At 27.4% G+C, this 40,663-nt stretch carries 43 protein-coding genes, 2 tRNA genes, 1 other RNA gene and 1 riboswitch; of the genes, 38 read left to right on the forward strand and 8 right to left on the reverse strand.

Annotation, left to right across the window (positions count from 1 at the left end; all coding sequences use genetic code 11):
• From HMPREF3045_RS01480 to HMPREF3045_RS01570, 19 genes are all read left to right on the forward strand, one after another.
• The coding region (locus HMPREF3045_RS01480; protein WP_306807249.1) for a glycoside hydrolase family 25 protein at nt 1-847 on the forward strand (847 nt) is incomplete at its 5' end.
• A 171-nt stretch (nt 848-1,018) separates the two neighbouring features.
• Nucleotides 1,019-1,825 (forward strand): C39 family peptidase, encoded by an 807-nt coding sequence (locus tag HMPREF3045_RS01485; RefSeq protein ID WP_070736847.1) that lies wholly within the window; start codon nt 1,019-1,021, stop codon nt 1,823-1,825.
• Between the two features lie 10 nt (nt 1,826-1,835).
• Nucleotides 1,836-3,107, forward strand: a complete 1,272-nt coding sequence (locus HMPREF3045_RS01490; protein ID WP_070736848.1) for a ClC family H(+)/Cl(-) exchange transporter — start codon at nt 1,836-1,838, stop codon at nt 3,105-3,107.
• A 199-nt stretch (nt 3,108-3,306) separates the two neighbouring features.
• Nucleotides 3,307-4,671, forward strand: coding sequence for a branched-chain amino acid transport system II carrier protein (gene brnQ, locus HMPREF3045_RS01495; protein ID WP_070736849.1), 1,365 nt, complete (start codon nt 3,307-3,309; stop codon nt 4,669-4,671).
• Nucleotides 4,672-4,736: 65 nt separating this feature from the next.
• A complete protein-coding gene (locus HMPREF3045_RS01500; RefSeq protein ID WP_004838986.1) occupies nt 4,737-5,078 on the forward strand; it encodes a histidine triad nucleotide-binding protein in 342 nt (113 codons plus the stop codon).
• A gap of 39 nt (nt 5,079-5,117) precedes the next feature.
• Complete coding sequence (gene rpsU / locus HMPREF3045_RS01505) at nt 5,118-5,297, forward strand: 30S ribosomal protein S21 (RefSeq protein ID WP_004838985.1); 180 nt, start codon at nt 5,118-5,120, stop codon at nt 5,295-5,297.
• Between the two features lie 473 nt (nt 5,298-5,770).
• Complete coding sequence (locus HMPREF3045_RS01510; protein WP_004838984.1) at nt 5,771-6,154, forward strand: hypothetical protein; 384 nt, start codon at nt 5,771-5,773, stop codon at nt 6,152-6,154.
• 234 nt (nt 6,155-6,388) lie between these two features.
• Complete coding sequence (locus HMPREF3045_RS01515; RefSeq protein WP_070736850.1) at nt 6,389-7,084, forward strand: LemA family protein; 696 nt, start codon at nt 6,389-6,391, stop codon at nt 7,082-7,084.
• 155 nt (nt 7,085-7,239) lie between these two features.
• Nucleotides 7,240-8,274, forward strand: coding sequence for a serine hydrolase (locus HMPREF3045_RS01520; RefSeq protein WP_218970136.1), 1,035 nt, complete (start codon nt 7,240-7,242; stop codon nt 8,272-8,274).
• 145 nt (nt 8,275-8,419) lie between these two features.
• The gene (locus HMPREF3045_RS01525; protein WP_070736851.1) at nt 8,420-9,157 is read left to right on the forward strand and encodes a YwaF family protein; all 738 of its coding nucleotides are present in this window, start codon (nt 8,420-8,422) and stop codon (nt 9,155-9,157) included.
• Nucleotides 9,158-9,287: 130 nt separating this feature from the next.
• Entirely contained in the window at nt 9,288-9,953 is a 666-nt protein-coding gene (gene sdaAB / locus HMPREF3045_RS01530; protein ID WP_070604991.1) for an L-serine ammonia-lyase, iron-sulfur-dependent subunit beta, read from the forward strand.
• Nucleotides 9,953-10,852, forward strand: coding sequence for an L-serine ammonia-lyase, iron-sulfur-dependent, subunit alpha (gene sdaAA, locus HMPREF3045_RS01535; RefSeq protein ID WP_004838979.1), 900 nt, complete (start codon nt 9,953-9,955; stop codon nt 10,850-10,852). The genes sdaAB and sdaAA overlap by 1 nt, the downstream gene beginning before the upstream one ends.
• Nucleotides 10,853-10,924: 72 nt before the next feature.
• Nucleotides 10,925-11,611, forward strand: a complete 687-nt coding sequence (gene gloB / locus HMPREF3045_RS01540) for a hydroxyacylglutathione hydrolase (protein ID WP_070736852.1) — start codon at nt 10,925-10,927, stop codon at nt 11,609-11,611.
• 23 nt (nt 11,612-11,634) lie between these two features.
• A riboswitch (Fluoride riboswitch) is annotated at nt 11,635-11,707 on the forward strand.
• Nucleotides 11,708-11,754: 47 nt separating this feature from the next.
• A complete protein-coding gene (locus HMPREF3045_RS01545; protein ID WP_070736853.1) occupies nt 11,755-12,945 on the forward strand; it encodes a cation:proton antiporter in 1,191 nt (396 codons plus the stop codon).
• Nucleotides 12,946-12,997: 52 nt separating this feature from the next.
• Complete coding sequence (locus HMPREF3045_RS01550; protein ID WP_070736854.1) at nt 12,998-13,894, forward strand: alpha/beta fold hydrolase; 897 nt, start codon at nt 12,998-13,000, stop codon at nt 13,892-13,894.
• A complete protein-coding gene (locus HMPREF3045_RS01555; protein ID WP_019117542.1) occupies nt 13,884-14,159 on the forward strand; it encodes a DUF1294 domain-containing protein in 276 nt (91 codons plus the stop codon). Before HMPREF3045_RS01550 ends, HMPREF3045_RS01555 begins: the two co-directional genes overlap by 11 nt.
• Nucleotides 14,160-14,246: 87 nt before the next feature.
• On the forward strand, nt 14,247-14,774 hold the full coding sequence (locus HMPREF3045_RS01560; RefSeq protein WP_070736855.1) for an NUDIX hydrolase: 528 nt from the start codon (nt 14,247-14,249) through the stop codon (nt 14,772-14,774).
• Nucleotides 14,775-14,869: 95 nt separating this feature from the next.
• Entirely contained in the window at nt 14,870-15,808 is a 939-nt protein-coding gene (locus HMPREF3045_RS01565; protein ID WP_019117544.1) for an L-lactate dehydrogenase, read from the forward strand.
• A gap of 112 nt (nt 15,809-15,920) precedes the next feature.
• Complete coding sequence (locus HMPREF3045_RS01570; RefSeq protein ID WP_019117545.1) at nt 15,921-16,226, forward strand: DUF4298 domain-containing protein; 306 nt, start codon at nt 15,921-15,923, stop codon at nt 16,224-16,226.
• A 78-nt stretch (nt 16,227-16,304) separates the two neighbouring features.
• Here the strand turns inward: HMPREF3045_RS01570 and HMPREF3045_RS01575 are convergent, their stop codons facing one another.
• Nucleotides 16,305-17,039: an ECF transporter S component gene (locus tag HMPREF3045_RS01575; protein ID WP_070736856.1), complete on the reverse strand. Its 735-nt coding sequence runs from the start codon at nt 17,037-17,039 to the stop codon at nt 16,305-16,307.
• Nucleotides 17,040-17,215: 176 nt separating this feature from the next.
• Nucleotides 17,216-17,291: transfer RNA gene (locus HMPREF3045_RS01580), tRNA-Lys, on the reverse strand.
• Nucleotides 17,292-17,466: 175 nt separating this feature from the next.
• Here HMPREF3045_RS01580 and HMPREF3045_RS01585 point away from each other — a divergent pair.
• Nucleotides 17,467-17,967, forward strand: coding sequence for a QueT transporter family protein (locus HMPREF3045_RS01585; protein WP_004838970.1), 501 nt, complete (start codon nt 17,467-17,469; stop codon nt 17,965-17,967).
• A gap of 68 nt (nt 17,968-18,035) precedes the next feature.
• Here the strand turns inward: HMPREF3045_RS01585 and HMPREF3045_RS01590 are convergent, their stop codons facing one another.
• The 3 genes from HMPREF3045_RS01590 to HMPREF3045_RS01600 form a co-directional block, all read right to left on the reverse strand.
• Nucleotides 18,036-18,455, reverse strand: coding sequence for an Asp23/Gls24 family envelope stress response protein (locus HMPREF3045_RS01590; protein WP_019117548.1), 420 nt, complete (start codon nt 18,453-18,455; stop codon nt 18,036-18,038).
• 96 nt (nt 18,456-18,551) lie between these two features.
• Nucleotides 18,552-18,821 carry a metal-sensing transcriptional repressor gene (locus HMPREF3045_RS01595; protein WP_004838968.1) on the reverse strand — a complete coding sequence of 90 codons (270 nt, stop codon included), beginning with the start codon at nt 18,819-18,821 and terminating at the stop codon, nt 18,552-18,554.
• The gene (locus HMPREF3045_RS01600; RefSeq protein ID WP_070736857.1) at nt 18,821-21,358 is read right to left on the reverse strand and encodes a heavy metal translocating P-type ATPase; all 2,538 of its coding nucleotides are present in this window, start codon (nt 21,356-21,358) and stop codon (nt 18,821-18,823) included. The genes HMPREF3045_RS01595 and HMPREF3045_RS01600 overlap by 1 nt, the downstream gene beginning before the upstream one ends.
• A 115-nt stretch (nt 21,359-21,473) precedes the next feature.
• Here HMPREF3045_RS01600 and HMPREF3045_RS01605 point away from each other — a divergent pair, with 115 nt between their 5' ends.
• Nucleotides 21,474-21,740, forward strand: coding sequence for an acylphosphatase (locus HMPREF3045_RS01605; RefSeq protein WP_070736858.1), 267 nt, complete (start codon nt 21,474-21,476; stop codon nt 21,738-21,740).
• Between the two features lie 46 nt (nt 21,741-21,786).
• Here HMPREF3045_RS01605 and HMPREF3045_RS01610 read toward each other — a convergent pair whose 3' ends face one another.
• On the reverse strand, nt 21,787-22,128 hold the full coding sequence (locus HMPREF3045_RS01610; protein ID WP_004838965.1) for a phage holin family protein: 342 nt from the start codon (nt 22,126-22,128) through the stop codon (nt 21,787-21,789).
• A 208-nt stretch (nt 22,129-22,336) separates the two neighbouring features.
• Here HMPREF3045_RS01610 and pfkB point away from each other — a divergent pair, with 208 nt between their 5' ends.
• The 10 genes from pfkB (at nt 22,337) to HMPREF3045_RS01660 (ending at nt 34,250) form a co-directional block, all read left to right on the forward strand.
• Nucleotides 22,337-23,251 carry a 1-phosphofructokinase gene (pfkB, locus tag HMPREF3045_RS01615; protein WP_070736859.1) on the forward strand — a complete coding sequence of 305 codons (915 nt, stop codon included), beginning with the start codon at nt 22,337-22,339 and terminating at the stop codon, nt 23,249-23,251.
• A 109-nt stretch (nt 23,252-23,360) separates the two neighbouring features.
• Nucleotides 23,361-24,734, forward strand: a complete 1,374-nt coding sequence (locus HMPREF3045_RS01620) for an aldehyde dehydrogenase family protein (protein ID WP_070736860.1) — start codon at nt 23,361-23,363, stop codon at nt 24,732-24,734.
• A gap of 101 nt (nt 24,735-24,835) precedes the next feature.
• On the forward strand, nt 24,836-26,509 hold the full coding sequence (gene dnaG / locus HMPREF3045_RS01625) for a DNA primase (protein WP_070736861.1): 1,674 nt from the start codon (nt 24,836-24,838) through the stop codon (nt 26,507-26,509).
• A gap of 26 nt (nt 26,510-26,535) precedes the next feature.
• Nucleotides 26,536-28,380 (forward strand): RNA polymerase sigma factor RpoD, encoded by a 1,845-nt coding sequence (gene rpoD / locus HMPREF3045_RS01630; protein WP_070736862.1) that lies wholly within the window; start codon nt 26,536-26,538, stop codon nt 28,378-28,380.
• Nucleotides 28,381-29,076 carry a tRNA (adenine(22)-N(1))-methyltransferase gene (locus HMPREF3045_RS01635; protein WP_070736863.1) on the forward strand — a complete coding sequence of 232 codons (696 nt, stop codon included), beginning with the start codon at nt 28,381-28,383 and terminating at the stop codon, nt 29,074-29,076. It abuts the gene before it with no gap.
• Entirely contained in the window at nt 29,054-29,821 is a 768-nt protein-coding gene (locus tag HMPREF3045_RS01640; RefSeq protein ID WP_070736864.1) for a Nif3-like dinuclear metal center hexameric protein, read from the forward strand. Before HMPREF3045_RS01635 ends, HMPREF3045_RS01640 begins: the two co-directional genes overlap by 23 nt.
• A gap of 37 nt (nt 29,822-29,858) precedes the next feature.
• Nucleotides 29,859-30,194: RNase P RNA component class A (gene rnpB / locus HMPREF3045_RS01645), an RNA gene on the forward strand.
• 291 nt (nt 30,195-30,485) lie between these two features.
• Nucleotides 30,486-32,132 carry a C40 family peptidase gene (locus HMPREF3045_RS01650; RefSeq protein WP_070736865.1) on the forward strand — a complete coding sequence of 549 codons (1,647 nt, stop codon included), beginning with the start codon at nt 30,486-30,488 and terminating at the stop codon, nt 32,130-32,132.
• A 48-nt stretch (nt 32,133-32,180) separates the two neighbouring features.
• On the forward strand, nt 32,181-32,972 hold the full coding sequence (locus tag HMPREF3045_RS01655) for a bifunctional 5,10-methylenetetrahydrofolate dehydrogenase/5,10-methenyltetrahydrofolate cyclohydrolase (RefSeq protein WP_070736866.1): 792 nt from the start codon (nt 32,181-32,183) through the stop codon (nt 32,970-32,972).
• Nucleotides 32,973-33,047: 75 nt separating this feature from the next.
• Nucleotides 33,048-34,250 (forward strand): carboxylate--amine ligase, encoded by a 1,203-nt coding sequence (locus HMPREF3045_RS01660; RefSeq protein ID WP_070736867.1) that lies wholly within the window; start codon nt 33,048-33,050, stop codon nt 34,248-34,250.
• Nucleotides 34,251-34,451: 201 nt separating this feature from the next.
• Here the strand turns inward: HMPREF3045_RS01660 and tpx are convergent, their stop codons facing one another.
• Nucleotides 34,452-34,964 carry a thiol peroxidase gene (gene tpx / locus HMPREF3045_RS01665; protein ID WP_004838955.1) on the reverse strand — a complete coding sequence of 171 codons (513 nt, stop codon included), beginning with the start codon at nt 34,962-34,964 and terminating at the stop codon, nt 34,452-34,454.
• Nucleotides 34,965-35,118: 154 nt separating this feature from the next.
• Between tpx and HMPREF3045_RS01670 the strand changes: the two genes are divergently transcribed.
• From HMPREF3045_RS01670 to uraA, 7 genes are all read left to right on the forward strand, one after another.
• Complete coding sequence (locus HMPREF3045_RS01670; protein ID WP_070736868.1) at nt 35,119-35,766, forward strand: 50S ribosomal protein L25; 648 nt, start codon at nt 35,119-35,121, stop codon at nt 35,764-35,766.
• Nucleotides 35,767-35,960: 194 nt separating this feature from the next.
• A complete protein-coding gene (gene tmk / locus HMPREF3045_RS01675) occupies nt 35,961-36,590 on the forward strand; it encodes a dTMP kinase (protein ID WP_004838953.1) in 630 nt (209 codons plus the stop codon).
• Complete coding sequence (locus HMPREF3045_RS01680; RefSeq protein WP_004838952.1) at nt 36,587-36,916, forward strand: cyclic-di-AMP receptor; 330 nt, start codon at nt 36,587-36,589, stop codon at nt 36,914-36,916. Before tmk ends, HMPREF3045_RS01680 begins: the two co-directional genes overlap by 4 nt.
• 1 nt (nt 36,917) lies before the next feature.
• Nucleotides 36,918-37,748 carry a DNA polymerase III subunit delta' gene (locus tag HMPREF3045_RS01685; protein WP_070736869.1) on the forward strand — a complete coding sequence of 277 codons (831 nt, stop codon included), beginning with the start codon at nt 36,918-36,920 and terminating at the stop codon, nt 37,746-37,748.
• Nucleotides 37,723-38,541 (forward strand): PSP1 domain-containing protein, encoded by an 819-nt coding sequence (locus tag HMPREF3045_RS01690; RefSeq protein ID WP_019117560.1) that lies wholly within the window; start codon nt 37,723-37,725, stop codon nt 38,539-38,541. Before HMPREF3045_RS01685 ends, HMPREF3045_RS01690 begins: the two co-directional genes overlap by 26 nt.
• A 95-nt stretch (nt 38,542-38,636) precedes the next feature.
• Nucleotides 38,637-38,813, forward strand: coding sequence for an indolepyruvate ferredoxin oxidoreductase subunit alpha (locus tag HMPREF3045_RS01695; protein WP_070736870.1), 177 nt, complete (start codon nt 38,637-38,639; stop codon nt 38,811-38,813).
• A gap of 153 nt (nt 38,814-38,966) precedes the next feature.
• Entirely contained in the window at nt 38,967-40,232 is a 1,266-nt protein-coding gene (gene uraA, locus HMPREF3045_RS01700; RefSeq protein ID WP_070736871.1) for a uracil permease, read from the forward strand.
• A 200-nt stretch (nt 40,233-40,432) separates the two neighbouring features.
• Here uraA and HMPREF3045_RS01705 read toward each other — a convergent pair.
• Nucleotides 40,433-40,508 (reverse strand) — tRNA-Thr (locus HMPREF3045_RS01705).
• Nucleotides 40,509-40,663: the final 155 nt, after the last annotated feature.

Raw genomic sequence — 40,663 nt, forward strand, 5'->3', positions numbered from 1 at the left:
AAAATATTTTTCAAAAAATAATTTTGGAGAGTTGTATGTAAATCAAATAATAACATTTGGTCCTAAAGTTTCATATTATATGGGAAGTGATGGAAGTGCATCAAAAGTTAGCACAGGTTGGTTTATAAAGGATGGTAAAACATCATATTCTTTTTCTGATGGAAGTATAGCCAAAGGGCATGTAATGATTAATGGCTTAAAATATTATTTTGACAATAATGGATATTTAAAATCAAAAGTTGGCATAGATATTTCAGTTTGGAATGAAATTGTTAATTGGAATGAAATAAAAAAAGCGGGAATAGATTTTGTTATAATTAGATCTTCAGGTTCCTATGCAGCTAATGGAAAACTATATAAAGATAGTAAATTTGATTCACATATAAGAGGAGCTTTAAATGCTGGTTTGCAAGTAGGAATATATCATTATTCACAAGCTATAACAAGAGATGAAGCTATTTTAGAAGCTAGATATGTGGATTCAATAATTAGATCATATAAATCAAAACTTACATTACCAGTAGCATTTGATAGAGAGTTATACTCAGAATCTAATGGATATTATGGAAGAACTTATAAAATTGGAAAAGAAAAAGATGCGGAAGTTTCATTAGCATTTCTTGATGAAATTACAAGATTAGGATATAAAGGCTCATTTTATTCATATACTTCTTATTTAAATAATCAAATTAATATGAATAAAATATCTCCAAAATACCCTGTATGGGTTGCGCAATATAATTATAAATGTGATTATAAAGGTCCTTATACTACATGGCAATATTCATCTCAAGGAAAGGTTAATGGCATAAGAGGCAATGTAGATATGAATATTATGTATGTGTAAATTATACAAATTTTTTATAATTTTAAATAGTAATTAATAAAAAGAGGGGTAACACCTTCTTTTTTATTTTAAATTTCAAATGGCATATAAATTTTTAAAAATAAAAAATTAGAATTAAAACAATTATTATGTCTACTATTAAATTTTATGTGCTTATGATATATTAATAATATGAAAAAATTTTTAAAATTTATTTTTCTTATTTTTTTAGTTGTAATTATTTTTTCATTAGTTAAATCAAGTTCAATTACGGGAGGGGTTGATGATTTGATTGGCCTTGTTTTTAATAAGGAAAAAACTGATGATATGGATGAATTATATAAAAATATTGAAAAACACAAAGATGATAATGAAAAAATTAATTGGCTTTATGAGAATTTTGATAGCTTAACTGACAGCGAAATTTATCTTGTTGGAAATGATATAGATACTTGTGAGTTTGTTTATAATTTGAAAAATGGAATAGTTGATTTTGAATATTATCCTGGTGAAAGTGTAAATTATGGAAGACTTACTCCTTATTTTTTACAATGGGATAATAGGTGGGCCTATAATAAATTGGGAAATTCTAATATTGGATTTGCGGGTTGTGGTCCTACTTCTATGGCTATGGTTTTAAAAAGATTAAATCCAAATTTGGATATTAGTCCTTCAAATATTGCTCAGGATGCTCAATCTTATATGGGAAGTGAAGGCATTGAGTGGAAATTTTTTGCTGATGAGGCTAATAAATATGGCCATAATATTGAAAATATTGAAAATGATAAAGACGCTATGATTAATGCTCTTGACAGGGGAAGTCTTATTGTTTCTGTGAATAAGGGATATTTTACTTTGTTTGGACATATTTTGGTTATTGATTCTTATAAAAATGGAAGATTTGTTATAAATGATCCAAATTCTATGAAAAATTCTGAGAAATCTTGGTCATATAATAGCATCAAAGATCAAATTGCAAATATTTGGTTGGTTTATTAATGGGGTTAGAATGAAAAAACGTATTTCTTATAAATTATTGTTAATTTCAATTATAATTGGTTTATGTGCAGGTCTTATAGTAAGTTTATTTAGACTTTTAATTCCAAAAGTTATGTTTGTAATTTCTAATTTAATAATTTTTGGTCAAAAAAATTTATTAAATGCTATAATTTTTGTTTTTGCATTTTTATTTATTGGTTTTTTGGTTTCGATTTGTGTAAACAAGGAGCCTATGATTGGTGGAAGCGGAATTCCTCAAATTTCTGGGAAATTGAATGATAAATTGGATTATAGTGCCTTGTCTTGTTTGATTAATAAAATTATTGGAGGCTTGCTTGCTATTGGTTCTGGTTTAACTTTGGGAAGGGAAGGTCCTTCTGTTCAAATAGGAGGCTCTCTTGGTGAAGTTATGGCAAATATTTTTAAATTAGATGAAGATTATAAAAAAATAATGATTATTGGCTCATCTGCTTCTGGAATTACGAGTGCTTTTACAGCACCAATTTCTGCTATTGCTTTTGCCCTTGAAGAACTTATGAAAAAAACTTCTCGAATTAATTTTATTTATATAACATCAACAATCATTTCATCAAGCGTTGTAACAAGTTTGATTATAGGAAATGATCCTGTAATAAAAATTAAAAATCATTTAAATTTATCTATGAGATTTTGGATTTATTTGATTTTTTTGGGAATTTTAGTTGGGTTTTCTTCAATTTTATTTAATAAGGGTATTTTATTTGGAAAAAAATTATATAAAAATTTGCCTATTTCTCAAAGTATAAAATCTATAATTCCATTTTTTATCACAAGTATTTTTTTACTTTTTGATAGTAGATTATTGGGAAGTGGAGAAAATTTTATTTCTCTTGCTCAAGGAGATAATTATGAAATTTCAACTTTAATATATTTTTATTTCATGAAATTATTGCTCTTGTTAATTGCTTTTTGCTCTGGAATTCCAGGCGGAATATTTTTTCCTTTGCTTGCTATGGGTTCATTAATTGGAAATTTTTATGGCTGTATTTTATTTGAATTTAATTTAGTTGGCGAAAATGAAATTATAATTTTTTCAATGCTTGCAATGGCAGCTCATTTTGCATCAATTGTTAGAGCACCTTTGACAGGAATGTTTTTGATAATAGAAATGACAGGAGGAAGAATTGATTTTTTCTTGCCAATTATAATTGTAAGTCTTGTGGCTTATCTATTAACAGAAAATTTTAAAAATGAACCAATATATGAATCTCTTCTTGAGATTATGATAAAAAATAAATCATAAATATTTGTAAGATATAAAAGAGCTTTTTGATAGCTCTTTTTTATTTTTGATTTTTAAAATTTTTTTGGGAAATTTGATAGAAATATGTAGATTTGCTTTTATAATTTTTTTTCTTGTGTTATAATTCATCTAAGTAATATTTTGTATAAAATTAGGAATATTTATATAAATATTAATTTTGAAAAGATAGGGGAATAATATGAAAAGAAAACTTAGTTTTAATCAAACTTTATTAGTTGGTTCTTTGTTGTTTGGCTTGTATTTTGGAGCTGGAAATTTGATTTTTCCAATTGAGCTTGGACAAAATTCAGGAACTAATCTTTATAAAGTTGTTTTGGGATTTATAATTAGTGGGGTTGGACTTCCAATTTTGGGAGTTGTTGCAAGTGCTATTTCGAAAAATGATAGTTTGTTTGAAATGGGAAAGACTGTAAATGATAAATTTGCATATTTTTTTACAACAGCTTTGTATTTGACGATTGGACCATTTTTTGCAATTCCAAGAACATCAACTGTAGCTTTTGAAGTTGGAATTGCTCCAAATATTTCTGAAGATAAAATAAAATTATTTTTATTTATTTTTTCATTAATATTTTTCCTTGCTGTCTTAGCTTTTGCTTTAAAACCTGGCAAAGTTATGGATAATATAGGAAAAATTTTGACGCCAACTTTTTTAATTTTATTGTCAGTTTTGGTTATTTTTGCAATCATTAAACCAATGGGAGATTTGGCAAAAAATCAACCTACTGAAATTTACCAAAAAAATCCATTATTTACAGGAATTCTTGATGGATATAACACAATGGATGCTCTTGCAAGTCTTGCTTTTGCAATAATAATTATTTCAAGTATTAGAAAACTTGGAGTAAAAGATTCAAATCAAATTGCTAAAGAAACTTTAAAAAGTGGAGTAATTTGTTTGATTGCTATGAGCGCAGTTTATATTTCTTTATCTTTTATGTCATCATCTTCTGTAAATATAATGAAATTAGGCAATAACGGTGGAAGAATTTTATCTAATATTTCATTTTATTATTTGGGAAATTTCGGCAAGATTTTATTAGCTGCAATAGTAATAGTAGCTTGTTTAAAAACAGCTATTGGACTAATCATTGCCTGCTCTGAAATTTTTATACAAATGTATCCAAATACGCTTTCATACAAAGCTTATGCTGTAGTTTTTACCTTAATATCATTTTTGATAGCAAATTTGGGACTTCAAAAAATAATTAGCTTGTCAATACCGGTGTTGATGTATTTGTATCCGCTTGCAATAGTTTTAATATTTTTATCTTTGGCATATCCAATAATTGGAAAAAACAAGAGAATATTTTCTTTAACTATTTTGTTTACGGCCATATTTTCAATTTTTGATTTGCTTAAAGCTTTGCCAAAAAATATTTCAAGTACAGATTCTATAAGTAGAATTGTAGATTTTGCAAAAAATTATTTACCAGCTTTTGAACTAGGATTTGGTTGGTTGATTCCTGCAATATTTGGAATTATTTTAGGATTATTAATAAGTATTATAAAAAAAGAAAAGATAAAAGAAATAAATTTGTAAAAATTATAAAAAAATTTTACCTTTTTATTAAAATATGATATTATATTTATCAATGGGGGTGAAGTATGGACTGTGTATTTTGTAAGATTGCTGACGGAGAAATACCATCAGATATAATCTATGAAGATCAAAAAGTAATTGCATTTAATGATCTAGATCCACAAGCACCTATCCATTTTCTTGTTATACCAAAAAAACACATAGAAAGTTTGGCTAAATTAGATGAAGAAGATAAGGATATAATTTCTCATATCTTTATGGTTATTAAAAAAATAACACAAGATCTAAACGTAGCAGAAGATGGCTACAGAATAGTCAACAATACAGGAGAAGATGGAGGACAAAGTGTTAAGCACATGCACTTTCATGTTTTAGCACAAAGATCCTTACAATGGCCACCAGGTTGATTTCAAACTTAATTGTGTGATACGAGAGGGGGGATAGAGATGACAGAGATCAAAGTTGGAGAAAACGAATCAATAGATAGTGCAATTAAAAGATTCAAAAGACAATGCGCAAGATCCGGTGTTCTAACAGAATATAGAAAAAGAGAACACTACGAAAAGCCAAGCCTTAAGAGAAAAAAGAAATCTGAGGCAGCAAAGAGAAAAAAAAGAAGAAAATAGTAATTTAAGACCCACTTGGGTCTTTTTTTATTGCGTGTAATTTTTATTTTAAAATAATATGAATTTATTAAGTTAAAATCTTATAATGATTTTATATAAAAAATTTTTATTTTTATATTGTGTTTTACCAATTAAAGTGCTATAATATTAAAAAAATTAATGCTTTTTGAGAGGCTAATTATGCTCATGGCGAATTTATGTAAAATAAGAAAATTTAAAGTAAATTATTTTATCCGAAATTTTGAGGATATTTTTTAGAGTGCCTTTTTGCGATTTTTGCAGGAGGTACTTTTTTTATATTTAAAATTGGATTTTTATTTTTTAGTGTATAATATTATCTTAATTTATTTTGATCGATTTTTATTTTATATAATAATATAAAAATAACTTGAAATCTAAGGGGAAATTTATTTTTAGGAGTTTTGCTTTTTATCTTGGAGCATTTATTTAAAAAATTATTAAAGGAGAAAATTATGAAAAAAATTTATGCTAGCCAAATTTTAGTGATTGTATTTGGCGTTCTTGTTTGTATTTCTACTGTAATTCCTGCGGCAGAATTTTTGGGTCAAGAAATAAATTTATTAAAACCTGATGATAGCTTTGGCTCTGGAATTATCTTGATTGGTCTATCACTTTTGGCAATTCTTTCATGTTTATTGAAGAAAAAAATTCTTACTATTGTATTTTCTGTTTTGAATTTAGCTATAGCTATTTTGCAATATCAATCATTTGAACAATATATGGAATTTGCCACAACAGGTTTTTATCTTATGATTATTGCAAGCGTACTTCTTTTTGCTGGTTCGATTTTTATGGCTATACAAGTTCCTAAAAAAAATAAGCAAGAAATTAAATGAAAAATATTTATTTCCCCTTAGATTAAATAGCTTATTAAAATTTAAAAATTAATAAAATTCTTTTTTGTTTATTTTTATTAAATCAAGAATCTTTTAAGGATCATTTTCTTTTAAAGATTCTTGTTTTTATTTTAAAATTTTCAATTAAATTTAGATTTTCAATTTAAGCTTAATTGTGTTGACTATATTAAGTATTTTTTGTATATTTATAGTATAAAAATTTGAGGAGATATTATGAAATCAAAAAGTGTTTTTAAATCTGTATGTGTGTTTGTAGGATTAGGATTTTTATTAACTATTGTTTGGTTAATGATTTTTTCTATGACAATTACTCCAGATGATGCTGAGATGACAGTAGAACCTTTTAGTGGTGCAAGTGTAATTTTTGGTTTTGCGTGTGCTCTTATTGCAAATTTTATTTATCAATATAATAGCGCTAAGTCTTTGGAGCAAAGAATTTATAGCAATACAAGCAGTCTTGAATCTATAAAAATTAGAAATCGTGATTTAATTGACAAGGCAAATCGTTTGATAGATAAACATCAAAAAAACGAAAAAGAATCTTATATTGATATTGCAAAAGCAAGTTCTATAAAAAAGGAAGAACGTCACGAAAAAAATACTAAAGATCGTTTGAAAACTTATAGCGATGAAGATGTGCTTGTAACAAGTTCTCAAGAATTTGGAAATTTTATTAATGATTTTCCGGAGCTTAGCAATAATCAAAATGTAAAAATTTTATTAGATGAAATTATTAATAGTGAAAATTATTTATCTAATAGCAAAATTGAACTAAATAGGTGCATTGAATCTTACAATAGCTTAATTCATCAATTTCCTTTGGCTTTATTACGTAAACCATTAAAATTTACAGATAAAGAATTTTATCGCGAAGAGGTTCAAATAACAGATGAAATGCTAGGAATTTAATTTTAGAATTTAATAGGCAATAATTAATTCTTCTATTTTTATAGGAGAATTTTTTATTTTAAATTTACAAATTTTATAAAAAAATCCTAAAAATTTGACACTAATTTACAAATGGGCTAGCATAAAATTAGAAGTACATATTTATTGGGGGAACTATGAGAAAAAATAAGAAAAATATTCCTAGTTTTGCCTTGGCTATTATAATTCTATTTGTTTTAATTTTTATTATTAAATTATCTAAGTCAGACAAAAAACCAGAAAAAATCCAGCCTCATCCTGCAAAAAATAGCATGGTTGGATTTAAATCTGATAGGTATTTAAATGATATAGAAAAATTATATGATTCAAATGATACTTTTGCTGATGAAAAGGATAAAGATGATTCTAATGAATTTAAAAATACAAGAGTGACTGATGATTATCTCTATACAAAAATTGAAAAAATAATAGATGATGAAACGGAAGATTTAAAAGGCGATTGGCAAGTTGCTGTTGATACAATTAGTGGAAAATCTAATATATCTATTGAGAAGAGATCTTCTGACGAAAATGATGCACAAGTTGCGGCATCAACAATTAAAATTTTTATAGCACTCGAAACCTATAGGCAAGTTGAAGAAGGAATTTTGGATGAAAAAGATGTGGAAGATGATATTTATTTAATGTTAAGAGATTCCAACAATGAAGCTACAGATAGGCTAATAGATAAAATTGGCGATAATGATATGAAGACTGCATGTTTAAATGTAGGAAGAATGATAAATAAGGTAACTGGAAAAAATAGATGTGCCTTATATACAAAAATGCATGGAAGAGGAAAAGCCAATCTTGTGAATGCAAAAGACCTCAACAAGGCATTGATTGTAATTTATGATGGAGAAATTATTAGCCGTGAGCATTGTGACATAGCAATGAAAGCAATGTCTGAAAATACTACAACATCAAAAATAAAATTATTGGCTGATTTGCCAAAAAAAGCTAAGGGATTAAATAAATCGGGAGAATATCCAGATGGTGGAATAGAAAATGATATAGCTATAATTGATGTTGGCGATAGTGTTTTTGCAATTTCATTTTTGAGTGATTTTGATGAACCAGTAAGTCATGGAGGTAGTCCACAATTTGAATCAATGCATAATTTAGGAAGACGAATTTCTAATGCATTTATAGCATTTGATAAGGATAATTAAAAAATTTAATATGAAAATTAGCCAAAAGAAAAAATCTTTTGGCTTTTTTTGAGAAATTAAAAGTTTATTTTATTAATTGATAAAAAATAATAGACTAAAAATAAAAATTATTATATGATAGTAGCTAGAAAATTTAGGAGTAGTAATGAATAATTTTATGGATGAATTTTTTAGAAGAAAAGAAGATGGTTTTGTCTTTGATTCATATAGTTTTTTGCATTTAATTTTATTTGCCTTTATGGTAATTGTAGCAATTTTATTATATAAATACAGAAGAAAAATCAAAGAAAATAAAAAAATATATAAATATTTAAGATTTATTTTTATTTTTTTGCTGGCATTTCAGCAAATAAGTTTTTTATATTTTATTTGTTTTGTAAGAAAAGATACCATAAATGAGGCCTTGCCCTTATACACTTGTAGGATAAGTATTTATAGTGGATTTTTTGCTCTTATATTTAATTCAAATAATTTAAAAATTCTTACAATTTTTTGGGGACTAATAGGGGGAATTATTGGCTTAATTTTTCCAGATTTAATGCCATATTCATGGCCTCATATTATGTATGTAAATTTCTTTTTGACACATTTTTTAGTATTTTGGGTTTCACTATTTTTCCTAATAGTCGACAAAATTAAAATAAAAAAAGAAAATTTGAAATTTTTATTTATATTTGTAAATGTATTTTTGCTAATAACTGAAATAATAAATTTAAAATTTAATTTAAATTATGCTTATCTTTCTTATAGCCCAGTTTTTACAAATTTATTAAATAAACTACCAGCAATAATTTATTTTTTATTGGCTGCTATTTTATATAATTTTTCTATCTATTTAAATTTTTATATTTTTAAAAAATTAAAACTAATCGAAGTCAACTGATATTATTTTGCAAAATTTTAGCAAAATAATATCAATTGGCTTTTATTTTTTTATCAAAAAGTGTAATATAATATTAGATGTAAGTTTTTGTAATATAATGCAAAGGTTTTTATAATTAAATGGAGGTATTATGAAAGAGTATGGAGTTTTTGATATAATTGGACCAATTATGATAGGACCTTCGTCTTCTCATACAGCAGGAGCTGCAAGAATTGGACAAGTTGCTATATCAATTGTAAAAGATGGTTTTACTAGGGTAGATTTTCATCTTCATGGATCATTTGCTCAAACTTATAAGGGACACGGAACTGACAAGGCACTTCTTGCAGGAGTTTTAGGTTTTAGACCAAATGATAAAAGACTTAGAGATTCATTTAAAATTGCTGACGATGAAGGACTTGAATATCATTTTATAAAAGATGATTTAGGAACAGTTCATCCAAACACTGCAAAAATTGTTTTTTATTATCCAGATGGAACAAAATCATCAGTTACAGGCTCATCAATTGGTGGTGGAAATATAGAAATAATTGAAATTAATGATGTGTCAATTTCCTATAATGGAAAATTCCCAACAATTATTCTAAGATACAAAGAACAAAAAGGCGTAATTTATGAAGTAAGTAAGCTTTTAGCAACTAATGATTACAATATTGAAAGTATGAAAACAGTAAAAGCTGATGATGAAGTAACATTAATTGTTGAATTAAATGAAAAATTAGAAGTAGAAATTATTGACGAGATTATAAATAATAAGAGATATGATTACGCAAATTATATAGAAGGGGTTAGATAATGTTTAGAAAAGCATCTGAAGTTATAGAAGAATGTGAAAGCAGGGGAGTCCACATCAAAGATTTAGTTCTTGAAGAAGAATTAAAATCATCGCAAATCAATAAAGATGATATTTTATTTAATTTGACACAAATGTTTAAGGTTATGGAAGAATCTGCAACAGGAAATTTAAACCATGAAACAAAAACTGCAATGGGTATGATTGATGGATTTGCAAAAAAGATGAATGCCTACTCAAAAGAAGGAAAATCTATTACAGGAAATTTTGTCACAGAGGCGATGGCAATGGCATTTTCAACTCTAGAAATTAGTGCAGCAATGGGAGAAATTGTAGCAAGTCCTACAGCAGGCTCTTCTGGAATTTTGCCAGCAATTTTATATTCTCTAAAAAAACGTGAAGGATTTTCTGATGAAAAAATGGTTGATGCCATGCTAACAGCTATTGGAATTGGAAAAATAATTGGATATTATGGATCTTTTGCAGGGGCTGAAGGCGGTTGCCAAGCAGAAACAGGATCAGGAGCTGCCATGGGAGCAGCTGCAGCATGTTTTCTTTACGATCAAAGCCCAGAAGTTTGTTTTCACGCAGCAAGTTTTGCATTTTTGCATGTGTTAGGTCTTGTTTGTGATCCAATTGCAGGGCTTGTAGAATATCCTTGTACTTTTAGAAACGCATCTGGAGTTGTAAACGCATTTATTTCTGCTGATATGGCAATGGCAGGAATCACAAGCATAGTTCCATTTGATGAAGTATGTAAAGCGGCTGGAGAAGTTGGATCTACTTTACCAGAAGCTTTAAGAGAAACAGGAATAGGCGGAATAGCAGGAACAGAAACAGGAAGAAAAATTAGAAAGAAATTTTTCGCACTTGGAAATGACTCTACAAAAGAAAATAAATAAATTAAATTAGTAGGCTTTTGCCTACTTTTTTTATTGTGATTTTTGGGTATAAATTTTTTGAGAGGAGTTTTTATGAAAATAAATTTTATTAGAGCTTTTGAAGATAATTATATTTGGACAATAGAAAAAGAAAATGAGGTAATTTTAATTGACCCTGGCGAGGAAAATCCTTGTTTTGATTATTTGAAAGATAAAAATTTGTACGCAATTTTATTAACCCACAAACACATGGACCATGTTGGTGGAGTAAAAAAATTAAAGGAAAAATTTAAAGATGTAAGAGTTTATGGTCCGGCTGAAACGAAAAATTTAAATGATATTACTTTAAAAAATAAAGATGAGTTTGAAATTTTTGGATATAAATTTGTAGTTTTAAAAACTAACGGCCATACTGAAGAACATATTTCTTATTTGGTAGATGGAAATTTATTTTGTGGGGATACCATATTTTCTTCGGGTTGTGGAAGAGTTTTTACTGGAGATTATCAAAGTTCTTTTGATTCCGTTCAAAAAATCAAACAATTGGATAAAAATATTTTAATTTATCCAGCTCATGAATACACTATTGATTGCATAGAATCATCAAAAAGAATTATTAAAGATAAAATTATGGATGATGCAATAAGTGAGGCTAAAGAAAAACTTTCAAGATCTCTTCCTAGCCTACCAACAAATGTTGAAAAAGAATTTTTAATCAATCCGTTTTTTATGGCAAAAAATTTAGAAGAGTTCAAGGAATTTATAAAAATTAAAAATTGACATATTTTTTCAAAAAATTTATAATACTAAAAGGGAATGAGGTTCTCCCTTAGATTATTTCTAAAACCGCATTTTGCTGATGACTTCTGTTACTTATTTGGGGACAGATTTCATCAGTTTTTTTGTCCCAAAAAGGAGGATTTATGTTAGTTTCTTTTGGTCTAATTATTATTTTTGGATTAATATTTGGATTTTTTTGTAAAAAATTAAAAATACCTGCTCTAATTGGTATGCTTTTTACTGGAATTATTTTAGGACCTTTCGTTTTAAATTTAATTGATTCAAAGACTTTGAATATTTCATCAGAGCTTAGGCAAATTGCCTTGATTGTAATTTTAATTAAAGCTGGTCTTTCTTTGGATATTTCTGATTTAAAAAGAATAGGAAAATCTGCAATTTTATTGTCATTTTTGCCTGCAAGTTTTGAAATATTAGCTTATTTTATTTTTGCAAGAATATTTTTCAAAATAAGAAGTGTAGATGCACTTTTAATGGGTTCGGTTCTTGCAGCTGTTTCGCCAGCTGTTGTTGTGCCAAGAATGGTAAAATTAATTGAAGAAAAAAGGGGCGTTGAAAAATCAATCCCACAAATGATTCTTGCTGGTGCATCTTGTGATGATATATTTGTTCTTGTTTTGTTTTCATCATTTTTGTCAATGGCAAAGGGAGAAGATGTAAGTTTGGTTTCTTTGGCAAATGTTCCAATTTCTATAATTTTGGGAATTATTGTAGGAGCTATTATTGGCTATATTTTATATATCGTTTTTGAATTTTTTTATAAAAAAGGCGATATGATAAGAAATTCTACTAAGCTTATAATAATTCTTGCTATTTCATTTTTGTTAGTTGCAATGGAAAATGTATTAAAAGATAAAATTGCTTTTTCATCTCTTTTGGCAGTTATAGCTATGAGTTGCATTTTCAAAATTAAGGCAAATGATGAAGTTTCTTTAAGACTTTCAGAAAAGTTTGGAAAATTGTGGATTTTTGCAGAAGTTTTATTATTTGTTTTGGTTGGAGCTGAAGTTAATATTTTATATATAACAAAACTTGGATTTACTTCGATTATTATGATTTTTTTGGCGCTTATTATTAGGTCTTTGGGAACTTTGCTTTCAATTTCTGGCTCAAATTTAAATAAAAAAGAAAAATTATTTACAGTTTTTTCTTATATGCCAAAGGCAACCGTTCAAGCAGCTATTGGAGCAGTTCCACTTGCAAATGGACTTTCTAGTGGAGAAATAATTTTATCGATGGCAGTTTTGGGAATTTTAATTACAGCTCCTATTGGTGCAATATTTATTGATAATTTTAACCAAAAATTATTAGATTGAAAGACATATTTTTGATAAAATATCAGTATATTATATAAAAACAGAGGAAAAAATGAGTGAAATTGAATTTGAAAAAATAAAATTGGATAATGGCGAGACCATGGCTTATAGGCATGTGGGCTGTGGAGAAAATAAAGTTATTTTGATTCACGGTTTTCAATCATCTTCCCAATTTTTTGAAGATTTATTGGAAGGTCTTGATGAAAACATTGAAGTATTTGCTCCAGATTTAATTGGATACGGGGAAAGCTCTTATGAAAATAAGCACAAGGAAATGAAAGAGTGGGCAGAGGATTTGAAATATTTTGCTGATTCTTTGGATATAGATAATTTTTCTCTTGTAGGCTGGTCTTTGGGAGGACTAGTTGCCATGGATTTTGCAGGAATATTTCCTGAAAAAATAAAGCAATTAATTTTGATAGCTTCTGTTGGAGTTAAGGGTTTTGTTATGCCAAAAGATAAAGATATAAATGATGATGATAAAAAATTAAAACTTCCTAATCTTTTGAAAAATTTTAACATCAAACACGATCATTCTTTTACGGTTCCTATTTTAAATGGAATAAAAGATAAGGATATTGATTTTTTTGAAGATTTATTTAGGCAAACAATTTATAATGTCAACGATCCAAATCCTGATGATTTAAGGAAAATGGCTGAAGATTTTCTAAAACAAAGGTGTTTTTTGGAATCGCTCCTTGCTATGGTAACCTACAATAACACAAAGGAAAAGGGAAGTGGCTTGATTGAAAAAATAAATAAAAAAGTCACATGGATTCATGGAAACAAAGATATGGTTATACCAATTGACGATGCTTTAGAAAGTATTGAATATTTTCCAAACAAGGTTAATTTCATAAAATTTGAAAATTCTGGTCATGCTGTATTTGTAGATGAAAAAGAAAAATTTGTAGAAATTTTTGAAGATTTGATAAAAAATGAAAATTAAATATTTAATAATTTATTTTATATTTGTTTCCTTAATTTCAATTTTTCTTGTGATTTATGATAAAATTGCTTCAAAAAAATTTAAAAGGAATAGAATAAGGGAAAATATTCTTTTGCTATTTGCCTTTATGGGAGGAGCGTTTTTTATGTATATTACTATGAAATTAATTCATCATAAAACTCGTCACAAAAAATTTATGATAGGCATTCCAATTTTTATAGGATTACATATTTTTCTTGGATTTTATTTATTTAATAGAATTTAAAATAAAATTATTTAAATGCGGCAATTATTTGTCGCTTTTAAATTGTCAAATAGGGTAAGAATAAGTTAATGTATAAAGGAGAAAATGATGAAAGAGTATGTAGATTTGTACGATAATTTTAGAAATAAAACTGGAGAAATTATAGAAAGAAGAGATATTGTGCCAAGAGGTCTTTATCGACTTATCATCCATGTTTTAATTTTTGATAGAAAGGGAAGACTTTTGATTCAAAAAAGAAGCAAAATAAAAAAATCTTGGCCAAATTTATGGGATTTGACAGTCTCTGGAGCTGTATCAAGTGGAGAAAGTTCACAACTAGCTGCATCTAGAGAGTTATTTGAAGAGCTTGGAATAAAATATGATTTTTCAAAATCTTATCCAAATATTTCGGTAAATACTGGATTTAGAATTGATGATGTCTTTATAATAAGTAATAAAAATATAGATTTAAATAAATTAAAATTGCAAAAAGAAGAAGTTTCTGATGCAAAATTTGTAAGTTTAAATGAGCTAATTAAAATTATTGACGAAAAAGAATTTGTTCCTTATCAAAAAGATTATATTAATTTGCTATTTTATTTAAGAAATAATTCGAATTTATTTGTTAATGATTAAATAATTAAGAATTATTATCATTTTCCACGCAAAGGTGTATAATAATTTTATAAATCCGAGTAAATAGCTAGGAATAAAATTTTTAGGGAGGAATAATGAAAGACAGTAAAATAATTTTAGTTGGCGATGGAGCTGTAGGAAGTTCTTTTGCTTATGCCTCTACAATTCTTGGTATTGGAAGAGAATTGGGAATTATAGATATAAATGAAAAAAAAGCAGAAGGAGATGCCATGGATCTTTCCGATGTGCTTTCTTTTACAAATCCAAAACACATTTACAAGGCAGATTATAGCGATTGTAAAGATGCAGAAGTAGTAGTTATTACTGCTGGAATTCCACAAAAATCTGGAGAATCTAGACTTGATTTAATAGAAAAAAATCTTAAAATCTTTAAAGATATGATTGGACAAATTGTAGATAGCGGTTTTGATGGAATATTTTTAGTCGCATCAAATCCAGTTGACATTTTGACTTATGCAACTTGGAAATATTCAAAATTTCCAGCAAATAAAGTTATAGGCACAGGAACTACTCTTGATTCTTCAAGATTTAAAAAAGAAATTGCAAATTTAATAGGAATTGACCCAAGAAGCGTTGAAGCTTTTATAATGGGAGAACATGGAGATAGCGAATTTGCAGTTTGGTCACACACAAATGTAGGCGGTATGCCTTTGTACGAATGGGTTAAAAGCCACAGCGAAACTGACGAAAAAGAACTCTTAGATACTTTTGAAAAAGTAAAAAATGCAGCTTACGAAATAATTGATAAAAAAGGAGCAACTTTTTACGGAATAGGCATGGCACTTGCTAGACTTGTTGAAGCAATTATAAATGATCAAAATTCTGTATTTTCTACTTCATCATATCTTGATGGGGAATATGGTTTAGAAGATATTTTTATTGGAGCTCCATCAGTTATTGGAAAAAATGGAGTAAAATGGGTCCTTGAAGTGCCACTTACTGATACAGAAGATGAAAGAATGAAAGAAAGTGCAAAAACATTAAAAGAAATAATAAATAAATCAAATATATAGAAAGAGGACTGTTGCAGGATTATTATTTATAATTTTGTAACAGTTTTTTATAATTGAAAATATTTAAATTGGGTAATAAAAGTATGAACAATTTAAAAAAAGGAAGGCTAAAATGGCAGATATAAATAAAATAAAAGAAATGGAAGAAATTCTAAACAAAAACACCAAAGAAGTAGAAGATTTTAGAAAGGCACTTGAAAAATTTAAGAACAGCCAAAAAGATTATAAAAAATTATCCGATTATTATTCGTCAGAAGAATATATGAAAGACTTAGAAGAATCAAATCAAGGAAAAATTGATCCGGAAATTAGCCAAGGAATTTTTTCAGAAGATTTGGTTTATGATCTATTAGGAGATAATTATTATTTGGCAGTTGATATGCTTGAGCTTGCAACAGAAATAATAAAAAATAATTAAAAAAAATCCCTCAGCTTTTTAAAATTTTTACTGGCAAAGCCAATAAGAAAAATATAAAAGCTAGGGGATTTAATTTTATTATCTTCTAACAGCTTTTACAATCGCAGAAACCAAAACTATTGACATAATAGCTTCTGGAAGTCCGTTTGTAATTATTGCGCCAAAAATTGTACTCCTTGCAGCCTCAACAGAAATACCCAAGGCTGTTACATATTTTTCTGCATAAAACAAATAAATAAAGCCCATAACAAAAAGAGTATTAGTCATTGTTCCAACAAAAGATGCAATAGCTACAGAAAGATTTGAATTTTTATTTTTATAAGTTAAATAAAGCATACAAATAGCAATTATAGTTATTACTATAGAAATTACAATTTGATATATTTTTGCTTGATGAGTTAAATTATAAAATACCAAATAAATTAAAAATCCTGTAAGAATTGTCCACAAAATCAAAGAAATTTTTCTGATTTTTTCATTATTTTTGTCTTTTAATCCTTTAAAAGTAAGTCCTGCAAAAATTCCTATTAAAATTCTTGGCAAAACTGAAATTATTGGATTATAAAAAACAAATGAAATTGGACCAGGTCTAAGCATAGCATTTGCTATCGAAGATAGACCAAAAATAAATCCCACAAGACCACCAACGATTGGTCCTTCCAAAATTGCAGCTATAATAACTGGTATGTGCATGGTCGTAATATTAATTAGACCTAGGGGAATGTATCCCATCGGAGTGAATCCTAAAACCATAGTGATTGCTCCAAGCATAGCAACAGTTACCATTTTACGAGTTTTTTCTTTATTATTCATATTACCTCCTGATACAACTCCTTTCGGATGTCGTTCATTATATAATTATTATATACCAAAAAAATAAAATGTCTAAAAATTAACTAAGAAGTTTGCGAAAATCATTTTTGAAACAATAAGAAATAAAATGAAAAAATTAAAAATAAAAAAACGCAGATAAAAATCTGCGTTAAATTTGGTGCGCCATCAGGGATTCGAACCCTGGACACCCTGATTAAGAGTCAGGTGCTCTACCAACTGAGCTAATGGCACTAACTTGCTGACTTATTAATAATACCATCTTATAATTTTTTTGTCAACAAGGGGAAATTTTTAATAGTGAAATTATAAATCTTTTTGTTTTAATTTCATTATTAAGTTTGTATATGCTATAATGTGTAGTGGATGTTTACTTGGGACCCATCCGAAAAAAATCAAGGAGGTATTTATGTCTAGTCAAGGATATAATTTTAAGGATACAAATTTTTTAGTTAAGTCAGCTGCGATCGCGGCTTTGTATGCAATAATCACTTTAATGTTCCCATCTCTTGCGTACGGACCTATCCAATTACGTTTTAGTGAAATTTTAGTTCTTTTGGTTTTTTATAACAAAAGATTTATTCCGGGACTTTTATTGGGATGTTTTTTGGCTAATTTTGCGTCTGATATTGCTGTGTTTGATGTGATTTTTGGAACTTTCGCATCTTTTTTGGCTTTTATGATGATTATTAGACAAAAAAATTTGTTCATAGCATCTTTGTTTCCAGTTTTATCTATGGTTATTCCAGCTATTGGAACTTATATTTTGTTAGATTCATCAACTGCTTTCATTATTATGCTTGGACAATTTATGATGAGTGAATTTATTGTTGTATCTGTAATTGGCATTTTTATTTTTAAAATTTTAGAAAATAATTCTGCTTTTATGAATATGATTAAAAATTTCTAAGAAAAAAGGGACTGTTGTAAAAATTATGAATAATCATAATTCTACAACAGTCCCTTAAATATTTTTACTTATTTTTCTTCTTTATCTTTTGAATTTTTTTCTTCGTATTCTTCTTTTGTTAAAACATCAACTATTTCTGCTTTAACTGCTTGTACGTTTATTCCTGTTAGGCTATAAACTTCTTTTTTGATATTTCTATCTAATGATGCAAATACTTCTTGAGCTTTTTTGCCATATTCAAGAATTATTTTTGTATGAACTACAGCATTTTTTGCATCATCAACGTCGATTGAAATTCCTGATGTATTTTCTCCATCCGTAAAGTTATCAGCTATTGATGAAAATACATTTTTTTTCAATTCTAAAATTCCGTCTGTTTTTGTTAAAACTTTTTTTGCAATTTTTGCTATTACATTGTCGTTAATTGTATATTCACTTACTTCGTTTGCGTATTCTGCTTGAATTTCTTTGTTTTCAATTCTATCCATAATTTTCTCCTTTTAAATTTCAACTTACTAACTTGTTTGCCTTATATTTTTACCCGAAGTTTTTCTAAATAAACAATTATTAACAAAGATTTCAAATTATTTGGATAATTTTTTTATTATTTTTTCAATTTCTTCGATTTTTTCTATTCCATCTTCATTGTTTTTATCAAGTGCCTTGTAGACGCAATGTTCAAGATGGGAGGAGAGGACATCGGAATTTATATTTTTTAAAATCGAAATTGATGCCATTATTTGATTTGAAATATCTATACAATATCTGTCATCTTCAACCATTTTTATAAGTCCGTCTAACTGTCCTCTGACTGTTTTTAATTTTCTTAGGGTTTTATCTTTGTCAGCTTGCATTATTTATACTCTATGCCAACAAATTCATATCCAGCGTCATTTATTTTTTCTTTTATTTCGTTTTCATCAATAGCTCCAAAGTAATCGACTTCTGCTAATTTTTCATCTAAATTAACTTCGGCATTTTCAATTCCAGAAATATTTCTAAGAATTTCTTCTACACGATTTTTACAATGGTTACAGCTCATTTGATTTATCTTTACTATCATTTTGTTTAATTCGTTCATTTTTTTCTCCTTTATATTTTTATTTTTTTCTTTTTCAATTTCTTCTTTTATTTTTTCTTCGTTTTCAAAATTTGCTTTAAATTTTCTAAGTCTTAGTGAGTTTAAACAAACAAATATTGATGAAAAACTCATGGCAAAGGCTCCAAACATTGGGGAAAGTTTTAACCCAAAAGCAGGATAGAGAAGACCTGCTGCAAGTGGGATTCCAATTATATTATAGAAAAATGCCCAAAAAAGATTTTCTTTAATGATTTTTATGGTTGATTTTGAAAGTTTTAATGCTGATACAATATCCAAAATATTATTGTTAATTAAAATAATATCGGCAGATTCTATGGCTACATCTGTTCCATTTCCTATTGCCATTGACACATCACTTCTAACAAGGGCTGGCGCATCATTAATTCCATCTCCAACCATCAAGACTTTTTTTCCTAGTTTTTGCAAATTTTTAATTTCTTTTTCCTTGTCTTGGGGCAAAACTTCTGCGTATTTTTCGTCAATATTTAAGGCGTTTTTTATTGCCTCAGCAGTTTTTTCATTATCTCCTGTAATCATCCTAACTTCATAGCCCATTTTTTTCATTTCATCAATTGCAATTTTTGATAAATTTTTTGGTTTATCTTGAACGGCTATTATTCCAATTACATTTTTTTCATCAGCAAAATACATAGAAGTTTTTCCTTCATTTGAAAATTTATCAGCTTTTTTCTCATAGGATTTTAAATCTATATTTTTTTCTTTCATCAAGGAAATATTTCCACCATAATAAATTTTGTTTTCATATTTTGCTTTTATTCCCTTACCAGAAATCGCTTCAAAATCTTCTATATTTTTTGCTTGAATATTATTATCTTTTGCATATTCGCTTATGGCATGTGATAGGGGATGCTCGCTATTATTTTCGATTGAGCTTGCAATTTTTATAAATTCATTTTCATCAATTTCTGAAATTATATCAGTAACTTGTGGTCTTCCTTCAGTTATTGTTCCAGTTTTATCTAGTAAAATTGTATCAACTTTGTGAAGATTTTCTAAGCTTTCTGCATTTTTAAATAAGAGTCCAAATTGGGCGCTTTTTCCTGTAGCAACCATAATTGCCATTGGAGTTGCAAGTCCCAAAGCACATGGACAAGAAATTACTAAAACAGAAATTGCAAAATTTAAAGAAAATTCAAAACCATATCCTAAAATCATCCAAACTACAAAAGTAATTAAAGAAAGTATCATTACAGTTGGAACAAAAATTGCAGAAATTTTATCGGCAAGCTTTGCTATTGGTGCTTTTGTTTCATTTGCTTGATTTACAAGCTCAATTATTTTTGAAAGCGTAGTATCTTCTCCGACTTTTGTAGCTTCAAATATAAAAGAGCCTTGTTTATTTAAAGTTGCAGAAATAACTTCATCTCCAATATTTTTATTTACAGGAATTGATTCGCCAGTTATTGCAGATTCATCAACAAGAGATGAACCTTCTTTTACGATTCCATCAACAGGAATTGCCTCTCCTGGTCTAACCAAAATCAAATCTCCTTTTTTCAAATCTTCAACCAAGATTTCTACTTCTTTTTTATCTTTTAAAATTCTAGCTTTTTTTGGGGCAAGATTCATTAAAGATTCCAAAGATTTTTTTGTTTGACCTTTAGATTTTTTTTCGAAATATTTTCCCAAAGTAATCAAAGTCAAAATCATTGCTGATGATTCAAAATATAGGTTATGTCTATAATTTTCTACAATTTCAAATTTTTCAAAGCCAAGACCATAAGCCATTCTCATTATGGCAAATATTCCATAAATCAATGCGGCAAAAGATCCAAGTCCTACTAAAGTATCCATATTAGATGCTTTGTTAAAAAGAGCTTTAAAACCAGAAATATAAAAAATTCTATTTACAAAAACTATTGGCAAGGTTAATAAAAATTGCAAAAAAGCAAAGTTTACACTGCCACGCGCTCCCATTAAAAAATGAGGAAGTGGAAGATTTATCATGTGTCCCATAGAAATATACATCAATGGAATCAAAAATATAAAAGAAATAATTAATCTGTTTTTGACAATTTTTTCTTCATCAAAAGTTTTATTATTTTCTTTTAAATTATTTTTATTTTTTACCTTTGCTCCATAGCCAATTTTTTCTACAGCTTTTATAATATCATTTTCAGAAATTTTTCCATCATCATAAGAAACAGTCATGGTTTCCGAAATAAGATTTACATTTACAAAATCAACGCCGAGTTTTTCGACAGCTTTTTGAACATTTGCCTGACAAGATGCACAAGTCATTCCACTAACATCAAAGCGTTCTTTCATTTTACCTCCTAACTAACACCGTGTGGGGGTGTTATTTTTATTATATGCTTATAATAATTTTTGTAAAGAAATATTTTTTAATTTTGATGGGTAGAAAATAAGAAAGGAGTAAAAAATGAAAAGATACAATATGATTTTTAAAGGGAGAGTCCAAGGAGTTGGCTTTAGATATAAATCTTATTTGCTTGCAAATGAACTTGGCTTAACTGGAGATGTAAATAATTTATATGATGGAGATGTTGAATTAAATATTCAAGGAGATAGAGAAAAAATAGATTTATTTTTGGAAAAATTGGCTAAGGATAGATTTATAAGAATTGATGATATAGAAATTAAAGAAAAAGAATTAATAAAAGATGAGGAAAAATTTAAATTGTCATAAAAATTGAATTGTAACAAAAAAGGCTCTTGTAAAAAATACAAGAGTCTTATTTTTTGTCGAAAAAATTGCTTATTGCAGGATTTATTATTGCAAGAATTATTGATGCAATTAAAGCGGTTCCAAATGAATTTATGCTTGCACCACTTGCAAGATTAAATGTAATTTGTAAAACAATTGCGTTTACTATAAAAGAAAATAAACCAAAAGTTACAATTGTTAATGGTAGAGATAATAATTTTAAAATTGGTTTTATAATTGCATTTACAAACATCAATATTAAAGCTGTAATTATTATTGCCTTATTTTCTGTAAAAGTTATTCCATCAAATAAAATATCAAGAAGATAAAGACTAATTGCGTTTGCAATCCATTGAATTAAAAATGTCATTATTTTCACCTCGATTCAAATGATTTTTGTATATTAACTGTACAAGTTGAAAAGAAAAAATCAATATTTAAAGTAAAAAGCTCCATTTCTATGTGAAATGTACTATAATAATCTTGACTCATTTTTTTGGATAAGAGTTGATATTAAATTAAAAATATTTATTTTCTAAAATAAATAAAAAAATAAATGAAATTATTGAGGAGGAGAAATGATTTACACACTTACCTTAAACCCATCAATTGATTATGTTCTAAGAATAGATGAATTTTTGGATGGAGAAACTTTAAGAAGTAATAGTGAAGAAAAATATCCTGGCGGAAAGGGAATAATGGTTTCAAAACTTTTGAAAAATCTTGGAGAAAATTCAATAAATATTGGTTTTCTTGGTGGATTTACAGGAGATTTTATTAGAAAAAAATTAAATGATTTGGGAATCGAGGAAGATTTTACGAGAATCGAAGATGATTCTAGAATAAATGTGAAATTAAAATATGAAACAGAAACTGAAATAAATGCCCAAGGTCCTCAAATTAAAGAAGAAGAAATTGAAGAATTTTTAAATTATTTAGACCAATTGCAAGAAGATGATTTTGTAATAATATCTGGTTCAATTCCAAAATCTTTGGGAGATGATTTTTATAGGGTTATAGTAAATTTACTTGAAATGAATAATGTAAGATTTGCTCTAGACACTTCTGGTAAAAAATTATATAAACTCTCATCTTATAAACCATTTTTGGTAAAGCCAAATAAAAAAGAGCTTGAAGAAATTTTTGAAGATAAAATTGATAGTGATGAAAAAATTGTAAAATATGCAAGAAAATTAATTGACCAAGGAGCTGAAAATGTAATTGTTTCACTTGGTAAAGATGGCTCAATGTTTATTGATAGTAATATAGTTTATAAAGCAAGACCTATTGAAGGAAAATTAATTAATTCTGTAGGAAGTGGAGATAGCATGGTTGCAGGATATATTTATGGTTATATGAAAGGATTTTCAAAACTTGATTCATATAAACTTGCAGTCTCTTGTGGAAGTGCAACAGCCTTTAGTCCTGATATTGCTGAAAAAGAACTTATAGATGAAATTTTTAAAAAAGTTGAGCTTGAAGAATGGGAATAAAGCTATATGATTAAAAATCAAAAAAATAATTTTTCACTAGCCTAATAATTTAAGCTGGTGTTTTTTTATTGTTTAAAATTGGGTATAGGTAAAATAAGCGAGGTAAGATATGAAAGAATTAGAAAAAATTATAAATGAACAAAAAATATTTTTTAGAACTGGCTTAACCAACACAGAAGATTTTAGAAAAAAAACATTAATAACTTTAAAAAAATCTATTGATAAGTATAAGGAAGAAATTATTTATGCCTTAAAAATGGATTTAAATAAATCAAGCACAGAATCTTATATTTCAGAAATTGCAAGTGCCTTTGCAGAAATAGATTTTTCTTTAAAAAATTTATCGGATTGGATGAAAGATACAAGAGAGATTACAAATATGGAGGCAATGCCTGCAAAATCTTTTACAAGATATGAACCTTTGGGTGTAACTCTAGTTATTTCTCCATGGAATTATCCGTTTTTGCTTGCAATAAATCCAATTGTAAATGCAATTTCAAGTGGTAATACTGTAATTTTAAAAACTTCAAAAAAATCTTCTTATACATCAAAAATAATAAAAAAATTATTGGATGAAAGTTTTGATAGGGCGTTTATTTATTGTGTTGATAATGAAAAAGTAAGTCATGATGAACTTTTATCTTACAAATACGACCATATATTTTTTACTGGCTCTCAAAAAGTTGGAAAAATTATTATGAAAAAAGCAAGTGAAAATTTGACTAAAGTTACGCTTGAGCTTGGTGGCAAATCTCCTTGCATAGTTGATGAAAGTGCAAATTTAAAATTCGCCGCAAAAAGAATTATTTGGGGAAAGCTTTTAAACAGCGGACAAACTTGTGTAGCACCAGATTATTTGTTGGTTCATAAAGATGTTAAAAAAGAACTTTTAAGATTGATGAAACAAACGATATTAGAATTTTATGGCGATAGAGCATCGGAAAATCCTGATTATCCAAGAATAATTGACAAAAATTCTTTTGAAAGACTTATTAATTTGATGGAAGGTCAAAATATTTACACTGGTGGTTTGTATAATTCAAAAACTTTAAAAATTGAGCCTACAATAATTGATGATGTAGATTTTTCAAATAAAATTATGCAAGAAGAAATTTTTGGACCAATTCTTCCGGTGATAGAATACGATGATATTTTTAAAGTAATAGAAAAATTAAAATTTATGGATAAGCCTCTTTCAATGTATATTTTTAGTGAAGATAAAGAACATATTGATAGATTAACTTATGATTTATCATCTGGTGGAGTTTGTATAAATGATACGATAATGCATTTGACAAATCCTAATTTAGAATTTGGAGGAGTTGGAGAAAGTGGAATGGGCGGTTATCATGGCAAATTTGGTTTTATGAATTTTTCAAACAGAAAATCTATAATGATTAGGTCGAACAATATTGATATAAAAATAAAATATCCACCATATTCAAAAGGTCAAGAAAAAATAATTAAAAAAATTTTCAAATAAGAATCCTAATTTATCTAGGATTCTTATTTTTTATTTTATTTTAATTTATTGAATAAAAAAATTACAAAAGTATAATAGCTTTTATATCAAGGGGTGGTTTAATGGTGTTTATATCTGATGAAAAGAAAAATGAAATTTTAGGAAATTCAGATATTGTAGCAATTATTGGAGATTATGTAGATTTAAAAAAATCTGGAAACTCTTATAAGGGTTTGTGTCCTTTTCACAATGAAAAGACACCATCCTTTACAGTTGATGATAGGAAACAATTATTTCATTGCTTCGGTTGTGGCGAAGGTGGAGATGTTGTTTCTTTTATTATGCACAAAGAAGGACTTTCCTACATTGATTCTATGAAATATTTGGCTAAAAAAGCTGGTATAAAACTTGATGATACAAAATCTTCTAAAGAAAATAAAATTTTAAATAGATATTACGACATTAATAAAGATATAATGATGTATTTTTACAAAAATTTGTTGACTGATAAGGCTTGTCAAATTTATTTGAAAAACAGAGGATTTAGGTCAAATATTGTAAATACTTTTATGCTAGGTTTTGCCAAAAATTCTTGGGATGATTTATTATCTTATGTAAAAAATAAAGATTATCTTTTGGATGATATTGAAAATTTGGGTTTAATTAAAAAATCCCAAAATGGAAAATATTATGATAAGTACAGAAATAGGTTAATTTTTCCAATTATAAATCACTATGGAAAAGTTATTGGATTTGGTGGAAGAAGTATTGATTCTACTATGCCAAAATATTTAAATTCACCAGAAAGTCAAGTTTTCAAAAAAAGATATAACCTCTATGGTTTAAATATTTTCAAAAAACAATCTAATAAAGATATTATCTTGGTTGAAGGATATATGGATGTAATTGGTTTAAATAATCAAGGTATTGACCAAGCTGTGGCAAGTCTTGGGACATCACTTACAAGCGATCAGGCAAAACTTTTAAAAAGATATGCAAAAAATGTTTATATTTGCTACGACGAAGATAATGCTGGAATAAAAGCTACAGATAGGGCAATCGAAATTTTATTAGATGAAGGAATAAAACCAAATATAATTAGCCTTGAAAAAGGTCTTGACCCAGATGATTTTGTAAAAAAATATGGCAGAGATGCTTTTATTAAAAAAATGGATGAGGCTAGTGATGTTTACAATTACAAGTATAATAAAATTCTCGACTTATATGCGGAAAGTAAGGACAATGAAAAATTTGAAAAATTAAATTTATTTATAGAATTTTTATCTTCAATAAAATCAGATCTTACTAGAGAAATTTTTATAAATAATGTAAGCAAACTTTTTGATATAGATAAATCTACTTTAAAAGAATCTGTCTTAAAGTATAATGATAACTACAAAAAGACTTACAAAAATCAAAATAAAGATAGTTTTTATAATAAAAATGATTTTAAAAATTTTAACACCAATCAAAACACAATTATTGAAAGAAAAAAATATTCCGTTTCTACAAATGAGCTTGAAACGTTAAGATTATATCTTAATCAAAAAGATGAGTATGATGAAAATAAAGATTTTTTTGATCAAGTAATAGTGGATGAAAAATTGCTTGAAATAAAACAATATATTGATAAAAATGGTTTTGATAAAATAAGCGAAAATTTTTCAAATGACTACCAATTTATTATAGATTACATCAAAGATAAGTCCAATAAGATTGTAGGAAATGAATTAAAAGAAAAAATAAATTTAGAAAATAGAAAAAAACTTTTAAAAAAGTTAAGAAATAGAGACTAATCACTTCAAAGCTGGAGGGGAGACTTATGACTAGTGATAACGAAAAGATGCTAGAAGATGATCTTCTAAGGGAAATAATAGATGAATTTAAATCTATTAGTGAATCTCAAGATGGAGTTGTAACTTACAAACAAGTTTACACTTTTGAGACCTTTAAAGAAATGGAAGATGAAAGCAAAAAATATGTTATAGGCCAAATTATATCCAATGGAATAGAGATTGTTGAAGAACAAAGAACTGTTTTGGACGAAGATGAAGATGACGAAGAAATCAGAGAAGATCTTGATAATGATGACGATGAAGATTTTTCAGATGAAAAACTTGAAGATCACATGAAAAAAGTTTCTAACAAGCAAAAGTTAGAAAAAAAGTTTATACAAGATGAAGCTATCACTGGTATAAAGTTGGATGACCCTGTAAAAATGTATTTAAAAGAAATTGGAAAAGTTAAGCTATTAGATGCTCACGAAGAAATATTTTTGGCGAAAAAAATGGAGCTAGGAGATATAGCATTCAGGAGTAAAAGTGGCAAAAAACTTACCAAACAAAATAAAGTAAAACTTGCTTTAGATATATTTTATGGAGACCTTTCGTTAACTATACTTGGTGCAAATCAATCAATTTTAGAAAATAAAGAATTAGATGAAGAAACAAAAACAAATCTTGAGTCATTGATTGAAATTGGAAATCAATTTGAAAATATGTTAAATCAAGAATTAACAGATGAACAATTGGAAGCCATAAAATCTAAAATATTAATTTGCAATATTGCACAAAAATCTATAGCTGACAAAGAATTAAGTGAAAAAGAAGCAAATATTTTGTGTGATTTATTTGATAATTTTGGAAAATTAGTTGCAACAAAAGAATCTGACGATATAGTTTCACTAATTTATTTAGCTTTTTCAGACCTTTACAAAAAGGGAGCTGAAAATGAAATTTTGAAAACCAATGATAAGCTAATAATTAGCGATCTAATTAATTTTTCAAACAAAGCCAGGCAAGTTTATGAATATAAACCACTTTCAGAATCAAGTATAAAAGATTTGGAAAGATTTACAAAAACCAAAAATCTGTGCAAGAAAATTTTTGAAGATCAAGGATTTGATGCAGACGATGTAAAAAGATTAAATAGGGCAATATTTGATGCAAATAGGGCAAAACAAAAATTGGCAGAAACAAATTTAAGACTTGTTGTATCAATTGCAAAAAAATATGTAGGTCGTGGAATGAGCTTTTTGGATTTGATTCAAGAAGGAAATATGGGGCTTATGAAAGCAGTTGATAAGTATGATTACAACAGAGGATTTAAATTTTCAACTTATGCAACTTGGTGGATAAGACAAGCGATAACTCGTGCTATTGCCGACCAAGCTAGAACAATTAGAATTCCTGTTCACATGGTTGAAACAATTAATAAATTAGTTAGAATTCAAAGACAATTAGTTCAAGATTTAGGTCGTGATCCATCAAACGAAGAAATTGCTGAGCAAATGGGAATTGAAGTTGAAAAAGTTCAAGAGATAAGAAAAATTGCCCAAGAACCTGTTAGTTTGGAAACACCAATCGGCGAAGAAGAAGATAGCCACTTGGGAGATTTTATAGAAGATGATACAGCTATAAATCCTGATGATGCAGCAAATTATTCAATGCTAAGAGATCAACTAAATGATGTTTTATCTTGTCTTGGAGCAAGAGAAAAAAGAGTTTTACAATTAAGATTTGGACTTATAGATGGAACTCCAAGAACATTAGAAGAAGTTGGCAAAGAATTTGATGTTACACGCGAGAGAATTAGACAAATAGAAGCAAAGGCGCTAAGAAAATTAAAATCGCCTAATAAGAGTGAATTATTGAAAGACTTTTTATAAATGAAAATTACAAAACGACTAGAAAAAATAGCAAAGCTAGTTGATGAAGGTAAAAAAGTAATTGATATTGGGACTGATCATGGATTAGTCCCTTTATATTTAGCAAAAAATGAAATATCAAAAGAAATTCTTGCAACAGATATTTCAAAAAAAAGCCTTCAAAAACTAGAAGAAAAGCTAGATGATAATTTAAAACAAATAATAAAAACAAAAGTTTGTGACGGACTAAATGATATAGGAATAAAAGACAATCAAATAGCCATAATTGCAGGAATGGGTGCAGTTACTATAATTGAAATTATTTCTAATAATATAGAAAAGATAAGAAAACTTGATTATGTAATTTGTGAAGGAAATATTGGCAATGAAAAGTTAAGAAAATTTTTAAATGAAAATAGTTTTTTTATTGACAAGGATTTTCTTATTAAAGATGGAAGAAAACATTACGATATAATTAGATTTAAGAATGGAAAAGATAGAAAACTTTCTTTGGGAGAAATTTATTTTGGTAAATTTATCTACCAAGATTTCAATCCATTATTAAAAAAAAGACTTGAACAAATTTATAAGAAAAATATAAAATTTAAAGAAAATATAGAAAAATTTTCAGTAAATAAACAAGGAGTAGATCTTATTGAAGAAAGATTACAAGCAATAGAAGAGGTTAAATATTATGAAGATAAAAGATATAATTAAATTTTTGGAAGAAAGATTTCCACTGTCACTACAAGAAGATTGGGACAATTCTGGACTTCAAATTGGAAATATTGAAAATGACCTAACAAATATAATGATTTCTTTGGATATTGACGAACAAACAATACAAAAAGCAAAAGAGAAATCTTGTAATTTGATTATAAATCATCATCCATTTTTATTTTCTTCAATTAAATCAATAGACTTAAACGAAGAAAAGGGAAAGATTATTAAAGATTTAATTAAAAATGATATTACAGTTTTTGCCATGCATACCAATCTTGATATAGGTAAAGGCGGAGTGAATGATAATTTGGCAAAACTTTTAGAGCTTAAAGATATTTCAAATTTAGATACAAATAATGAAAATCCTATGGCAAGATTTGGATATACAGATGAAATAACAGCTTATGATTTTTCTAAATTTGTAAAAGAAAAATTAAATTGCAAAGGACTTATACTTTATGGAGATAAAAATAAAAAAATAAAAAAAGTTGCTCTTTGTGGAGGAGCTGGCAGTGATTTTATAAATGATGCAATTAAAAAAGGCTGTGATCTTATTGTAACAAGTGATGTAAAATATCATGAGGCTATAGATAATTGTAAAAAAATAAATATAGTCGATCCAGGACATTTCGCAAGCGAAAATCATATTATTTATATGATAAAAGATTTATTAGAAAAAAATTTTGCAACGGGAATATACACTTGTGCAAAAAAAGATTCATATAGAGAATTTATATAATCTTTACAAATAAAAAAATTATGATAAAATAAATAACGGAGTAAATTGAATAATCGCGTCAATGACGAGGAAAGTCCGTGCACCACAGAGTAAGGATGCTAGATAACGTCTAGTAAGGGCGACCTTCAGGCAAGTGCAAAAGAAAGTATACCGCCAAAAATTTTTGGTAAGGGTGGAACGGTGAGGTAAGAGCTCACCAGATAATTAGTGATAATTATGCTGTGTAAACCCCATCCGGTGCAAGAACAAAAGGGACATTAGGATTTCTACTCGAAACGGTCCAGTATGGTAGTTCGCTTGAGCTAATTGGTGACAATTAGCCTAGATAGATGATTATTTTTAACAGAACACGGCTTATAGATTTACTCTATTTTTATTAAATTTAACTATCCTAATATAAATAGGGTAGTTTTTTTATTGGAAAATTTAAAAATAAATTTGTAACAAATAAGAAAAAAATATAAAAAAAGTTACGAAATAAAAATAATTCTTCAAATATTTTAAATAAATTGGGATTATACAAGTGTTTTCACAAATAAATATAAAAAATATGTTAAAAAGTGTAATTTTTTTGTAACTTCTTATTGACTATTTTGTTAAAAAGTTATATTATTATTCTAGATTTCATAACAGATAAAAAAACAAATTTTAAACGGAGGAAACAATGAGTAAGAAAAATATAGGATCGACAATAGGAGTGTTAGCCGCAGTTACAATAGGTGCTTCTGCTTATGCTTCTACGATTAATAATTTAGATAAAGAAGATCAATCAAAAAAGGTATTAGAAAATAATGTATCTTATATTGAAAAAGAATATGCATCCAAAGTTAATTCTGTAAAAAAAGATTATTCTAACGAAGTTAAAAATACTAAATTTGCAGAAAAAACAGAGACAAAAAAAGATGCAAAATTATCTAAAACAAGAAATTTGGCTGATCCTACACTTTTTGAATCATCAAGTGAAGATGCTATAGTTAAAGCTGTAGATGAAAAAATTCAAGAAAATAAAGAAGAAGATCAAAATAAAAATCAAAATACAGTTGAACAAGCTTTAGAACAAAGCCCTGTAGTTGAAAAGTTTGTAGCTGTAGAATCATTAAATGTTAGGTCTTCAAAAAATGATCAAGAAAATAACGTAATAGACGTATTAAATAAAAATACTAAAGTAAGTGGACAAGTTGAAGATGGTTGGTTAAAAACTGATAAAGGATACATAAAATTAGACTTTTTATCTGATCAAGCTGTAGAAGATACTAACCAAGAAGATTTAATAGCCCAAGAAGAGGCAAGAAAAGCTGAAGAAGCTAAAAAAGCTGAAGAAGCAAGAAAAGCTGAGGAAGCTAAAAAGGCCGAAGAAGCAAGAAAAGCTGAAGAAGCTAAAAAAGCACAAGCTAGCCAAGCAACAAGTTATACTGGATGGGTAAATGTTAGTGCATTAAATGTAAGAAGTGGAGCAGGAACAAGTTCTAGCATTATTGGATCATTGTCAACAGGAGATAAAGTTTCAGGAACACTTCAAAATGGTTGGTTAAAAATCAGTTATAATGGACAAGTTGCTTATGTATCTGCAAACTGTTTATCAAATACAGAAGTTAAAAAACCAGTTGTTGAGAAAAAACAAGAAAACAATACACCAGCAAAACAAGAAAATACAGTTCAATCTCAAGCTTATACAGGTTGGGTAAATACAGCTGCATTAAATGTTAGATCAGGTGCATCAACATCATACAGTATAATAGGTTCTTATACTATGGGAGATAAAGTTAGTGGACAATTAGCTAATGGATGGTTGAAAGTAAACTATAATGGAAGAAGTGGATATATAAGTGCAAATCTACTTTCAAGTAAAGAAGTTGCTAAACCACAACAAGTTGTAGAAAATAATAAATCAAATAATAATGCAATTGGACAACAAACCGCAACTCAAACACCTCAAGCTTCAGCAAGTGGACAAGCTGCTGCAAATATTGCTAGACAATTTGTTGGTTATCCTTATGTTTGGGGCGGAACATCTCCAAGTGGATTTGATTGTTCAGGATTAGTTTATTATGCATATAAACAAATTGGAGTTAATTTAAATAGAAATTCTGCTGCACAATTCTCTAATGGATATTCAGTAGGTATCAATAATTTGCAACCAGGAGATCTTGTATTCTTTAATCAAAGCGGATCTATAGACCATGTAGGAATGATTGTTGATTATAATGGTAATTATGTTCATGCAGTAAGTCCAGGAGTTGGAGTTCAAATTGGAAATATCTATAATTCATGGAGTCAAAGAGTATTTGCAGGAGCAAGAAGAATATTTTAATTAAATAAATTAAAAACACCCTTAGGGGTGTTTTTTTAGGATTAAATTATGAAGATTATTAAGTCAAATGAAATAAAAAATGATATATTAAAAAATATAAAATATTGCAATAAAAAGAAAAGCTTATTAATAATATCTCAAAATAATGATTTAGCTGTAAATCAATATAAAAATGCAATTATAAGAAGATGTAATGAATTTAATATTGATTATATTGATAAAGAATTTAGTAAAGAAGATAATCATTTAGATATAATAAATTATTGTAATAATTTAAATGATATTGATGGTTTTATAGTTCTCCAACCTCTCTTAGAGTCGACAGATCTAGATTATTTAAGAGAAAATATTCCTTTTAATGATTTAGATGGCTTTAAGTATGATTCTTTAGGGAAAATAATGAATAAAAAATTTGAGAATTTACCACAAACAGTAAAATCTATTATAAAATTTATTAATTATATGAATTTAGACTTGGAGGGAAAGGATATAATAATAGCTAATTCAACTAATGTTATTGGAAAACCATTAGCTATGTATTTAAATTATAAAAAAGCTTCAGTAACACTCTTTAATTCAAAAACAAAAAATCAAAAAGAAAAAATTAAGAATTGTGATATATTTATATCTGCCATTGGAAAAGCAAATTATTATAATAAAGATTATTTTAGGAATGGACAAATAATAATTGATGCAGGAGTAAGTTTTGTAGATGGAAATATGTATGGCGATGTTGATTATGAGGATATAAAAGATTTAGATATAAAAATTGTTACTTGCAAAAATGGAGTAGGTTCTATTACAACCTTATCGTTATTAGAAAGTCTTTTATATAATTGAAAAGCATTTATTTTTCTTTATGGTATAATTATAAAGTGATTTAAAATGGCAAAAATTTAATAAAAGGCGAAGTATATGAAAAAATTTAAATTAGTAATTTTAGGTACAGATTTAAATGCTTATGGTGTTGCAAGAAGTGCCCATGAGCTTTATGGAATAAAATCTATTTGTATGGGAATAAAAAATTTAAGAGATACAAGAGATTCTAAAATATGTGAAGTACATACAAATGAAAATTTTGAAGACGATAATGTTTTTGTAGAGGAACTGATAGAATTAAAGAAAAAATATAAAGATTATGAATTGATTCTGATTTCTTGTTCCGATGGTTATTCATCTTTGCTTGTTAATAATAAAGAAAAATTAAAAGATTATTATCTATTTAATTACGTTGATAAATATATGCAAGAGAAATTGGAAAATAAAATTGATTTTTATGAAATTTGCGAAAAATATGGTCTAGATTATCCTGACACAGTTATTACAAATGACAATACAGATGAATCAATTAAAAAAATTGAATCAGAATTGTCTTATCCTATAGCATTAAAGGCAAATGATTCAATTGAATTTTATAATACTCATTTTGAGGGTAAGAAAAAAGCTTATAAAATTCACAACAATGAAGAATTAGTGAAAACTTTAAATCAAATTTATAATGCTGGATATACTGGAAAAATGATAGCACAAGATTTTATTCCAGGAGATAGTTCAGATATGTATGTTTTAAATGCTTATGTAAATACAAGTTCACAAGTAAAAATGATGAGCCTTGGCAAGTGTTTGTTAGATGAGGTCTTACCTTTAAATATCGGAAATTATAATGCTTTGGTAACAATGGGAGATGACAATATATATAAGCAATATAAGAAATTTTTGGAAGAAATTTCTTATACAGGTTTTGCAAATTTTGATTTGAAATATGATAAGAGAGATGGAAAGTATAAGGTATTTGAAATAAATATAAGACAAGGCAGGTCAAGTTTTTATATGAATGCAGCCAATAATAATTTTATTAAATATCTTGTAGATGATTTAATTTTTAATAAAGATGAACCATGCTATTATGAATATGAAAATGGATTATGGTTGTATGTTGATCCATCAGTTTTGAAAAAATATGTTAATAGAAAAGATAAAGACTTGGCTTTAAAAATGTTAAAGAAAGGCTATGTTTTTACAACTTGGTATGAGAATGATAAAAATTTTAAGAGATTCCTTAATTATATGAGAAGAAGATTTTCAACTATTAAATACTATAAAAAATTTTCTAATTAAATAAATTGCATATGATTTTAATGTAGGTATGCATAATTTTATTTTAAATTTTTAGATTAAGAGTATAAAATATTTTTATACTTAGATAATTGTAAATTTATTTATAAAGGCAAATTCAAATTTGATTTTGCTTTTTTATTTTACATAAAAAATAGCTAGATTTCTCTAGCTATTTTTTGTGATTTTAAAGATTTATTTTATTTATACCAATTTTTTTGCAGCTTCTAATGCGGCTTTATAATCAGGCAATTCTGTGTTTTGTTCTAGATATTCCACGTGAACTAATTTGTTTTCTTTATCTACAACGAAAACTGCTCTGTTTTGTAGTTTTAATTCTTTGATTAGGGTTGCGTATTTGTCTGCAAAATCTAAGAAATTGTAATCTGATACTGTTTTTACTTGATCTATTCCTTTTGCTGAGCAAAATCTTGCTTGGGCAAATGGAAGGTCGTTTGATATTGTTACGATTGAAACGTCAGGGCTTATATCTGCTGCAGCCTTGTTGAATTTTGTTGTTTGTATTTCGCAAACTGATGTATCAAGTGATGGTACTACTGATATAATTTTTATTTTTCCTTCTTCTTCTTTATAAAAATCATATTCTGACAAGTCGTTATTTATTGCCTTAAAGTTTGGAGCGCTATCTCCTACTTTTAGTTCTTCGCCTATTACTGTGATTTCTTCTTCACCGAATTTTTTCTTTCTTTCTGTCATTTATACCTCCTAAAATGTATAATTGTTTCTATATTAATATACCCATTTTTTTTATTTTGTAGGAGAAATTTTAAATAATTAGATTATTATTGTCAAATCCTTTTAAATAAGGTATAATTAATCAGTATGAAAGTTAGAAAATAAGGAGGAAGCAATGGCAGATATAGTTTTAAATTCAGAAAAAAGAGAAGCTGTCGGAAAAAATAAAGTTAATAAACTTAGACAACAAGCTATTGTACCAGGTGTTGTATATGCTAAAGATAAAGAAAATATAAATGTACAATTTACTTCTAGAGATTTTGAAAAAGTATTGTCTCAAGCAGGTACAACTACAATTATTGACTTAGATATTGACGGAGAAAAGGTACCAGTACTTATTAAAGATTATCAAATGCACCCATTTAAATCTCAATTTTTCCATGTAGATTTCCAAGCAATCAATGCTAAGGAAGCTATCAGAGTTTCTGTTCCAGTTTACTTAAATGGAAGAGATGACATTAGGGTTGAACCTTCTGTATTGGTTCAAAATATTGATACAGTTGAAGTTGAATGTTTACCAATGTATATTCCACAATATGCAGAATTGGAAGTTACTGATATGCAAATTGGGGATTCATTCACAGTAGCTGATTTTGATATTGCAAAAGATGAAAATATCAATATTTTACTTGAAACAGATGAAGTTGTTTGTTCACTTCAAGAACCTCAAGAAGAAGTTGTTGTTGATGAAGATAGCGAAGGCGAATCAGCAGCTGACGTACCAACTGTTAATGAAACTGAAGAAAAAGAAGACGAAGAATAAGTCTAAGAAACAAAGACCTTTACTGGTCTTTTTTTTTGCAAAAAATTATTTTTGATTTTAAATTTTTCTATTAGAATTTTTAAAAAAATTTGAAATTTTCTTACGAATTTTGTTTTTAAATTTATAAAAATTTTTTAATCAAGGAATGTTTTATAAAACTATTAAATGTTTGAAGTATTTGATATAATAATAATATGAATGGATTATTAATTGTATTTGAAGGTCCTGATGGTTCTGGAAAAACTACTGTCTTGGAAAAAGTTTATAATAAGCTTTTGGAAGATGGGTATGATATATATAAGTTTAGGGAACCTGGTGGAACTGATATTTCAGAAAAAATTAGAGAAATTATTTTGGATAATGAAAATATAGAAATGAATCCAAGGTGTGAGGCCTTGTTGTATGCAGCAAGTAGGGCTCAATTGGTAGGTGAGAAGCTTAGACCTTTGTTGGAGAAGGGTTCTATAATTCTTTGTGATAGATTTGTTCTTAGTTCTATGCTTTATCAAGGAATTGGAAGAGGTCTTGGTGTAGACGAAGTTAAAAATATTAATGATTTTGCCATTGGAGAAATTAGGGCGGATTTAACTTTGTTTTTGAATATTGATTATAAAACTGCCATTGATAGAAAAAGGAAAAATTTCATTTCTGATCGTTTGGAAAACGAAGATGATTCTTTTCACAAAAAAACTTATGATGGCTATATAGAATTATCCAAAAGGTTTAAGGATGAAATTATTTCAATCGATGCTAACAAAAGTATTGATACGGTTGTAGATAATTGTTTGGCTACTATAAAAACATATTTAAAGGAGAAAAAATGAAACTTTTAATAGCTATAGTTCAAGATGCGGATGCAAATTTTTTGATGGATTCTTTGACAGACAAAAGATATAGGGTAACAAAGCTTGCAACAACAGGTGGGTTTTTGAGAGAAGGAAATACTACTCTTCTTATTGGTATTGAAGAGGAAAATCTTGATGAAGTAAAGCAAATTATTGAAGATAATTGTAAAAAAAGAACAACTCAATCATCAGTAATTAATCCGACAGCAGATTCTCCACTTTTGGCAACAAGCGCACCAGTTGATGTTAATGTTGGTGGAGCTACTGTATTTATTTTGGATGTTGACCAATATATAAGAATCTGAAATGATAGAAATTTTAGAAAATCAAATAAAAAATGATAAACTTTCCAATGCCTATATCTTTGAATCAAAAAACTCTTCTTATAATCTAGATAAGGCATTGGAATTTTCTAAGAGCGTTTTTAATAATTTTGGTATAAATACCAAGCTTGAAGAAAATTCTGATTTTGAAATAATAGAAAAAGATGACAAGGAAAAAAACATAAGCATAAAAACCATTAGACTTTTGATAAAAGATATGTATCTTAGGCCTAGTAATGGAAAAATTAAAATATATATAATTAAAGATAGCGAAAATTTGAGCATTGAAAGTTCAAATGCCCTTTTAAAAAGCATAGAAGAGGCAAAAGATTATATAATTTTAATTTTTACAACAAATAATGCTTATAGTCTTTTAAAAACTATTAGATCAAGATGTCAAATCATAAGTTTTAAAAGTCAAATAGAAAATGAATTTGTAGACAGGGAAAAACTATCCTATATATTAAGTGAAATAATTTCTGGAAATTTTTCTTTTTATTACAAAAATAAAGATTTCTTTTCAAAGGCAAAAGATTATAAGGAAGAATTATTTGTAGAAATTTTAAATTTTTTCAATAATTTGATAAAATTAAAATATTACAAGAACAATGCAAAAGAGAACAAGAAAGTTTTATTTTACTTGAGAAAAATAGAAAATTTACCTTTTGATTCTATTGATAGGATAATAAGAAAAGCCGAACAAATAACAAAAGGATTTAAAAATAATGCAAATTTTGACATGGCAGTTGAAAATTTCCTTATTTTTATATATAGAGAGGGGAGAAATATTGAAAGTAGTAGGGATAAGCTTTAAAAAAGCAGGAAAAATATATTATTTTAATCCACTAGATTTTGATTTACATATTGGAGATAAGGTCATAGTTGATTCTAATTCATGTCTTGAAATGGGAATAGTTAAAACGCCAATTAAAGAAATAAATAAAAGCGATTTTGACCGTGAATTAAATGAAATTATTAGAAAAGCTAGTAAAGAGGATCTAGTTGAAGAAGAAATAAATAGAAAAGATGCCCTTGAGGCTGTAGAAATATGCCAAGAAAAGGCAGACAATCTTGGACTTAATCTTCATGCCATTGAAGCAGAATTTACTTTCGATAGAAAAAAATTACTCATTTATTTTTCATCAAATAATAGAGTTGATTTTAGAAAACTTGTAAAAGAACTTGCATCAATTTATAGAAATAGAATTGAACTTAGACAAATCGGAGTAAGAGACCATGCAAAATTGGTTTCAAGCGTAGGAATTTGTGGACAAAAATGTTGTTGTGCAAGATTTTTGAGCGATTTTCAACCCTTATCAATAAAAATGGCAAAAGAACAAGATATAACCCTAGATCCAAATAAAATTTCTGGTTTGTGTGGAAGGCTAATGTGTTGTCTATCTTACGAAAATGAAAGCTATAAAATAGCAAAAAAATCAATGCCAAAAGTAGGCGAAAAAATTCAAACAGAAGATGGAATCGGAGTAGTTGTAGAAAACAACTATGTAAAAGAAAAATGCAAAATCAGAGTAAGAATAGAAGAAGATGATACAGAAATCGAAAAATCTTATTGCCCAAAGGATATAAGAAGAATAGTTGACAAATAATTGATAAAAATGAGAAAATCTTGAGATTTACTATCATTTGACATTAGTTAATTTAACTACTATAATATTAATATAACAAATTAGGAGGTAAAATTATGGCTTATAGAATAGATGAAAATACATGTATATCATGTGGATCATGCGAAGGTGAATGTCCAGTTCAAGCAATTGAACAAGGAGACGCAGCATACGAAATCGACGAAGATGCTTGCATCAATTGTGGATCATGTGCAGCTGTATGTCCAGTAGAAGCAATCTCACCAGCAGAATAAGATATATACATATAAAAAATTAAGGCTCAGTTTATACTGAGTCTTTTATATTGCGTAAAATCTTTAAAAATTACAAAATTAATAATTAAAAAAATAATTGACAATTTTTACATTTTTTGCTAATATATCTTTTGATGTAAACAAGGAGGCATTATGAAAAATTCTAAAAAAATTTACCACGTAGAAGATAAGTTACCATTTAAATTATTGTTACCACTTTCAATCCAACACACATTCGCAATGTTTGGAGCTAGTGTCTTGGTCCCTATTTTATTTAAAATAAATCCAGGAATAGTACTTTTTATGAATGGTATCGGAACATTATTATTTATATTAATTACCAAAAAGAAAGCACCTGCTTATTTGGGATCATCATTTGCATTTTTAGCACCAGGAACAGCTATTATTGCAAGTCAAGGATTTCAATATGCGCAAGGTGCTTTTATTGTGGTCGGAACTCTAGGATGTTTTTTGGCATATATAATTTATAAATTCGGAATAGGATGGATAGATGTAGTATTGCCACCAGCAGCTATGGGTTCAGTCGTTGCCCTAATAGGATTTGAGCTTGCAGGAAATACAGTAACAGGCGGTTCAATCGGAGCTAATTTGATGACAGATACAGCAAGTTATAAAGATTTTATAATATTTGGAATTACACTTTTTACAGCCATAATTGGTTCAGTATCATTTAAAGGATTTTTATCAACAATTCCAATCCTAATAGCAATAGTAGTAGGATATATTTGTTCAGTATTTTTTGGAATGGTAGATTTTACACCAGTCTTAGAAGCAAAATTATTTACCTTACCAAACTTTTCAGCACCAAAATTTTCGATAGAAGCAATTTTATCAATGCTGCCAGTAATATTAGTAATAACAAGCGAACACATCTCCCACCAAGTTGTAACAAGTAATATTATAGGAAGAAATTTATTAGAAGATCCAGGACTACACAGGTCAATATTTGCAGATAACTTCTCATCAGCCCTTTCAGGATTAGTAGGAGGAGTTCCAACAACAACCTATGGAGAAAATATAGGAGTTATGGCAATAACAGGAGTATATTCAGTCCAAGTTATAGGAGCAGCAGCAATTATTTCAATATTAATGGCATTTGTAGGACCACTAGCAGCATTAATCCAAACAATCCCAGGAGATGTAATAGGAGGAGTAACCTTCTTGTTATACGGAATGATAGGAACAAGCGGAATAAGATTATTAGTAGACCAAAAAGTAGACTATTCAAAATCAATAAATTTAATCCTAACATCAACAATATTTATAGCAGGACTTTCAGGATTGTCAATAAAATTTGGCTCAATCCAATTACAAGGCATGGTACTAGCATCAGTAGTAGCAGTATTATTATCAGCCTTTATGACCTTGCTTAGAAAATTAAATTTAATAAATCAATAAAAAATAAAAATCAAGCTGTAAATTTATGGCTTGATTTTTTTAGTAATAAAAATTCAAAAAGAGACTAATAAAAAATGAAATCAATTTATTTTTTAAAAGTCTCTTTATTAAAATTGGATAAACAAAAAAAGAAATAAATTTATTTAATAATGTAAAAATTATAAAATTTAAAATTTTAAAATTAAAAATGGGCAAAAAAATGGAGCCACTTCCCAGGATCGAACTGAGGACCTCATCCTTACCATGGATGCGCTCTACCGACTGAGCTAAAGTGGCATATAATGTAATATACCACAGAAAAAATATTTTTGCAAATAATTTTAAATTATTCAAAAAAAACGGTATAATATGAGTAATTGTAGTAAATTTATGAAATTTATGGTATAGTAAGCTTATAATATTTAGGAGGAAATAATGAGTAAAGCACAATT

It is taken from the genome of Anaerococcus sp. HMSC075B03, from assembly GCF_001815585.1.
Lineage (GTDB): Bacteria > Bacillota > Clostridia > Tissierellales > Peptoniphilaceae > Anaerococcus > Anaerococcus vaginalis.

Excerpts from the sequence above, each read along its gene's own strand:
- HMPREF3045_RS01510 (WP_004838984.1), top strand. The coding sequence starts at position 5,771 with ATGAAAAAAATTTATGCTAGCCAAATTTTAGTGATTGTATTTGGCGTT.
- HMPREF3045_RS01545 (WP_070736853.1), top strand. The coding sequence starts at position 11,755 with ATGTTAGTTTCTTTTGGTCTAATTATTATTTTTGGATTAATATTTGGA.
- HMPREF3045_RS01490 (WP_070736848.1), top strand. The coding sequence starts at position 1,836 with ATGAAAAAACGTATTTCTTATAAATTATTGTTAATTTCAATTATAATT.
- HMPREF3045_RS01685 (WP_070736869.1), top strand. The coding sequence starts at position 36,918 with ATGATAGAAATTTTAGAAAATCAAATAAAAAATGATAAACTTTCCAAT.
- HMPREF3045_RS01555 (WP_019117542.1), top strand. The coding sequence starts at position 13,884 with ATGAAAATTAAATATTTAATAATTTATTTTATATTTGTTTCCTTAATT.
- HMPREF3045_RS01655 (WP_070736866.1), top strand. The coding sequence starts at position 32,181 with ATGAAGATTATTAAGTCAAATGAAATAAAAAATGATATATTAAAAAAT.
- sdaAA (WP_004838979.1), top strand. The coding sequence starts at position 9,953 with ATGTTTAGAAAAGCATCTGAAGTTATAGAAGAATGTGAAAGCAGGGGA.
- HMPREF3045_RS01520 (WP_218970136.1), top strand. The coding sequence starts at position 7,240 with ATGAGAAAAAATAAGAAAAATATTCCTAGTTTTGCCTTGGCTATTATA.
- HMPREF3045_RS01695 (WP_070736870.1), top strand. The coding sequence starts at position 38,637 with ATGGCTTATAGAATAGATGAAAATACATGTATATCATGTGGATCATGC.
- HMPREF3045_RS01585 (WP_004838970.1), top strand. The coding sequence starts at position 17,467 with ATGTCTAGTCAAGGATATAATTTTAAGGATACAAATTTTTTAGTTAAG.
- pfkB (WP_070736859.1), top strand. The coding sequence starts at position 22,337 with ATGATTTACACACTTACCTTAAACCCATCAATTGATTATGTTCTAAGA.
- HMPREF3045_RS01500 (WP_004838986.1), top strand. The coding sequence starts at position 4,737 with ATGGACTGTGTATTTTGTAAGATTGCTGACGGAGAAATACCATCAGAT.
- brnQ (WP_070736849.1), top strand. The coding sequence starts at position 3,307 with ATGAAAAGAAAACTTAGTTTTAATCAAACTTTATTAGTTGGTTCTTTG.
- HMPREF3045_RS01600 (WP_070736857.1), bottom strand. The coding sequence starts at position 21,358 with ATGAAAGAACGCTTTGATGTTAGTGGAATGACTTGTGCATCTTGTCAG.
- HMPREF3045_RS01650 (WP_070736865.1), top strand. The coding sequence starts at position 30,486 with ATGAGTAAGAAAAATATAGGATCGACAATAGGAGTGTTAGCCGCAGTT.
- sdaAB (WP_070604991.1), top strand. The coding sequence starts at position 9,288 with ATGAAAGAGTATGGAGTTTTTGATATAATTGGACCAATTATGATAGGA.
- rpoD (WP_070736862.1), top strand. The coding sequence starts at position 26,536 with ATGACTAGTGATAACGAAAAGATGCTAGAAGATGATCTTCTAAGGGAA.
- HMPREF3045_RS01570 (WP_019117545.1), top strand. The coding sequence starts at position 15,921 with ATGGCAGATATAAATAAAATAAAAGAAATGGAAGAAATTCTAAACAAA.
- HMPREF3045_RS01515 (WP_070736850.1), top strand. The coding sequence starts at position 6,389 with ATGAAATCAAAAAGTGTTTTTAAATCTGTATGTGTGTTTGTAGGATTA.
- dnaG (WP_070736861.1), top strand. The coding sequence starts at position 24,836 with ATGGTGTTTATATCTGATGAAAAGAAAAATGAAATTTTAGGAAATTCA.
- HMPREF3045_RS01575 (WP_070736856.1), bottom strand. The coding sequence starts at position 17,039 with ATGAATAATAAAGAAAAAACTCGTAAAATGGTAACTGTTGCTATGCTT.
- HMPREF3045_RS01590 (WP_019117548.1), bottom strand. The coding sequence starts at position 18,455 with ATGGATAGAATTGAAAACAAAGAAATTCAAGCAGAATACGCAAACGAA.
- HMPREF3045_RS01660 (WP_070736867.1), top strand. The coding sequence starts at position 33,048 with ATGAAAAAATTTAAATTAGTAATTTTAGGTACAGATTTAAATGCTTAT.
- HMPREF3045_RS01670 (WP_070736868.1), top strand. The coding sequence starts at position 35,119 with ATGGCAGATATAGTTTTAAATTCAGAAAAAAGAGAAGCTGTCGGAAAA.
- HMPREF3045_RS01605 (WP_070736858.1), top strand. The coding sequence starts at position 21,474 with ATGAAAAGATACAATATGATTTTTAAAGGGAGAGTCCAAGGAGTTGGC.
- HMPREF3045_RS01680 (WP_004838952.1), top strand. The coding sequence starts at position 36,587 with ATGAAACTTTTAATAGCTATAGTTCAAGATGCGGATGCAAATTTTTTG.
- HMPREF3045_RS01620 (WP_070736860.1), top strand. The coding sequence starts at position 23,361 with ATGAAAGAATTAGAAAAAATTATAAATGAACAAAAAATATTTTTTAGA.
- HMPREF3045_RS01560 (WP_070736855.1), top strand. The coding sequence starts at position 14,247 with ATGAAAGAGTATGTAGATTTGTACGATAATTTTAGAAATAAAACTGGA.
- uraA (WP_070736871.1), top strand. The coding sequence starts at position 38,967 with ATGAAAAATTCTAAAAAAATTTACCACGTAGAAGATAAGTTACCATTT.
- tpx (WP_004838955.1), bottom strand. The coding sequence starts at position 34,964 with ATGACAGAAAGAAAGAAAAAATTCGGTGAAGAAGAAATCACAGTAATA.
- HMPREF3045_RS01595 (WP_004838968.1), bottom strand. The coding sequence starts at position 18,821 with ATGCAAGCTGACAAAGATAAAACCCTAAGAAAATTAAAAACAGTCAGA.
- HMPREF3045_RS01550 (WP_070736854.1), top strand. The coding sequence starts at position 12,998 with ATGAGTGAAATTGAATTTGAAAAAATAAAATTGGATAATGGCGAGACC.
- HMPREF3045_RS01525 (WP_070736851.1), top strand. The coding sequence starts at position 8,420 with ATGAATAATTTTATGGATGAATTTTTTAGAAGAAAAGAAGATGGTTTT.
- tmk (WP_004838953.1), top strand. The coding sequence starts at position 35,961 with ATGAATGGATTATTAATTGTATTTGAAGGTCCTGATGGTTCTGGAAAA.
- gloB (WP_070736852.1), top strand. The coding sequence starts at position 10,925 with ATGAAAATAAATTTTATTAGAGCTTTTGAAGATAATTATATTTGGACA.
- rpsU (WP_004838985.1), top strand. The coding sequence starts at position 5,118 with ATGACAGAGATCAAAGTTGGAGAAAACGAATCAATAGATAGTGCAATT.
- HMPREF3045_RS01640 (WP_070736864.1), top strand. The coding sequence starts at position 29,054 with ATGAAGATAAAAGATATAATTAAATTTTTGGAAGAAAGATTTCCACTG.
- HMPREF3045_RS01485 (WP_070736847.1), top strand. The coding sequence starts at position 1,019 with ATGAAAAAATTTTTAAAATTTATTTTTCTTATTTTTTTAGTTGTAATT.
- HMPREF3045_RS01610 (WP_004838965.1), bottom strand. The coding sequence starts at position 22,128 with ATGACATTTTTAATTCAATGGATTGCAAACGCAATTAGTCTTTATCTT.
- HMPREF3045_RS01635 (WP_070736863.1), top strand. The coding sequence starts at position 28,381 with ATGAAAATTACAAAACGACTAGAAAAAATAGCAAAGCTAGTTGATGAA.
- HMPREF3045_RS01565 (WP_019117544.1), top strand. The coding sequence starts at position 14,870 with ATGAAAGACAGTAAAATAATTTTAGTTGGCGATGGAGCTGTAGGAAGT.